Origin of the sequence: Cupriavidus mimosae (assembly GCF_023952485.1) — a bacterium.
Lineage (GTDB): Bacteria > Pseudomonadota > Gammaproteobacteria > Burkholderiales > Burkholderiaceae > Cupriavidus > Cupriavidus taiwanensis_C.
Window position 1 is genome coordinate 57672 of sequence record NZ_JALHRY010000014.1, and the last position, 55259, is coordinate 112930.

Annotated in this window: 54 protein-coding genes (2 of these 54 cut by a window edge); 24 read left to right on the plus strand and 30 right to left on the minus strand. The window is 67.5% G+C overall.

The features are described from left to right. The 6 genes from MKD50_RS23365 to mltG all read right to left on the minus strand — a co-directional run. Positions 1–689: the 5' portion of a TatD family hydrolase gene (locus MKD50_RS23365; protein ID WP_252668856.1), read on the minus strand. Its footprint begins 106 nt before the window's first position; only the first 689 of its 795 coding nucleotides appear in the window; its start codon is at positions 687–689; its stop codon lies off the left edge, out of view. Between the two features lie 32 nt (positions 690–721). Then, the gene (locus MKD50_RS23370) at positions 722–1228 is read right to left on the minus strand and encodes a GNAT family N-acetyltransferase (RefSeq protein ID WP_240074499.1); all 507 of its coding nucleotides are present in this window, start codon (positions 1226–1228) and stop codon (positions 722–724) included. Between the two features lie 36 nt (positions 1229–1264). Next, complete coding sequence (locus MKD50_RS23375) at positions 1265–1678, minus strand: PilZ domain-containing protein (RefSeq protein ID WP_111521031.1); 414 nt, start codon at positions 1676–1678, stop codon at positions 1265–1267. 74 nt (positions 1679–1752) lie between these two features. Beyond that, positions 1753–2760 carry a DNA polymerase III subunit delta' gene (locus MKD50_RS23380; RefSeq protein ID WP_115706864.1) on the minus strand — a complete coding sequence of 336 codons (1008 nt, stop codon included), beginning with the start codon at positions 2758–2760 and terminating at the stop codon, positions 1753–1755. A 78-nt stretch (positions 2761–2838) separates the two neighbouring features. Next, a complete protein-coding gene (gene tmk, locus MKD50_RS23385) occupies positions 2839–3450 on the minus strand; it encodes a dTMP kinase (RefSeq protein ID WP_092316382.1) in 612 nt (203 codons plus the stop codon). A 7-nt stretch (positions 3451–3457) separates the two neighbouring features. After that, entirely contained in the window at positions 3458–4453 is a 996-nt protein-coding gene (gene mltG, locus MKD50_RS23390; RefSeq protein WP_115706863.1) for an endolytic transglycosylase MltG, read from the minus strand. A gap of 216 nt (positions 4454–4669) precedes the next feature. On the opposite strand from mltG, the gene ygfZ reads away from it, so the two are divergent. From ygfZ to MKD50_RS23405, 3 genes are all read left to right on the plus strand, one after another. Continuing rightward, a complete protein-coding gene (gene ygfZ / locus MKD50_RS23395; RefSeq protein WP_115706862.1) occupies positions 4670–5686 on the plus strand; it encodes a CAF17-like 4Fe-4S cluster assembly/insertion protein YgfZ in 1017 nt (338 codons plus the stop codon). Positions 5687–5703: 17 nt separating this feature from the next. Continuing rightward, positions 5704–5994, plus strand: a complete 291-nt coding sequence (locus tag MKD50_RS23400; RefSeq protein ID WP_252668858.1) for a DUF4936 family protein — start codon at positions 5704–5706, stop codon at positions 5992–5994. An 85-nt stretch (positions 5995–6079) separates the two neighbouring features. Next, positions 6080–6907 (plus strand): NRDE family protein, encoded by an 828-nt coding sequence (locus tag MKD50_RS23405; protein ID WP_115706861.1) that lies wholly within the window; start codon positions 6080–6082, stop codon positions 6905–6907. Between the two features lie 16 nt (positions 6908–6923). Here the strand turns inward: MKD50_RS23405 and MKD50_RS23410 are convergent, their stop codons facing one another. Then, on the minus strand, positions 6924–7352 hold the full coding sequence (locus MKD50_RS23410; protein WP_252668860.1) for a GNAT family N-acetyltransferase: 429 nt from the start codon (positions 7350–7352) through the stop codon (positions 6924–6926). A 193-nt stretch (positions 7353–7545) separates the two neighbouring features. Between MKD50_RS23410 and MKD50_RS23415 the strand changes: the two genes are divergently transcribed. The 7 genes from MKD50_RS23415 to denD all read left to right on the plus strand — a co-directional run bounded on the left by MKD50_RS23415 (position 7546) and on the right by denD (position 14525). Beyond that, positions 7546–8280, plus strand: a complete 735-nt coding sequence (locus tag MKD50_RS23415) for a FadR/GntR family transcriptional regulator (RefSeq protein WP_111521026.1) — start codon at positions 7546–7548, stop codon at positions 8278–8280. Positions 8281–8330: 50 nt separating this feature from the next. Further along, positions 8331–9224, plus strand: a complete 894-nt coding sequence (gene ltnD / locus MKD50_RS23420) for an L-threonate dehydrogenase (RefSeq protein WP_240074494.1) — start codon at positions 8331–8333, stop codon at positions 9222–9224. A 12-nt stretch (positions 9225–9236) separates the two neighbouring features. After that, entirely contained in the window at positions 9237–10508 is a 1272-nt protein-coding gene (gene otnK / locus MKD50_RS23425) for a 3-oxo-tetronate kinase (protein WP_252668862.1), read from the plus strand. After that, positions 10508–11161, plus strand: coding sequence for a 3-oxo-tetronate 4-phosphate decarboxylase (gene otnC / locus MKD50_RS23430; protein WP_115709399.1), 654 nt, complete (start codon positions 10508–10510; stop codon positions 11159–11161). The genes otnK and otnC overlap by 1 nt, the downstream gene beginning before the upstream one ends. Positions 11162–11309: 148 nt before the next feature. Continuing rightward, on the plus strand, positions 11310–12674 hold the full coding sequence (locus MKD50_RS23435) for an MFS transporter (RefSeq protein WP_252668864.1): 1365 nt from the start codon (positions 11310–11312) through the stop codon (positions 12672–12674). Between the two features lie 66 nt (positions 12675–12740). Continuing rightward, positions 12741–13523: a 2-oxo-tetronate isomerase gene (gene otnI / locus MKD50_RS23440; protein WP_252668866.1), complete on the plus strand. Its 783-nt coding sequence runs from the start codon at positions 12741–12743 to the stop codon at positions 13521–13523. 27 nt (positions 13524–13550) lie between these two features. After that, positions 13551–14525 carry a D-erythronate dehydrogenase gene (gene denD / locus MKD50_RS23445; protein ID WP_252668868.1) on the plus strand — a complete coding sequence of 325 codons (975 nt, stop codon included), beginning with the start codon at positions 13551–13553 and terminating at the stop codon, positions 14523–14525. A 208-nt stretch (positions 14526–14733) separates the two neighbouring features. Here the strand turns inward: denD and MKD50_RS23450 are convergent, their stop codons facing one another. The 3 genes from MKD50_RS23450 to MKD50_RS23460 form a co-directional block, all read right to left on the minus strand. Beyond that, entirely contained in the window at positions 14734–15171 is a 438-nt protein-coding gene (locus tag MKD50_RS23450) for a YbgC/FadM family acyl-CoA thioesterase (protein WP_183300653.1), read from the minus strand. A 125-nt stretch (positions 15172–15296) separates the two neighbouring features. Continuing rightward, a complete protein-coding gene (locus MKD50_RS23455; protein WP_252668870.1) occupies positions 15297–16280 on the minus strand; it encodes a tripartite tricarboxylate transporter substrate binding protein in 984 nt (327 codons plus the stop codon). 72 nt (positions 16281–16352) lie between these two features. After that, positions 16353–17366, minus strand: coding sequence for an alpha/beta hydrolase (locus MKD50_RS23460; protein WP_252668872.1), 1014 nt, complete (start codon positions 17364–17366; stop codon positions 16353–16355). Between the two features lie 352 nt (positions 17367–17718). Between MKD50_RS23460 and gbd the strand changes: the two genes are divergently transcribed. Then, positions 17719–18867 (plus strand): 4-hydroxybutyrate dehydrogenase, encoded by a 1149-nt coding sequence (gene gbd / locus MKD50_RS23465; protein WP_252668874.1) that lies wholly within the window; start codon positions 17719–17721, stop codon positions 18865–18867. An 88-nt stretch (positions 18868–18955) separates the two neighbouring features. After that, a complete protein-coding gene (locus MKD50_RS23470) occupies positions 18956–19477 on the plus strand; it encodes an O-acetyl-ADP-ribose deacetylase (protein ID WP_115706848.1) in 522 nt (173 codons plus the stop codon). 44 nt (positions 19478–19521) lie between these two features. Here the strand turns inward: MKD50_RS23470 and MKD50_RS23475 are convergent, their stop codons facing one another. The 10 genes from MKD50_RS23475 to MKD50_RS23520 form a co-directional block, all read right to left on the minus strand. Continuing rightward, positions 19522–20469, minus strand: a complete 948-nt coding sequence (locus MKD50_RS23475; RefSeq protein ID WP_252668876.1) for an alpha/beta fold hydrolase — start codon at positions 20467–20469, stop codon at positions 19522–19524. A gap of 66 nt (positions 20470–20535) precedes the next feature. After that, complete coding sequence (locus MKD50_RS23480; protein ID WP_115706846.1) at positions 20536–21438, minus strand: SDR family oxidoreductase; 903 nt, start codon at positions 21436–21438, stop codon at positions 20536–20538. A gap of 61 nt (positions 21439–21499) precedes the next feature. Continuing rightward, a complete protein-coding gene (locus tag MKD50_RS23485) occupies positions 21500–22348 on the minus strand; it encodes a class II aldolase/adducin family protein (RefSeq protein WP_115706845.1) in 849 nt (282 codons plus the stop codon). A gap of 75 nt (positions 22349–22423) precedes the next feature. Continuing rightward, a complete protein-coding gene (locus tag MKD50_RS23490; protein ID WP_252668878.1) occupies positions 22424–23434 on the minus strand; it encodes an NADP-dependent oxidoreductase in 1011 nt (336 codons plus the stop codon). A gap of 97 nt (positions 23435–23531) precedes the next feature. Then, complete coding sequence (locus tag MKD50_RS23495; RefSeq protein ID WP_111521010.1) at positions 23532–23969, minus strand: PaaI family thioesterase; 438 nt, start codon at positions 23967–23969, stop codon at positions 23532–23534. A gap of 93 nt (positions 23970–24062) precedes the next feature. After that, positions 24063–24845 carry an SDR family oxidoreductase gene (locus MKD50_RS23500; RefSeq protein ID WP_115706843.1) on the minus strand — a complete coding sequence of 261 codons (783 nt, stop codon included), beginning with the start codon at positions 24843–24845 and terminating at the stop codon, positions 24063–24065. A gap of 41 nt (positions 24846–24886) precedes the next feature. Beyond that, a complete protein-coding gene (locus MKD50_RS23505) occupies positions 24887–26749 on the minus strand; it encodes an acyl-CoA dehydrogenase (protein ID WP_252668880.1) in 1863 nt (620 codons plus the stop codon). 245 nt (positions 26750–26994) lie between these two features. Then, complete coding sequence (locus tag MKD50_RS23510; RefSeq protein WP_115706841.1) at positions 26995–28173, minus strand: acetyl-CoA C-acyltransferase; 1179 nt, start codon at positions 28171–28173, stop codon at positions 26995–26997. 46 nt (positions 28174–28219) lie between these two features. Then, entirely contained in the window at positions 28220–28864 is a 645-nt protein-coding gene (pncA, locus tag MKD50_RS23515) for a bifunctional nicotinamidase/pyrazinamidase (RefSeq protein ID WP_252668882.1), read from the minus strand. A gap of 30 nt (positions 28865–28894) precedes the next feature. Further along, entirely contained in the window at positions 28895–30976 is a 2082-nt protein-coding gene (locus tag MKD50_RS23520; protein ID WP_115680170.1) for a 3-hydroxyacyl-CoA dehydrogenase NAD-binding domain-containing protein, read from the minus strand. A gap of 482 nt (positions 30977–31458) precedes the next feature. On the opposite strand from MKD50_RS23520, the gene MKD50_RS23525 reads away from it, so the two are divergent. Continuing rightward, the gene (locus tag MKD50_RS23525; RefSeq protein WP_256503857.1) at positions 31459–32997 is read left to right on the plus strand and encodes an amino acid permease; all 1539 of its coding nucleotides are present in this window, start codon (positions 31459–31461) and stop codon (positions 32995–32997) included. A 116-nt stretch (positions 32998–33113) separates the two neighbouring features. Here the strand turns inward: MKD50_RS23525 and MKD50_RS23530 are convergent, their stop codons facing one another. From MKD50_RS23530 to MKD50_RS23555, 6 genes are all read right to left on the minus strand, one after another. Beyond that, positions 33114–33827 carry an ABC transporter ATP-binding protein gene (locus MKD50_RS23530; protein WP_252668884.1) on the minus strand — a complete coding sequence of 238 codons (714 nt, stop codon included), beginning with the start codon at positions 33825–33827 and terminating at the stop codon, positions 33114–33116. Then, positions 33827–34603 (minus strand): ABC transporter ATP-binding protein, encoded by a 777-nt coding sequence (locus MKD50_RS23535; RefSeq protein ID WP_025585937.1) that lies wholly within the window; start codon positions 34601–34603, stop codon positions 33827–33829. The genes MKD50_RS23530 and MKD50_RS23535 overlap by 1 nt, the downstream gene beginning before the upstream one ends. Then, positions 34600–35913, minus strand: a complete 1314-nt coding sequence (locus tag MKD50_RS23540; RefSeq protein ID WP_252668886.1) for a branched-chain amino acid ABC transporter permease — start codon at positions 35911–35913, stop codon at positions 34600–34602. Before MKD50_RS23540 ends, MKD50_RS23535 begins: the two co-directional genes overlap by 4 nt. 4 nt (positions 35914–35917) lie before the next feature. After that, positions 35918–36865, minus strand: a complete 948-nt coding sequence (locus MKD50_RS23545) for a branched-chain amino acid ABC transporter permease (RefSeq protein WP_062799143.1) — start codon at positions 36863–36865, stop codon at positions 35918–35920. 206 nt (positions 36866–37071) lie between these two features. Further along, positions 37072–38322, minus strand: a complete 1251-nt coding sequence (locus MKD50_RS23550; RefSeq protein WP_240074468.1) for a branched-chain amino acid ABC transporter substrate-binding protein — start codon at positions 38320–38322, stop codon at positions 37072–37074. A 149-nt stretch (positions 38323–38471) separates the two neighbouring features. Further along, the gene (locus MKD50_RS23555; protein ID WP_115706834.1) at positions 38472–40097 is read right to left on the minus strand and encodes a 3-(methylthio)propionyl-CoA ligase; all 1626 of its coding nucleotides are present in this window, start codon (positions 40095–40097) and stop codon (positions 38472–38474) included. Positions 40098–40536: 439 nt separating this feature from the next. On the opposite strand from MKD50_RS23555, the gene MKD50_RS23560 reads away from it, so the two are divergent. The 6 genes from MKD50_RS23560 to MKD50_RS23585 all read left to right on the plus strand — a co-directional run bounded on the left by MKD50_RS23560 (position 40537) and on the right by MKD50_RS23585 (position 44832). Then, positions 40537–42123 (plus strand): protein adenylyltransferase SelO, encoded by a 1587-nt coding sequence (locus MKD50_RS23560; protein ID WP_115706906.1) that lies wholly within the window; start codon positions 40537–40539, stop codon positions 42121–42123. Between the two features lie 157 nt (positions 42124–42280). After that, complete coding sequence (msrB, locus tag MKD50_RS23565; protein WP_115706833.1) at positions 42281–42736, plus strand: peptide-methionine (R)-S-oxide reductase MsrB; 456 nt, start codon at positions 42281–42283, stop codon at positions 42734–42736. Between the two features lie 45 nt (positions 42737–42781). Further along, entirely contained in the window at positions 42782–43321 is a 540-nt protein-coding gene (locus MKD50_RS23570; protein ID WP_115706832.1) for a septation protein A, read from the plus strand. A 43-nt stretch (positions 43322–43364) separates the two neighbouring features. Next, on the plus strand, positions 43365–43691 hold the full coding sequence (locus MKD50_RS23575) for a BolA family protein (protein ID WP_062799129.1): 327 nt from the start codon (positions 43365–43367) through the stop codon (positions 43689–43691). A gap of 4 nt (positions 43692–43695) precedes the next feature. Beyond that, positions 43696–44490, plus strand: a complete 795-nt coding sequence (locus MKD50_RS23580; protein WP_115680161.1) for a peptidylprolyl isomerase — start codon at positions 43696–43698, stop codon at positions 44488–44490. Positions 44491–44532: 42 nt separating this feature from the next. Then, a complete protein-coding gene (locus tag MKD50_RS23585; protein WP_252668888.1) occupies positions 44533–44832 on the plus strand; it encodes a hypothetical protein in 300 nt (99 codons plus the stop codon). Between the two features lie 8 nt (positions 44833–44840). Here MKD50_RS23585 and MKD50_RS23590 read toward each other — a convergent pair whose 3' ends face one another. The 4 genes from MKD50_RS23590 to MKD50_RS23605 form a co-directional block, all read right to left on the minus strand. Then, positions 44841–45617: a creatininase family protein gene (locus MKD50_RS23590; RefSeq protein ID WP_252668890.1), complete on the minus strand. Its 777-nt coding sequence runs from the start codon at positions 45615–45617 to the stop codon at positions 44841–44843. Beyond that, complete coding sequence (locus MKD50_RS23595; protein ID WP_252668892.1) at positions 45614–46969, minus strand: purine-cytosine permease family protein; 1356 nt, start codon at positions 46967–46969, stop codon at positions 45614–45616. The genes MKD50_RS23590 and MKD50_RS23595 overlap by 4 nt, the downstream gene beginning before the upstream one ends. Positions 46970–47266: 297 nt before the next feature. Then, a complete protein-coding gene (gene purL / locus MKD50_RS23600; RefSeq protein ID WP_252668894.1) occupies positions 47267–51313 on the minus strand; it encodes a phosphoribosylformylglycinamidine synthase in 4047 nt (1348 codons plus the stop codon). Between the two features lie 212 nt (positions 51314–51525). After that, positions 51526–52122: a winged helix DNA-binding protein gene (locus MKD50_RS23605; RefSeq protein WP_115680156.1), complete on the minus strand. Its 597-nt coding sequence runs from the start codon at positions 52120–52122 to the stop codon at positions 51526–51528. A 246-nt stretch (positions 52123–52368) separates the two neighbouring features. Between MKD50_RS23605 and MKD50_RS23610 the strand changes: the two genes are divergently transcribed. From MKD50_RS23610 to MKD50_RS23630, 5 genes are all read left to right on the plus strand, one after another. After that, on the plus strand, positions 52369–52617 hold the full coding sequence (locus MKD50_RS23610) for a hypothetical protein (protein WP_252668896.1): 249 nt from the start codon (positions 52369–52371) through the stop codon (positions 52615–52617). 2 nt (positions 52618–52619) lie between these two features. Next, complete coding sequence (locus MKD50_RS23615; RefSeq protein ID WP_252668898.1) at positions 52620–52901, plus strand: hypothetical protein; 282 nt, start codon at positions 52620–52622, stop codon at positions 52899–52901. 184 nt (positions 52902–53085) lie between these two features. Next, complete coding sequence (locus tag MKD50_RS23620) at positions 53086–53301, plus strand: DUF2188 domain-containing protein (protein WP_115706825.1); 216 nt, start codon at positions 53086–53088, stop codon at positions 53299–53301. Positions 53302–53466: 165 nt separating this feature from the next. Then, positions 53467–54582: a sensor histidine kinase gene (locus MKD50_RS23625; RefSeq protein WP_252668899.1), complete on the plus strand. Its 1116-nt coding sequence runs from the start codon at positions 53467–53469 to the stop codon at positions 54580–54582. A 163-nt stretch (positions 54583–54745) separates the two neighbouring features. Then, positions 54746–55259: the beginning of an amidase gene (locus MKD50_RS23630; RefSeq protein WP_252668901.1), read on the plus strand. The gene runs 851 nt beyond the window's last position; only the first 514 of its 1365 coding nucleotides appear in the window; its start codon is at positions 54746–54748; its stop codon lies beyond the right edge, outside the window.

Sequence of the window (55259 nt, forward strand, 5' to 3'; positions counted from 1 at the left end):
TCGCCCACGTGGCGCACCCACGCCGGCTCGTTGGTCTTGCCGCGGTACGGTACGGGGGCCAGGTAAGGGGAATCGGTCTCGATCAGCATCCGGTCCAGCGGCACCTTGCGCGCGGTTTCCTGCAGGTCCGCCGCGCTCTTGAAGGTGACGATGCCGGAAAACGAGATATGGAAACCCTGGTCCAGCGCCTGGCGGGCGACGTCCCAGGTCTCGGTGAAGCAGTGCATCACGCCGCCGGCTTCGCCCGCGTTTTCCTCGCGCATCAGGCGCAGCGTGTCGTCGGCGGACGAGCGGGTATGGATGATCAGCGGCTTGCCGGTCTGGCGCGCGGCGCGGATATGGGTGCGGAAGCGTTCGCGCTGCCATTCCATCTCGGCGATGCTGCGGCCGTTGAGCCGGTAGTAGTCCAGCCCGGTCTCGCCGGTGCCGACCACGCGCGGGTGCGCCGACAGCGCCACCAGCCGCTCCAGCGTGGGGTCCTCGCCTTCTTCGTAGTCAGGATGCACGCCGACCGACGCGTACAGGTTGGGATGCTGCTCGGCCAGCGCCAGCACGCGCGGGAAGTCTTCCAGCGTGACCGAGATGCACAGCGCATGCGTGACCTGGTTGGCGCGCATGTTGTCCAGCAGTTCCGGCAGGCGCGCGGCCAGTTCGGGGAAATCGATATGGCAGTGGGAGTCGACAAACATGGGAAATCTCAGGTACGGCGTTCAGGCGGTGCTCAGGCCCCGTCCACGCGGCGGCCGACGATGATGAGGTCGCGCTCGACGCCGTCGAGCACGGCCACGCGCGGCAGGTCGCCCCAGCGCGTGAAGCCCAGCGCCGCGAACAGGCCCAGGCTGGGCGCGTTGTGGCCGAAGATAAAGCCGAGCAGCGTGTTCACGCCGACCGTGGGCGCGTGGTCGATGGCCTGCTGCAGCAGGTAGCGCCCCAGCCCCTGGCCGCGGCGCTGTGCGTCCAGGTAGATCGACACCTCGGCGGTGGCGCCATAGGCCGGGCGACCGTAGAAATCGGAAAAGCTCATCCAGCCGGCCATGCTGCCATCGGCGTCCTCGCACACCCAGAGCGGACGGCGCCCGGGCTGGTGGGCGTCGAACCAGGCCTGGCGCGAGGCCACGGAGACCGGCTCGGTATCGGCAGTGACCATGCGCGAAGCCACGGTGCCGTTGTAGATGGCGACGATGCCCGGCAGGTCGCGGGGCTCGGCAATGCGTAGCGAGAAGTTCATTAAAATCAATATATTGCGAGAGATATCTCGCAACCTTCATAAGGTTTGGGTGGGGCGCCCTGACTCCAGCATCTTGCCCAGGATTTCCTCCACTGCGCGGCGCAGGTTGCGGCCGTTGTCGTCGTCGGGCAGGTGCACGCCGACGCCGGGCGTCTTCATCGGCGTGCCCGCGGGGGTGATCCAGGCCACGTGGCCCGCGATCTGGTATTTCTGCGGCCGGTCCAGCAGCGACAATACCAGGAACACCTGCTCGCCCAGCCGGAACGGCCGGTTCGACGGCACGAAGATGCCGCCGCGCGCCAGGAATGGCATATAGGCCGCGTACAGCCCGGCCTGGTCCTTGATCGACAGCGACAGCACGTTGGGCCGCGAGGCCGCCCCGCTGCCGCTTCCCGTGACGCTACCAAAGCCCGCCTCGGCCGGCCCGGTGCCGGCGACTGCCGTGTTCATGGTTGACCCCCTGATGACGTTGCTGCTTGTTGTTATGGCTTGCTGTTATGCACTACGCCCGGCCGCCTGCCGCGCTAGCGGAACAGCTGCCGGTACTCCAGGAATACCGCTTCCATCACCAGCCGTGCCGCCAGCGGATGGTTCTCGCTGCGGCGGTGTGCGTTCAGGCGCGCGGCAAACGCCTGCAGGCCGCGCGCATCAGTGGCGCCGGCGCAGCGCACCAGTACGGCCCGCTCCCTGGGGAAGTACCGCGGCGTGGCACCGCCATCCAGGTGCAGTGCCAGCAGATCGTACGTCCAGCGCTGCAGGATGCCAAGCACGGCGGGTACCGGCAGCTTCTGCAGTTGCTCGGCCGCCGCGGGGGCGTCGAACGCGGCCGCGGCGCCGAGCTGGCCGACCAGCCAGCGCTGCAGCGGCTGCTCCTCGGCCTCGGCCGCGTGCAGCGCGGTCAGCGGCGAGCCGCCGGCCAGCGCCAGCTGGGCCTCGGCGTCCGCCACGCCCTGCCCGCGCAGCCATGCCAGCGCAGCCTCGGGCGTCGGGCGCTGGGCCGAGAACTGGCGGCAGCGCGACAGGATGGTCGGCAGGATGCGGTCAAGCCGGTCGGTCACCAGCAGGAACACCGTCGACGGCGGCGGTTCCTCGAGCGTCTTGAGCAAGGCATTGGCGCCCTCGGTCTGCAGCGCGTCGAGCGGATAGACCACCACCACGCGCAACCCGGCGCGGTGCGTGCCTACCGCCACGGCCTCGATCAGCGCGCGCACCTGCTCCATGCGGATGATCTTGCTGGGCGCCTTTTTCTTGCCGCCCTCGTCGGTTTCCGCCTCGGCCGAGGCGTCGAGGGCCTCGGGCCGCACCACGGTGAAATCCGGGTGGTTGCCCTGGCTGAACCAGTGGCAGGCGGCACATTGCCCGCACGGCTGCCCGTCCGCCAGCGGCGCTTCGCACAGCAGCCCCTGGGCGAAATGCAGTGCCAGGTCGCGCTTGCCGATGCCTTGCTGGCCGTGGATCAGCAACGCATGCGGCAGCCGCTCGCGCAGCGCGCCCAGCCGTTGCCAGTCTTCTTTCTGCCAGGGATAGAGCATGTAAATCAGTAGGTTAGCGGTCTAACTTCGAGTGCTGGCTAAATATTACCTTGGCGTCGATTAAAAAACGCCGGTAAATCAGATGGTTGCGAGAATCTTTTCAAGTTCGTCGCGAATATCGGCAATGCTGCGGGTGGCGTCGATGACGCGGAAGCGCTGCGGCGACTGCGCCGCGCGGCGCAGGTATTCGTCGCGGGTGCGCTGGAAGAAGGCGCGCGATTCGGCTTCGAACTTGTCCGGCGTGCGCGCCGCGGCCAGGCGCGCACTGGCGGTTTCCAGCGGCACGTCGAACAGCAGCGTCAGGTCCGGCTGCAGGCCGCCCTGGACCCAGCCCTCCAGCACTTCGAGCCGGCCGGTGGCCAGGCCCCGGCCGCCGCCCTGGTAGGCAAAGGTGGCATCGGTGAAGCGGTCGGAAATGACCCACTTGCCGCGCTCCAGCGCCGGCGCGATGACTTCGGCGATATGCTCGCGCCGCGCCGCGAACATCAGCAGCGCTTCGGTTTCCAGGTGCATCTTGCGGTGCAGCAGGATCTGGCGCAGGTCTTCGCCCAGCGACGTGCCGCCGGGCTCGCGCGTGGTGACGACCCCGGCGATGTCGGCGCGCGCGCGCAGGCGGTCGGCAACCCAGTCGATATGGGTGCTCTTGCCGGCGCCGTCGATGCCCTCGAAGGTAATGAATTTTCCGCGCATGGAATGCCTATTTGCCGCGCTGGTACTTGTCGACCGCGCGGTTGTGTTCGGGTAGCGAGTTGGAGAAATGGCTGCTGCCGTCGCCGCGGGCAACGAAGTACAGCGCGTCGGACGGCGCCGGCGTGGTTGCCGCGGCCAGCGAGGCCAGCCCCGGCAGCGCGATCGGCGTGGGCGGCAGGCCGGTGCGGGTGTAGGTATTGTACGGGGTGTCGGCCTGCAGGTCGCGCTTGCGCAGGTCGCCGTCGAAGGCCTCGCCCAGTCCGTAGATCACGGTCGGGTCGGTCTGCAGCAGCATGTTCTTGCGCAGCCGGTTGATGAACACCGCGGCGATCATCGGGCGCTCGGCAGCCTGGCCGGTTTCCTTCTCGACGATCGACGCCATCACCAGCGCCTCGTACGGGGTCTTGTACGGCAGGTCGGGCGAGCGTGCGTTCCAGGCCTCGTTGAGCCGGCGCTGCATGGCGCGGTAGGCGTGCTTGTACAGCTCGAGGTCGCTGCTGCCGCGCGCGAACAGGTAGGTGTCGGGAAAGAACAGCCCTTCGGGCGAAGGCTCGGCCGCGCCGATGGCTTTCATCAGTTCGGCGTCGGACATGCCGCGGGTGTCGTGGCGCAGCGCCGGGCTGGCGTCGACCGCGGCGCGCATCTTGCGGAATTCCCAGCCCTCGATCACCGTGACCACGTAGTGCGTGACTTCGCCGCGGGCCAGTTTGCCGACGATCGACAGCGGCGTGGCGCCGGTTTCGAATTCATAGCCGCCGGCCTTCAGGTCCGCGCCATGCCCTGTCAGCCGCGCCAGCAGCACGAACAGCCGCGGGTCCATGCCCACGCCGCCGCGCTGGATCTGCCGGCCGACGCTGGCCACGCCGGAATTCGGCTTGATCACTACTTCCACCGGCGACTTGCTAAGCGACACCGGGTGATTGGCCCACCACGCAAAACCGCCCACGGCCGCCAGCGCGAACACCAGCACGGCAAGCCCAAGGCTGAGGAATAAACGTTTCATGTATCAGGTATAGGGACTGGCCGCGGGCACCGCCGGCGGACTTGCATGCCGCCGCGGACCACCGGCGCCGGCCGAAAATCTCGTAGCCCCATATAATAACCGGCAGCCCGGCACGACCGTGAGCCGTGGCGCCGGCGCCGCTCGCGCGCCCGGCACCGCGCACCCTCGGTGGCCCGTTTCCTTCTCTTCCCGATTTGCCTCGACGATTGCCTCGCAATGCCAGCATTGAATCCCCAAGCCCAGCAACTCGCCGCCAACCTTGACGCGCTGCAGGCCGGCGGCGTGGTTTGCACCCCGGCCGGGCTCGGCCTCGTCCGCGTGGCGGGCGACGATGCCGCCAGCTTCCTGCACACCCAGCTGACCAACGCGGTCGACGACCTGGCGCCGGGCACGGCGCGCCTGGCCGGCTACTGCTCGCCCAAGGGCCGGCTGCTGGCCACCTTCCTGATGTGGCGCGACGCCGACGGCATCGTGCTGCAGCTGTCGGCCGAGATCCAGGCCGCGGTGCAGAAGCGCCTGTCGATGTTCGTGCTGCGCGCCAAGGCCAGGCTGTCCGACATCACTCCTACCCATGCCATCCTCGGCTTGGCCGGCGCCGGCGCCGCCGGGGCGCTGGCAGCGGCCGGGCTGCCCGCGCCGGAAGCCGCCTTTGCCGTGGCCACGGCCGACGGCGCCACCGTGATCCGCCTGCCGGATAGCGCCGGCCAGCCGCGCTGGCAGCTGGTGCTGCCGGCCGAGCGTGCCGACGCGCTGCGCGCGGAGCTGTCCGCCACGCTGACAGCTGCCGCGCCGGCGTTGTGGGACTGGCTCGAAGTCCAGTCGGGCCTGCCCCGCATCGTCGCGGCGACGCAGGAGCAGTTCGTGCCGCAGATGATCAATTTCGAGCTGGTCGGCGGGGTCAATTTCCGCAAGGGCTGCTATCCGGGCCAGGAGATAGTGGCGCGCAGCCAGTATCGCGGCACGCTCAAGCGCCGCATGTGGCTGGTGCAGGGTCAAGGCGAGGTGCCGGCGCCCGCAGCCGAGATCTATCGGCCGGAAGACCCGGGCCAGCCCTGCGGCATGATCGTCAACGCCGCGCCCGCTCCCGATGGCGGCTGGGCCGGGCTGGCCGAGCTGAAGATCGATGCCGCCGGCAGCGCACTGCGGCTGGGCAGCGCCGAGGGCGCGGCGGTGGCCACTGCCAGCCTGCCCTATGCGGTGCCGCTGGGGGAAGCTGCCCAGGCCGCCGGCTGATTGCCACAGGAGCCGCCATGAGCGACCACCTCTACGTCTATTTCCGCGTGCCGGAGGCCGTTGCCGCCGAGGCGCTGCCGCACTGGCACCGCTGGATGGAAACGGTGGCCGAAGCCACCGGAATTGGTGGTACGCTGATGCGCAGGCCGGAAACCCGCGCCGGCGTGCAGACCTGGATGGAGTGCTACGCCGACGTGCCGCCCGCGTTCGATGCCACGCTGGAAGGGCTGTGGCGGCAGAGCGGGCTGGAACAGTGGGTGGAAGGCGAGCGGCGCGCCGAACACTTTATCGACCTTGACGTGCTGTAGGCGCCCCGGATGACGTGTCGGCGCCGTCGGACTGAAGTACGCGGGAGCCGCTGAGGCGGCACCCAGCGGCAAAGGAAGCGAAACGATGTGTCTGATCCTGGTTGGCTGGCAATCGCACCCGGACTATGCCCTGGTCGTAGCCGGCAACCGCGATGAATTCTATGCACGCCCCGCGGCGGCCGCGCACTGGTGGCAGGATGCGCCCCAGGTGCTGGCCGGCCGCGACCTCGCCGAGGTCATTGGCGAGCCCGGCACCTGGATGGGGGTCAACGCCGAGGGCCGCTTCGCCGCGCTGACCAACTACCGCGCCCCGTCCGAAAAACGCACCGACGCGCGCTCGCGCGGCGAACTGGTGGCGGGCTTCCTGCGCGGCCATGCGGCGCCGTTCGACTACCTCGACGGCCTCGCCGGCGAAGACGGCGCGTACAACGGCTTCAACCTGCTGGCAAGCGACCTGCGCGAACTATGGTGGTACAGCAACCGCTCGGCGTCGCGCCAGCCGCAACGGCTGCGTCCGGGCCTGTACGGCCTGTCCAACGCGCTGCTCGACACGCCCTGGCCCAAGGTGCGCAGCCGCGTTGGCGCGCTGGCCGAAGTGCTGGCCGCGGACAGCGGCCAACCCACCGCCAGCGCCGAACCCTACCTGCAGATGCTGGCCGACCAACGCCAGGCCGCGGATTTCGAGCTGCCCGCCACCGGCGTGGCGCCGGAATGGGAAAAGCTGCTGTCGTCGGCCTTTATCCGTTCGCCGATGTACGGCACGCGTGCCAGCACCGTGCTGCGCATCCGCCACGACGGGCGCTTCGACCTGAACGAGCGCAGCTTCGACGCCGATGGCCGCATCGGCGACGTGGCCTACCACGGCACGCTGAACCTGTCGCGCGACACCGGCATCGTGCAGGCGCCGCGCTGAGCGCCGCGCCGGCGCTTTATCGCCGCAAGCGCTTGCGCATCTCCACGTGCGGGATGCCCGCCTCTTCGAATTCCGGCCCCACCTGCTCGAACCCCACGCGCGCATAGAACGGCGCCGCGTGGGTCTGCGCGTTGAGCACCAGTTCCGGATAACCCAGCTGTTCCGCCTTGCGCATCAGCGCCTCCAGCACCAGCGCGCCGACGCCGCTGCCGCGCGCCGGCTTCAGCACGGCCATGCGGCCGATATGGCCGTCGGGCAGCAGCCGGCCGGTGGCCAGCGGCGTGCCATCCTCGTCGAGCGCCAGCGCATGCCAGCTGGGCTCGTCCCATTCGTCCCATTCCAGTTCCACCGGCACGCACTGCTCCTCGACAAAGACGGTGTAGCGGATGGCGCGCGCGCGCTCGCGGGCTTCGGGCCAGGGGCAGATCAGGACGGTGGTAGGCATGGCGTAAAAACGGGCAAGTGGCAATGCGGGCGCCAATGATACGCCAGCGCCGGGCCCACCGCAGCCGCACCAATGTGGAGCAGTGGGCGCACGGACCAGCGTGACTTGCACCATATCCGGGTTTACCTGGGGTCGGCAGCCGTATAGCAAATTTGTATGATGACCTGATTACCGAATGACTGGGAAAGCTGCCGTGTTCCAGAAAGTCCCTGCCCGTGCCCTGACCGACAACGTTGCCGAACAACTGCTGGACAAGATCCAGAGCGGGGCCTTTGCCCGCGGCGACAAGCTGCCGACCGAGGCGGTGCTGTCAGAGGAGTTCGGCGTCAGCCGCACCGTGGTGCGCGAGGCCATCTCCCGGCTCAAGTACGAAGGCGTGGTCGAGTCACGCCAGGGCAGCGGCGTGTTCGTGACGCTGCAGGCCGGCATCCGGCCGCTACGCATCGACTACACCGACACCGGCACGCTGGAAGCGGTGCTGCAGATCGTCGAGCTGCGCCGCGCGATCGAGGCCGAGGTGGCGGCGCAGGCAGCCCGGCGCCGCACCGATGCCTCGATGGCGGCGATCGACGCCGCGCTGGCCCGCCTCGACGAAGTGGTGGCGCAGGGCGGCGACGGCGTCGCCGAGGACGTGGGCTTTCACCGCGCCATCGCCGAAGCGACCGGCAATCCTTATTTCCTCAAGACGCTGGAATTCCTGAGCCAGTACCTGGAAGCCGCCACGCGCGTGACCCGCACCAACGAGGCACGCCGCGCGGACTTTTCGCGCCAGGTGCGCGAGGAACACCAGGCCATCGTCGCCGCGATTCGCGCCGGCGACCCGCTGGCCGCGCGCAATGCCGCGCAGAACCATATGTACAACGCCGCGCACCGGCTGGCGCAACTGGGCGCCGACGAGAGCGGCGCGGCGCACGGCGCCACCAACTGACGCGCCGTCGCAAGCATCGAATCATCCGTATCTGTTTCAGGGAGTCCCCTATGTCCAGGAATATCGGCGTCATCGGCCTTGGTGCCATGGGCTTTGGTGTCGCGCAGTCGCTGCTGCGGGCCGGTTTCAACGTGCATGCCTGCGACCTGCGTGCCGAAGTGCTGCAGCGCTTTGCCGATGAAGGCGGCGTGCCGTGCGCCTCGCCCGCCGAACTGGGCAGCCGCTGCGACGTGGTGCTGACGCTGGTCGTCAACGCGCAGCAGACCGAGGCCGTGCTGTTCGGCGCCAACGGCGCCGTTGCCGAGATGCAGCCGGGCAAGCTGGTGATCGCCAGCGCCACCGTGCCGCCGGGCTTTGCCGGGACGCTGGGACAGCGCCTCGCCGAAAAAGGCCTGCTGATGCTGGACGCGCCGGTCTCCGGCGGCGCCGCGCGCGCCGCCAGCGGCGAAATGACCATGATGACCTCGGGCCCCGCAGAAGCCTACGCACTGGCCGAGGACGTGCTGGCCGCCATCGCCGGCAAGGTGTACCGCCTGGGTGCCGCGCACGGCGCGGGCTCCAAGGTCAAGATCATCAACCAGCTGCTGGCCGGCGTGCACATCGCCGCCGCGGCCGAGGCGATGGCGCTCGGCATGCGCGAAGGCGTGGATCCGGACGCGCTCTATGACGTGATCACGCACAGCGCCGGCAACTCGTGGATGTTCGAGAACCGCGTGCCGCATATCCTGAAGGGCGACTACACCCCGCTGTCGGCGGTAGACATCTTCGTCAAGGACCTGGGCATGGTGCTCGACACCGCGCGCACCAGCAAATTCCCGCTGCCGCTGTCGGCCGCCGCGCACCAGATGTTCATGATGGCCTCCACCGCCGGCCACGGCGGCGAAGACGATTCGGCCGTGATCAAGATCTTCCCGGGCATCGAGCTGCCGGGCAAGGCCGAATAAGGAGCACCGACCATGACCGCGCTCCTGGGCTGTATCGCCGACGACTTTACCGGCGCCACCGACCTCGCCAACACGCTGGTGCGCAATGGCATGCGCACCGTGCAGACCATCGGCGTGCCGGAATCCGCAGCCGATATTGGCGCGGCCGACGCGCTGGTGGTCGCGCTGAAATCGCGCACCATCCCCGCCGCCGAGGCCGTGGCGCAGTCGCTGGCCGCGCTCGAATGGCTGCGCGCGCAAGGCTGCCGCCAGTTCGTGTTCAAGTACTGCTCCACTTTCGATTCGACCGATGCCGGCAATATCGGCCCGGTCGCCGAAGCACTGCTGAACGCGCTGGACAGCGATTTCACCATCGCCTGCCCCGCCTTCCCCGAGAACGGCCGCACCATCTTCCGCGGCCATTTGTTCGTGGGCGATGCGCTGCTGAACGAGTCGGGCATGGAACACCATCCGCTGACGCCGATGACCGATGCCAGCCTGGTGCGCGTGCTGCAGCGCCAGAGCCAAAGCAAGGTCGGCCTGCTGCGCTACGATACCGTCGCGCGCGGTGCGCAGGCCGCGGCTGAACGCATCGCGGCGCTGCGCCACGACGGCGTGCGGCTGGCGATTGCCGATGCGGTGTCTGACGCCGACCTGCTCACGCTGGGCGAAGCCTGCGCCGGCCTGCCGCTGATCACCGGCGGCTCGGGCATCGCGCTGGGCCTGCCGGAGAACTTCCGCCGCGCCGGCCTGCTGGTGCAGCGTGGCGATGCCGATGCGGTCCCCGCCATCGACGGCCCGGGCGTGGTGCTGGCCGGCAGCGCCTCGCGCGCGACCAACGGGCAAGTGGCGCGCTGGCTGGAGCAAGGCCGCCCGGCGCTGCGCATCGACCCGCTCGCGCTGGCGCGCGGCGAAGCGGTGGCCGACGCCGCGCTGGACTTCGCCGCCGCCCACGACGAGCCGGTGCTGGTCTACGCCACCTCCAGCCCCGACGAGGTCAAGGCCGTGCAGGCCGAACTGGGCGTCGAGCGTGCCGGCCACCTGGTCGAGCAATGCCTGGCCACCGTTGCGGCCGGCCTGCTCGCACGTGGCACGCGCCGCTTTGTCGTCGCCGGCGGAGAAACCTCGGGCGCCGTGGTACAGGCACTGAACGTACGGGCGCTGCGTATCGGCGCACAGATCGCTCCAGGTGTGCCGGCCACGGTCACGCTCGGCGCCACGCCGCTGGCGCTGGCGCTCAAGTCGGGCAATTTCGGCGGCCCGGACTTCTTCGACGAAGCGCTGCGCCAGCTGGGAGGCCAGTGATGAGCACCGAAAGCAAGCTGCGCGAAGAGATCTGCCGCATCGGCGCCAGCCTCTACCAGCGCGGCTATACCGTCGGCTCGGCCGGCAACATCAGCGCGCGGCTGGACGATGGCTGGCTGATCACCCCGACCGATGCCTGCCTGGGCATGATGGACCCGGCCGCGGTCGCCAAGGTCGCCGCCGACGGCACCTGGGTGTCGGGCGACAAGCCGTCCAAGACGCTCACGCTGCATCGCGCCATCTATGACAACAATCCCGGGGCGCACGCCGTGGTGCACACGCACTCGACGCACCTCGTGGCCCTGACGCTGGCCGGTGCCTGGCAACCGGACGACGTACTGCCGCCGCTCACGCCGTACTACGTGATGAAGGTCGGCCATATCCCGCTGATCCCCTATCACCGGCCCGGCGATCCCGCGGTCGCCGCGCGCGTGGCCACGCTGGCCGCGCAGGTGCGCGGCGTGCTGCTGGAGCGCCTCGGTCCGGTGGTATGGGAGTCCAGCGTCTCGCGCGCCGCGTTCGCGCTGGAAGAACTGGAGGAGACCGCCAAGCTATGGATGATGATGAAGGACACGCCGGGCTTCGCCGCCCGCGCGGCGCTGCCCGACGGCGCACTGGCTGAGTTGCGCGACGCCTTCCAGGCGCGCTGGTAGCACAGCCCTCTTTTTTCCGACTGACACGGCCATACGGATCTGACCGGCGCGGTTGCCTTGCGGCCACCGTGCGGGGCACGCGCATGCCTGCTATTCGCGTAGCCGGCACACATTACTAGACCAGACTGACTCTACCCGGAGACCACCGATGCCTTCCAACCAACCGGCGGCCAGCGTACCCGCCTTCGACAGCCTGGGCGGCAACGCCCGGCTCGACACCGACACCCAGATCGAGAAACGCGCCTACAGCAAGGTGTTCTGGCGCATCATGCCGTTCCTGATGCTGTGCTACGTGGTCGCCTACCTCGACCGCGTCAACGTCGGCTTCGCCAAGCTGCAGATGGGCCAGGACCTGGCCTTTTCCGAGACCGTGTTCGGCCTCGGCGCCGGCCTGTTCTTTATCGGCTATTTCCTGTTCGAGGTGCCCAGCAACCTGCTGATGCACAAGATCGGCGCGCGCATCTGGATCGCCCGCATCATGATCACGTGGGGCATCATCTCGGCGCTGTTCCTGTTCGTGAAGACGCCGACGCAGTTCTACGTGATGCGCTTCCTGCTCGGCCTGGCCGAGGCGGGCTTCTATCCCGGCGTGATCCTGTACCTGACCTACTGGTACCCGGCCAACCGCCGCGCCAAGATGATCGCGCTGTTCATGTCGGGCATCCCGGTCGCGGGCATGTTTGGCAACCCGCTGTCGGGCTGGATCATGGATGCCTTCAACGGCACGCATGGCATGAGCGGCTGGCAATGGATGTTCCTGCTCGAAGCCCTGCCCGCGCTGGTGATCGGCGTGGTGACGATCTTCGTGCTGCGCGATGGCATCGACAAGGCGCCATGGCTCAGCGCCGATGAAAAGCGCGTGCTCAAGCGCAATGTCGAGGAAGACCAGCAGAAGGCCGGCGCCGCCGCCGGCCAGGCGCACGGCCATTCGCTGGGCGCCGTGTTCAGCGACCGCCGCGTGTGGTGGATGTGCCTGATCTACTTCTGCTTCGTCACCGGCCAGTATGCGCTGACGTTCTGGATGCCCACGCTGGTCAAGGCCAGCGGCGTCACCGGCAACCTGAAGATCGGCCTGCTGTCGGCAATCCCGTTCATCTGCGCCATCATCGTCATGAACATCCTCGGCCACAGCGCCGACGCGCGCCAGGAACGCCGCTGGCACCTGATCGTGCCGGCGCTGATGGGTGCGGTGGGCTTTGCCATTGCCGCCTCGTTCACCAACAATACGACCGTGTCGATCGCCGCGCTGTCGCTGGCCGCCGCCGGGGTGCTGACCTGCGCGCCGCTGTTCTGGTCGCTGCCCACCGCGTTCCTGTCCGGCATTGCCGCCGCTTCCGGCATCGCCGTGGTGAACTCGGTCGGCAACCTGGCCGGTTTCGTGTCGCCGTACATGGTTGGCGCGCTCAAGGACCTGACGCACAGCACGCAGCTGCCGATGTACGTGCTGTCCGCGATCCTGGTGGTGGGCGCCGTGCTGGTATGGCTGACGCCGGCTAAACTGGTCAACCGCTGAAATCCGGCCGGGCCCGTCGCGCTGACCGCGACCGGCGCCGGCTTCGTCCTACGCTCTGGAGTTCCCATGCCGCGCTTCGCCGCAAATCTCTCGATGATGTACAACGAGCACGCGTTCCTGGATCGCTTCGCCGCTGCCGCAGCGGACGGCTTCCAGGCGGTGGAGTACCTGTTCCCGTACGAGCACCCCGCCGCCGAGCTGCGCGCGCGCCTCGATGCGAATGGTCTCGCCCAGGCGCTGTTCAATGCCCCGCCGGGTGACTGGGCAGCGGGCGAGCGTGGCCTGGCATCGCTGCCGGGGCGCGAGGCCGAATTCCGCGATGCCGTCGGCCGTGCGCTGGAATACGCCGGCGTGATCGGCAATGACCGCGTGCACGTGATGGCAGGGCTGGTGCCGGCCGATGCCGAGCGCGCGCGCTACCGTGCCACCTACCTGGAAAACGTCGCCTTCGCCGCGAAAGCGGCCGCCGCGCAGGGCGTGACCATCGTGCTGGAGCCGATCAACACGCGCGACATGCCGGGCTATTTCCTGAACCGCCAGGACGACGCGCAGGCGATCTGCAAGGAGGTCGGCGCGGCCAACCTGAAGGTGCAGTTCGACTGCTACCACTGCCAGATCGTCGAGGGCGATATCGCGATGAAGCTCAGGCGCGACATGGCCGGCATCGGCCATATCCAGATCGCCGGCGTGCCCGAGCGCCATGAGCCGGACCTGGGCGAGCTGAACTACCCGTACCTGTTCGACCTGATCGACTCGCTCGGCTACCAGGGCTGGATCGGTTGCGAATACCGCCCGCGTGCCGGCACGTCCGAAGGACTGGGCTGGCTCAAGCCCTACCTCGGCCGCTGATTGCAGAACCACCACAGATCTCTTGCCATGAACGTACTGATTACCGGCGGCGCCGGCTTCCTCGGCCTGCAGCTGGCCCGCCTGCTGCTGCAACGCGGCACCCTGAACCTGGACGGCAAGGCCGTCTCCTTCGAGCGCCTGACGCTGCTCGATGTGGTCGCGCCGCAAGGGCTGGACGATGCGCGCGTGCGCGTGGTGACTGGCGACCTGTCCGACCCGGCCGTGCTGCGCAGGGCCATCGACCAGGACACCGGCGCGGTGTTCCACCTCGCCGCCGTGGTTAGCGGCCAGGCCGAGGCCGATTTCGAGCTGGGCATGCGCGTCAACCTCGACGCCTCGCGCGCGCTGCTCGAAACCTGCCGCGAACTGGGCCACAAGCCGCGCGTGCTGTTCACCAGCTCGGTCGCGGTCTATGGCGGCGAGCTGCCGCCGGTGGTGCAGGACGACACCGCGCTCAATCCGCAATCGTCGTACGGCGTGCAGAAGGCGATCGGCGAACTGCTGCTGTCCGACTACAGCCGCCGCGGCTTCGTCGACGGCCGCGTGCTGCGCCTGCCGACCATCAGCGTACGCCCGGGCAAGCCCAACGCGGCGGCCTCGTCGTTTGCCAGCGGCATCATCCGCGAGCCGCTGGCTGGCGTGGCAGCCAACTGCCCGGTGGCGCCGGAGACCAGACTGTGGCTGCTGTCGCCGCGCGCGGCGGTGGCCGCGCTGGTCAATGGCATCGAACTGGCCGGCGAACGGCTGGGCAACCGCCGCGTGATCAACCTGCCGGGGCTGTCGGTGACGGCGGCGGGCATGGTCGAGGCGCTGCGCCGCGTGGCCGGCGATGCGGTGGCGGACCTGGTGACGTGGGAACGCGAGGAGCGTGTCGAGAAGATCGTCGGCACGTGGCCGGCGGCATGGAATGCGGAACGTGCCTTGGCGCTGGGGTTCGAGAGCGATGCCAGCTTTGATGCGGTGATCCGGGCTTATATGGAGGATGCGGGGGTGGGCAAGTAAGCTTCGCCGCTCCGCCATGGCGACTGCCTATTCAGTTGCTGAGCGCCGGTCCCCTCTCCCGCTTGCGGGAGAGGGCTAGGGAGAGGGCAGGACTTTCGTGTCCTAACACGCCCTGTCGCAAAGCACACGCCTGCCCTCTCCCCCGCCCCTCTCCCGCAAGCGGGAGAGGGGAGAAAACAAGCGGGATTTGCAGGATTCTTGCGAACCCTTAGCCCGCCGGCTTCACCACCTCATACCCCTCGATCACCTCCCGCACCACCCCCGGGATCGGCGCCGACTTCTGCGTCGCCGGGTCCGCGCACACATAGACGATTTCGCCGGTGATCAGGTGCTCGTCGCCCCGATACATCTCCACCCGGAACAGCATGCTGGACCGCCCCAGCCGCGCCATGCGGCCGCGGATGTCGAGTTGATCGTCGAAGCGCGCCGACGCGTGATACTCCAGCGTCGACTTGACCACGAAGATGTCGACGCCATGCGCGTGCAATACGTCCTCCGGATAGCGGATGCCCAGCGCGCGCCAGTACTCGGTCACGCAGATATCGCAATACGTCAGGTAGTGCGCATTGAAGACAATCGATTGCGGATCGACTTCGGACCAGCGCACGCGCAGCGGGATGGTGTGGCGGAACTCCTCTTTGGCCATTGACGTGGTCTCCTTGTTGATTGTTCCGGAACGCTGGAAAGACATCAGGCCGCCGTACCCGCCGGCGCGAGGCTCGGCAGGCGCGGGCGGCCTGAATGCATGAGAGGCGGTGGCTCAGCGCGGGCTTACTGCGGCTTGGCCAGCCCCAGCTTCTCGATGATCGCCTTTTCCTTTTTGACGGTTTCCGTCGCGAACTGCGCGTACTGCTGGCTGTTCATGTAGAACGGTTCCATGTCGAACTTGGCCAGCGATTCGCGGTAGTTGGGCATTTCCATCGCCTTTTTGAAGGCGTCATGCAGCTTCTGCACGATCTTCGGATCCGTGCCCTTGGGCGCGACCAGGCCGAACGGCGAGGTCTGCACGATGCCCATGCCCAGTTCCTTCAGCGTCGGCACGTTGGGGAAGCGCGCCGAGCGCTTCTCGCCCCAGGTCGACAGCAGGCGCAGCTTGCCCTGCTCCACGTACGGTGCCCAGGCCGGCGTGTCGGCCACCGACATCACGTGGCCGCCGAGCAGCGCCTGCATCGATTCCGAATTGCCCTTGTACGGGATGTGCGAGAACTGCACGCCCTGCTTCAGGGCCAGTTCTTCCATGGTCAGGTGCAGGGTGGTCATCGAGCCCGGCGAGCCGTAGGTCAGCTTGCCCGGGTTGGCCTTGGCGTAGGCGATGTAGTCCTGCATGGTCTTGATCGGCGAATCGGCCGGCACCACCAGGCCGAACGAATAGCCGGCCAGGTTGATGATGTAGCTCAGGTCCTTGACCGGGTCCCAGTTGATCTTGGTGGTGTACGGCAGGCGGTAGACCGGCATGGCCACCTGCGCCAGGGTGTAGCCGTCGGGCGCGGTGCTCTGCATCAGCTGCGCCGGCAGCACGCCGCCGGCACCGGGCTTGTTCTCGACGATCACGGGCTGGCCCAGGATCTTCGCGGCGTTGTCGGCCAGCACGCGGAACGGGATATCCGTGGAGCCGCCGGCGGTGTAGCCGATCACCAGCCGGATCGGGCGCTGCGGGAACTTGTCGGCCTGGGCCTGGGCGGGCATGGCGGCAAGCCCGAGGGCCGCGGTGGCGGCGGCGATGCCGGCGCGGGCGAGGAAGTGGCGGCGTTGCATTTGAAAGTGTCTCCTAGTGCTGCAAATCACTGCTTGAAAAATGCGTGGACCGGCGCGACCGCAAGGCGAGGCCTAGTCCTGCGAGGTGCCGAACGCGGTGCGCAGCGCGGCGACGGCATCGCCATGCGCCTGCGCCACCGCGGGCACGAACCGGCCCAGTTTGAAGAAATCATGGATCATGCCGGGGTAGTCGGCCAGCGTGGCGTCGACGCCCGCGGCGCGCAGCTTTTCGGCATAGGCCACGCCCTCGTCATGCAGCGGGTCGTAGCCGGCCACCGCGATCCAGGCCGGGCAGACCCCGCCCACCTCGGCACCGGTGCCACCGCCGTCGAGCGGGGCAAAGCGCCAGTCGTCGCGGCTGGCATCCTGGTCCAGGTACTGCGCGAAGAACCATCGGATCATCTCCGCCGTCAGCAGGTAGCCGTCCGCCAGCGCGCGGTGCGACGGCGTATCCTGGCGCGCGCAGGTGCCCGGATAGATCAGCAGTTGCAGCACCGGTGCCAGCCCGGCATCGCGCGCCTCGACCGCGCAGGCGGCGGCCAGCGTGCCGCCGGCGCTGTCGCCTCCCAGGCCGATGCGCGCGGTGTCGGCGCCGAGCTTGTCGGCTTCGGCGAAGACCCAGTGCAGCACATCGAAGGCATCGTTGACCGCGGTCGGGAAGCGCCACTCGGGCCCGAGCCGGTAATCCACCGACAGCACCATGCAATCGGCCTGGCCGCACAGCAGGCGGCACAGCGGATCGTGCGAATCGACGCTGCCGACCGTGAAGCCGCCGCCGTGGAAGTACACCAGCAGCGGCAGCGGCTCGACCCAGCTGGCCTCGCGCGGCGTATACAGCCGGACCGGGATGGCGTGGCCGTCGCGGGCCGGCACCAGCAGGTCTTCCGCGGTATGCACCGGCGGCGGGTTGAGGTCCAGGATCGGCGCGCTTTTTTCGTAGGCGATCTTGGCGTCTTCCGGCGCCATGGCGTGGATCGGCGGCCGCTTGGCGCGCGCGATCAAGGCCAGCAACGCGGCCATCTGCGGGTCCAGCGGATGGTCCGGCAGGCCTGGCGTGGCGGATGGGGAAGACGGTACGACAGACATAGGGCGGAATGCGGCACAAACCCGGCGCAGGCCCCGCGCAGCAAGGCAGGCGCGGCGTCGGCATCGGGACAAGTTCGAATAGTGAACGATCGTTCGATTTTAGTATGATGCCAGATGTTTCCGAGCCCGGGCAGTCCGAGATAACCCGGAAAAGTCCGGCTCGCCCTGCCACGCCGGCAGTTTTTGCGCGATCATCGGCTGCAGCGGCGCCGGGGCCTGCGGAAACGATGCCACAGTGCCATTGAACCCCAACCCGGCGCATGATGCCAGCGGCGGGCCAGGCCCGTGACAACAACGCATTCCAACGCATTCCAACGCTTTCGCGGCAGATCCCAGCAGGAGACAAGCAAACATGGCGTTCATCTACTATCTGACCCACATTCACCTGGACTTCGGCGCGGTCAACGTGCTGAAGTCGGAATGCGAGCGCATCGGCATCCGCCGGCCGCTGTTGGTGACAGACCAGGGCGTGGTCGCGGCCGGCGTGGCGCAGCGCGCCATCGATGCGATGCAGGGCCTGCCGGTGGCGGTGTTCGACGAGACTCCGTCGAACCCGACCGAGGCCATGGTGCGCAAGGCCGCCGCGCAGTACCGCGAGCAAGGCTGCGACGGGCTGGTGGCAGTGGGCGGCGGTTCGTCGATCGACCTGGCCAAGGGCATCGCCATCCTGGCCACGCACGAGGGCGAGTTGACCACCTATGCCACCATCGAAGGCGGCAGCGGCAAGATCACCGACCGGGCCGCGCCGCTGATCGCGGTGCCCACCACGTCCGGCACCGGCAGCGAGGTCGCGCGCGGCGCCATCATCATCCTCGACGACGGCCGCAAGCTGGGCTTCCATTCCTGGCACCTGCTGCCCAAGTCCGCGGTGTGCGATCCCGAGCTGACGCTGGGCCTGCCCGCCGGCCTGACCGCCGCCACCGGCATGGACGCCATCGCCCACTGCATCGAGACCTTCCTCGCGCCCGCCTTCAACCCGCCCGCGGACGGCATCGCGCTCGACGGCCTGGAGCGCGGCTGGACCCATATCGAGCGCGCCACCCGCGACGGCAAGGACCGCGATGCGCGGCTGAACATGATGAGCGCGTCGATGCAGGGCGCGATGGCGTTCCAGAAGGGACTGGGCTGCGTGCATTCGCTGTCGCACCCGCTCGGCGGGCTGAAGATCGACGGCCGCACCGGCCTGCACCACGGCACCCTCAACGCGGTGGTGATGCCGGCGGTGCTGCGCTTCAACGCCGACGCGCCCACCGTGGTGCGCGATCACCGCTACGCGCGCCTGCGCCGCGCCATGCACCTGCCCGACGGCGCCGACCTGGCGCAAGCGGTGCACGACATGACCGCGCGCCTGGGCCTGCCCACCGGGCTGCGCCAGATGGGCGTCACCGAGGACATGTTCGACAAGGTGATCGGGGGCGCGCTGCTCGACCACTGCCACAAGACCAACCCGAAAGAAGCCAGCGCCGCGGATTATCGGCGTATGCTTGAGCAGTCCATGTAGCACACCGCGTAGCATCCAGCGGCTTCCCGCCGGTCTGACCGACCAAGCGGCTGTCCGGCGGCCCTCCCTCCACAGCGCAGGAGACAACATGAGCGGCGAGCATTTGCAGGTAGTCCATGGCGACATCACCCGGATGGAAGTCGATGCCATCGTCAATGCGGCCAACAGCGGCCTGCTGGGCGGCGGCGGTGTCGACGGGGCCATCCACGGGGCCGGCGGCCCCGCCATCATGGAGGCCTGCCGCGCGATCCGCGACGCGCAGGGTGGCTGCCCCACCGGCGAGGCCGTGCTCACCACCGGCGGCCGCCTGCCGGCGCCCTACGTGATCCACGCGGTCGGGCCGGTGTGGCAAGGTGGGGGCCAGGGCGAGGAAGAGCAGCTCGCCAATGCCTACCGCAACAGCATCCGGCTGGCGGCGCAGCATCACCTGCGCACACTTGCCTTCCCCAACATCAGCACCGGCATCTATGCGTTCCCGCGCGAACGCGCGGCGGATATCGCCATCGCCGCGGTGCGCGAGGCGCTGGCCGGGGCGCCGGAGATCGAGCAGGTCACCTTCGTCTGCTTCGATGACGAAAACTACCGGCTTTACCGCGAGCGGCTGAGCTAAAGCCTGCGCGCGGCGGCCTGGGCCGCCGCGTGCGTGCGCACCGATCAGGCCGGCAGCGCGCTGCGGATCAGCTGGTTGATCCGTTCCGGCTGTTCGTGGATCACCCAGTGGGTGCCTTCGGGGATGCGCTCCAGCCGCAGGTCGGGCACGAAATCGGCCAGGCCGTCCACCAGCGACTTCGGCAGCGCGCGGTCGCGCTCGCCCCATACCACCAGCGTCGGCACCCGTACCACGAACGCAGCCGGGTCCAGCCGGGAAATATCGGGCGGCGGCTCGCCCTCGCCCGGCGGATGCATCGGCGAGGCCCGGTAGAAATTGACGCCGCCGGTCAGCGGATGTACCCCGGCGTCCTTGCCCTCGCCCGGCTGCGACCACGCCGCGTGATACCTGGCGCGCGTCTCGGCGGTGTACCAGGCCGCCGGCTTGCCGTCGTCGTCGGACAGCATCCGGTCCAGCAGCGCGAAGTCGTTGGCCGCCAGCGCCTGTTCCGAGCCCGGCTTGCGCAGCCAGTTCATGTAGGCCGACGCGGCCTGCTGCGCGGGATCGGTGGCGAGCGAGCGCGCGAACAGGTACGGATGCGGCGAATTGACGATGACCAGCTGGCGCACCAGCTGCGGGAACTGGATCGCCAGGTTCCAGCAGATCGCCCCGCCCCAGTCGTGCGCCACCACCACGGCCTGGTCATAGCCCAGCGCGCCGACCAGCTGCACCAGGTCTTCGACGATATGGCGCGGCCGGTAGGCGCTGACGTCGGCGGGCTTGCTCGACAGGTTGAAGCCGCGCAGGTCCGGCGCGACGGCGAAATGCGTGCGGCCGAACTCGGCCAGCTGCGCCTCCCATTCGAACCAGAATTCCGGAAAGCCGTGCACGAACAGCATCAGCGGCTTGCCGCGCTCGCCCGCGCTGGCGTAGTGCAGCCGGGTGCCATTGGGCAGCGTGGCGTACTGCAGGTGGCGGATCACGGCGGCGGGGGCTGCCATGTTGTTCTCCATATGCGGTCCTCCTCGTTGTGGCGTTGTGCGGGCCGGGGTTGGCGAACGTGGCTAACGAACCTCAGCTCAGCCGCGCAACGCGGCAACCAGGCCCGCGCGGACCTCGGGCTTGTCGGCAAACGGATCGCCGGGGTTGCGCTGCCCGACGATATCCTCGAAGCGCTGGCGCACGGGGGCGAGCGCCTGGGGGTGGGAATAAATATAGAAGCTTTCGTCGCGGATGGCATCGAAGGTGATCTGCGCCACCTCCGCCGCGGTCACCTTGCCCGAGCCCACGGCCTTGTCCGACAAGGCCTGCGACACCAGCTGCGAACGCGTCGGCGGCGCCTGGTTGGCCAGGTCGGCGGGCCGGTTGCGCTGAGACTGGCTGATGCCGGTCGGCACGAAGTACGGGCACAGCACCGAGCAGCGCACCTGCTCCGTCACCAGCCCCAGGTCCTGGTACAGGGTTTCGGTCAGCGCCACCACCGCGTGCTTGGACACGTTGTAGACGCCCATCGCCGGCGGATTCAGCAAGCCCGCCATCGATGCGGTGTTGACGATATGCCCCTCGAACGCCGGGTCCTTCTCCGCGGCCGCCAGCATCAGCGGCGTAAAGATGCGCACGCCGTGCACCACGCCGTACAGGTTGACGCCCATCACCCATTCCCAGTCCCGCTCCGAGTTTTCCCAGATCAGGCCGCCCGCGCCGACGCCGGCATTGTTGAACAGCAGGTTGACCTGGCCGAAGGCTTCGATCGCGGCATCGGCCAGTGCCTGCACCTGCTCGGCGCGCGAGACGTCGGTACGCAGGCCGATCACCGGCACGTTGCGCGCCTGGAATTCGGCGACGGTTGCGTCCAGCGCGTCTTCCTGCACGTCGGCCAGCACCAGCTTCATGCCGAGGTCGGCGGCAATGCGGGCAAATTCCTTGCCGAAGCCCGAGGCGCCGCCGGTAATGACGGCCACCCTGTTGGAGAAATCCTTCATGTCGTCTGTCCTGTCGCGTGAGTCGAATGGAAAATGCCGGCCGCGGCGCGGCCCTGCAGTGTCAGTCCAGCAGGTCGGGCTGTTCCTTGACGATGCGGGCATAGAGCGGCTGGAACTGGAACCAGCCCGCCTGCGCCGTGCCTACGATCGAATACGCCTGCCGTGCAGCGGCGTCGGCAATCACCTTCAGCGGCGCCTGCGTGCGCGCCGCGGCCGCTTCGGCCAGCAGCTGCACCTGGCAGGAGCGCTCCATGGTGATGAACCACCACGCCGCTTCATCGACGGTCTTGCCGACGGTGAGCAGGCCATGGTTCTGCAGGATCGCGGCCTTGTTCTGCCCGAGCGCGTTGGCGATGCGCTGGCCCTCGTCCAGCTCCACCACCACGCCGCCAAAGTCGTCATAGACCGCGTGGTCGTTGTAGAAGGCGCACACGTCCTGCGTCAGCGCATCGAGCGGGCGGCCGAGCGTCGACCAGGCGCGGCCATAGGTGCTGTGCGAGTGCGCGGCGGCGACCGCGTCGGGACGGGTCTGGTGCACGCGCGAATGGATGGCGAAGGCCGCGGCATTGACCGGATAGTCGCCCTCGACCACATCGCCGTGGTGGTCGCAGCGGATCAGGTTGGAGACCCTGACCTGGCTGAAATGCACGCCGAAGGGATTGACCCAGAAGGTGTCGGGAAACTCGGGGTCGCGCGCGGTGATATGGCCGGCCACGCCTTCGTCGAAGCCGAATTTCGAGAACAGCCGGAAGGCGGCGGCCAGGCGCTGCTTGCGGTGCAGGCGCTCTTCGCCCACGGTGGCGAACTGCGGCGGCCGCGGCAGGTTGCGGTAGCGGGCCTTGACCTCTTCGGGCAGGCCGGCGCCGATCTCGTCGGCGCTCTGGATTTGCGGGGCTTGCGGGGCATTCATCGGTGTCTCCGTTGCTGGTGATATCCGTTGCCCGCGGCGCGCCGTGCCGACGCGCCGCGGCCCTGCATGCGCCGGTCAGACCAGCTTGACCAGCTGCTTGCCGAAGTTCTTGCCCTTGAGCAGGCCCATGAAGGCTTCCGGCGCGCTGGCCAGGCCTTCGGCGATGCTTTCGCGGAACTTGAGCTTGCCCTGCGCGACCGCAGTGCCCAGTTCCTTCAGCGCCTGCGGCCACACCTCCATATGCTCCGAGACGATAAAGCCCTCGATGGTCAGGCGCGAGACCAGGATCAGCTGCGGGTTCTTCAGCGGCAGCGGCTGGCCGTCATAGCCGGCAATCATGCCGCACATGGCGATGCGGCCGAAGGCGTTCATGCGCGACAGCACCGCGTCGAAGATGTCGCCGCCGACGTTCTCGAAATAGCCGTCGATGCCGTCGGGCGTGGCCTCCTTGAGCATGGTGTAGAGCTCTTTCGGGTCCTTCGCCGCCTTGTAGTCGATACAGGCGTCGAAGCCCAGCTCATTGACCACGTAGTCGCACTTGTCCTTGCCGCCGGCAAAGCCCACCGCGCGGCAGCCCGCCAGCTTGGCGAGCTGGCCCACCACGCTGCCGACCGCGCCCGACGCGGCGCTGACCGCGATGGTCTTGCCCGCCTTGGGCTGGATGATCTTGTTCAGGCCATACCACGCGGTCACGCCCGGCATGCCGACCGCGCCGAGGTAGGCCGACAGCGGGATATGCGTGGTATCGACCGGCTGCAGGCCGGTGCCGTCGCTGACGCCCATTTCCTGCCAGCCAAACATGCCGACCACCTTGTCGCCCGGCTTGAACTTGCTGTTCTTGCTTTCCACCACCTCGCCGACGGTGCCGCCGATCATCACCTCATCGAGCGGCTGCGGCGCCGCGTAGGACTTGCTGTCGTTCATGCGCCCGCGCATATACGGGTCCAGCGACAGGTAGTGGTTGCGCACCAGCACCTGGCCGTCGGCGATCTGCGGCACGGGCACTTCCTCCAGCCGGAAATTGGCCGGCGTCACCGCGCCTTCGGGACGCGAGGCCAGGACGATGCGCTTGAACGTGTTGGACATGGTCGGGTTCCTTCCAATGGGAGATGGAAACTGCATGGAAACTGCTGATGCGGGGCAATGCGGCACATGGAGCGCCCCGCCTGTGCTGCGCCGGCGCTCAGCCGTCGGCGCCGGTATCGGTTTCGCCCGGGCGCTGCGGCGGCATGCGCCGGATGTACTTGAACGTGCCCGAGCCGCGCGCCACGGTCTTGCCGTCGGCATCGACGATCTCGGCCTCGCAGAACACCATGGTGGTGGTGCGGTGCACGGTGGTGCCGCGCGCGGTCAGGTGGCCGCGGCCCGGCGCCATGAAGCTGCTCTTCATCTCGATGGTGACCACGCCGCGGCCATCGGCATCGCTGCTGCGGCCGGCCACCGCCATGGCCACGTCGAGCAGCGTCATGATCACGCCGCCGTGGGCCATGTCCCAGCTGTTCTGGTGGCGCTTTTCGGTCGGCAGCGAGATCTCGCTGCGCCCGCCCTCGGCCAGGCTGCAGGTCACGCCGAGCTCGGCAAGGAAGGGGATATGGCTCAGGGAGCCGGTGTACTGGTTCATGGCAATGCGATTGGAAGTGGGGGGTCGGAGAGGCTCCGGCAGTTTGCCCGCCGGTGCCGCCCCCGCATTATTGCCGCAAACGAAGGCCGTCGCTCAGACCGCGCTGACGCCGCCGTCGACCGCCAGGATCTGCCCGGTGATGTGCTTGCCGGCATCGCTGGCGAACAGCAGCGCCGCGCCCTTCAGGTCTTCGTCGTCGCCCAGGCGGTGCAGCGGCACGCCCGCGCACATGGCCTCGACGCCCATGCGCTCGAGCGAGCCCTTGGTCATCTTGGACGGGAAGAAGCCCGGCGCCAGCGCGTTGACGGTGATGTTGTGCTCGCCCCACTCCGCCGCCAGCGTGCGCGTGAAATTGACCACCGCGCCCTTGGAGGTGTTGTAGGCAATGGTCTCCATCGACCCCGGCGGATTGCCGGCCAGGCCCGCGATCGACGCCACGTTGATGATGCGGCCATAACGGCGCGGGATCATCGACAGCTTGCCGATGCGCTGGCTCAGCAGGAACAGGCCGCGGATATTCAGGTTCATCACCTTGTCCCACGCTTCCAGCGGGTGGTCCTCGGCCGGCGCACCCCAGGTGGCACCGGCGTTGTTCACCAGGATGTCGACGTGGCCGAGTTTCGCGATAGCCTCGTCGGCCAGGCGAGCGATCTCGGATTCCTGCGAGCCGTCGGCGGCGATCCAGTCGGCCTCGATGCCGAGGCCCTTCAGGTGTTCCTGCGCGGCGCGCAGCTCGTCGGCCTTGCGTGCCGACAGCATGATGCGCGCGCCCTGCTCGCCCAGTGCTTCGGCGATCTGCAGGCCAAGCCCGCGCGAGCCGCCGGTAATCAGCGCGGTCTTGCCCTTCAGGTCAAACAGTTGCTGGATGGTGCGCATGTTGTCTCTTCCTTGCTTGTCTTGAGTGAGGGGGCGCGCGCTCAGAACCACGCGTCCTGCATGTCCAGCGTGGTGCGGTCGAGCGATGCCAGCAGGTCGAACTGAGGGCCGACCCTGGGCAGCTCGAAGCGGAAGAAGTACGCCGCCGCGGCCAGCTTGCCGCGATAGAAGTCCTGGTCTTCCTGGCCGCTCGCCTGCGCCAGCGCGGCCTGCGCCAGCAGTGCCTGCTCCAGCCAGATCCAGGCGACCACGACGTGGCCGAAGGCTTCGAGGTAGACCGAGGCGTTGGCCAGCGTCACGTTGGCATCGCCGGCGCTCCACAGCGTCTGGGTCACCTCGGCCAGGCGCTTGGTCGAGGAGCCGAGCGCGCGCGCCTGCTGCGCCAGTCCGGCATCGTCCGCGGCCAGCGCGCGGCCGATGGTGGCCTGCACGCGCTCGCCCAGCAGTCTGAACGCGGCGCCATCCTTCATCACCACCTTGCGGCCCAGCAGGTCCAGCCCCTGGATGCCGTGCGTACCTTCGTGGATCGGGTTCAGGCGGTTGTCGCGGTAGAACTGCTCGACGTTGTATTCGCGGGTATAGCCATAGCCGCCATGCACCTGGATCGCGAGGTTGTTGGCCTCCAGGCACCATTGCGACGGCCAGCTCTTGGCGATCGGGGTCAGGATGTCGAGCAGCAGCGCCAGGCGCGCATGCGCTTCCTGGTCGCCCGCGGCAGCAGCGGCTTCTTCCTCGTCCACCAGCCGCGCGCAATACAGGTTCAGCGCCAGGCCGCCCTCGACATAGCTCTTCTGCGCCAGCAGCATGCGGCGGATATCGGCGTGCTCGACCAGCTTTACCTGCGGGCTGGCGGCATCCTTGCCGCCGGGGCCGACCGGGCGGCCTTGCGGACGGTTGCGCGCGTAGTCCAGCGCATGCAGATAGCCCGTGTAGCCGAGCATCACCGCGCCCAGGCCCACGCCGATGCGCGCCTCGTTCATCATGTGGAACATGCAGGCCAGGCCCTGGTGCGGCTCGCCCACCAGGTAGCCGATGGCGCCGACCTTGCCGCCTGGCTTGTACTTCATGCCCTCGCCGAAATTCAGCAGGCAGTTGGTGGTGCCGCGGTAGCCCATCTTGTGGTTCAGGCCGGCCAGCACCACGTCGTTGTGCTCGCCCAGCGAGCCGTCCTCATTGACTAGGTACTTGGGCACGATGAACAGCGAGATGCCCTTCACGCCCGGGATCAGCTTGCCGTCCGGGCCGGGGATCTTGGCCAGCACCAGGTGGACGATGTTGTCCGACAGCTCGTGCTCGCCCGCGGAAATCCACATCTTGTTGCCGCGCAGCCGGTATTGCGCGCCCAGCGGCGATTCGCCTTCGTACTCGGCGCGCGTCGTGATATCCGACAGCGACGAGCCGGCCTGCGGCTCCGACAGGCACATGGTGCCGAAGAAGCGCCCTTCCATTTCCGGCTTGACGAAGGTCTCGACCTGCGCCGGCGTGCCGTGCGTCAGCAGCAGGTTGGCGTTGCCGATGGTCAGGAAGGGGTAGGAGCTGGTACCGACGTTGGCACCCTTGAAGTAGGCGAAACCGGCCTTCTCCACCACCACCGGCAGCTGCATGCCGCCCAGCTCGTAGTCCTGCCCGGCGGCCATCAGCCCGGCCTCGCAGAAGGCCTTCAGCGCGACGCTGACCTCGGGGATGATGCTGACGGTCTCGCCGTCGAATTCGGGTTCGTGCTGGTCGTTCTTCTTGTTGTGCGGCGCGAACAGGTCGGTGGCGATCTTCTCGCAGGTATCCAGCGCGGCATCGAAGGTCTCGCGCGAGTGGTCGGCGTAGCGCGGGATGCGGGTCAGCTCGTCGACCTTGAGCCATTCGTACAGGATGAAGTTCAGGTCGCGGCGGGAAAGGATCATCGACATGGTGTCTCCAGGAGGCGCACTGCGTGGGGCGCCGTGAATTCTTGACCTTCTTGTACGAACCGCCCCGCATTGAATCGCACCGCATGGGTGCCCCCTCTCCCGCTTGCGGGAGAGGGTTGGGGTGAGGGCCGGACGGTACGACGAAGTACAGGCCGGCGGTATGCCACCGCCTGCCCTCACCCCCTGCCCCTCTCCCGCAAGCGGGAGAGGGGAGCAAACCGGCAGCGTGCCGGTTTTGTCGCCAGTTACAGAACTTCGAACAGACCAGCAGCGCCCTGGCCGCCGCCGATGCACATCGTCACCACCACATACTTCACGCCCCGGCGCTTGCCCTCGATCAGCGCATGGCCAACCAGGCGCGCGCCCGACACGCCATACGGATGCCCCACCGCGATGGCGCCACCGTTGACGTTGAGGCGGTCCATCGGGATGCCCAGCGTGTCGGCGCAGTACAGCACCTGCACCGCGAAGGCTTCGTTCAGTTCCCACAGGCCGATGTCGTCGACCTTCAGTCCGGCCTTCTTCAGCAGCTTGGGCACCGCGAAGACAGGGCCGATGCCCATCTCGTCCGGCTCGCAACCCGCCACGGCAAAGCCGCGGAACACGCCCAGCGGCTGCAGGCCCTTGGCCGCCGCCACACGCGCGTTCATCACCACGGCCGCCGAGGCGCCGTCCGAGAACTGCGAGGCGTTGCCGGCGGTGATCACACCACCCGGCACGGCGCTGCGGATCTTGGAAACGCCTTCCAGCGTGGTGTCGGCGCGGATGCCTTCGTCGCGGTCGATGGTGACTTCCTTCGTCACCAGCTGGCCGGTGGACTTGTCGGCAACGCCGGCAAGCACCGTCATCGGCACGATCTCGTCCTTGAACTTGCCGGCTTCCTGCGCGGCGGCGGCGCGTTGCTGGCTGCGCACGCCGTACTCGTCCTGGCGCTCCTTCGAGATGCTGTAGCGCTTGGCCACGTTCTCGGCGGTCTGCAGCATGTTCCAGTAGATTTCCGGCTTGTTCTTGGTCAGCCAGCTTTCCTGGACCATATGGCGGTTCATCTCCTGCTGCACGCACGAGATGGACTCCACGCCGCCGGCCACGAAGATGTCGCCCTCGTCGGCGATCACGCGCTGCGCGGCCATGGCGATGGTCTGCAGGCCCGACGAGCAGAAGCGGTTGACGGTGGCGCCGGGCACGGTGACCGGGCAGCCGGCGCGCAGCGCGATCTGGCGCGCGATATTGGCGCCGGTGGCGCCTTCCGGATTGGCGCAGCCCATCAGCACGTCTTCGACCTCGGCGGCCTCGATCCTGGCGCGCGCGATGGCGTGCTGGACCGCGTGGCCACCCAGCGTGGCGCCGTGGGTCATGTTGAAGGCGCCCTTCCAGCTCTTGGCCAGGCCGGTCCGTGCGGTGGATACGATGACTGCTTCGTTCATTGTGTTGCTCCTCGGAATCTTGTGTCGTTCAGTTCGGTGGTTGGGTTCAGCCCTGGTCCTTGAGCACATCCGCGGACATCACGCGCGCGACGCCGGCGGCGCCGAGGTCCTGCCATGCCTTGGCCAACGACCCCTGCAGGTCGATGGCACGGCACGCATCCTCGATCACCGCGGCCTCGAAGCCCGCGGCGCGCGCATCGAGCGCGCTCCAGGCCACGCAGTAGTCCGTCGCCAGCCCGGCGCAAAACACGCGCCTGACGCCGTGCTCGCGCAGGTAGCCGGCCAGCCCGGTGCGCGTGGTGCGGTCCGCCTCAAGGAAAGCGGAGTAGCTGTCCACGCCGGCATGGTGGCCCTTGCGGATCACCAGCCGCGCGTGCGGCACCCGCAGGCCCGCATGCAGCGCGGCGCCGGGCGTGTCCTGCACGCAGTGCACCGGCCACAGCACCTGCTCGCCATACGACAGCGCCAGCGTCTGGAACGGCTGCGCACCGGCATGGTTGGCCGCGAACGAGACGTGCGCGGCCGGATGCCAGTCCTGCGTCAGCACCACGTGCCCGAACGCGCGCGCCAGCCGGTTGATGACGGGCACCACCTCGTCGCCGCTGGGCACGGCAAGCGCGCCGCCAGGCATGAAGTCGTTCTGCACGTCGATCACCAGCAGGCAATCGTCAGGTCGGAGGGTGGTGTCCATGTCAGGGCCAGGGAGAACCGTGATGACGTCTTAGCCGTTGAAGCCCTTGCCTTCGTCCGCCAGCTTCTGCAGCAGCGGCGCGACCTGCCAGGCTTCGCCGTGGTAGCCCTTGGCGTAGCGCTTCATGGCCAGCGCCACGTTGTACAGGCCGACCTGGTCCGCGTACAGCATCGGGCCGCCGCGGAACAGCGGGAAGCCGTAGCCGGTCAGGTACACCATGTCGATATCCGAGGCCTTGGAAGCAATGCCCTCTTCCAGGATCTTGGCGCCTTCGTTGACCAGCGCGAACACCAGGCGCTCGACGATCTCTTCGTCCGAGATCTTGCGACGCGTGATGCCGAGGTCCTTGGAGTGCTGCACGATCATGTCGTTGACCTGCTGGTTCGGGTACGGCTTGCGGTCGCCCGCCTTGTAGTCGTACCAGCCCGCGCCGGTCTTCTGGCCAAAGCGGCCCATCTCGCACAGCAGGTCGGCGGTCTTCGAATACTGGATGTCCGGCTTGTCCACGGCGCGGCGCTTGCGGATGGCCCAGCCGATGTCGTTGCCGGCCAGGTCGCCCATGCGGAACGGGCCCATGGCAAAGCCGAACTTCTCGATGGCCTTGTCGACCTGCTCGGGCAGCGCGCCCTCGTCCAGCAGGTAGCCGGCCTGGCGGCTGTACTGCTCGATCATGCGGTTGCCGATAAAGCCGTCGCAAACGCCCGACACCACCGCGGTCTTCTTGATCTTCTTGGCCACCTGCATCACCGTGGCCAGCACGTCCTTGCCGGTCTGGTCGCCGCGCACCACTTCCAGCAGCTTCATCACGTTGGCCGGGCTGAAGAAGTGCATGCCGACCACGTCCTGCGGACGCTTGGTGAACGAGGCGATCTTGTTCACGTCCAGCGTGGAAGTGTTGGATGCCAGGATCGCGCCGGGCTTCATCACTTCGTCCAGCTTCTTGAACACGATTTCCTTGACGCCCATCTCTTCGAACACGGCCTCGATGACCATGTCGGCGTCCTTGATGTCGTCATACGACAGCGTGGTGCTCAGCAGGCCCATTCGCTGCTCGACCTTCTCCTGCGTCAGCTTGCCCTTCTTGGCGCTGTTTTCGTAGTTCTTGCGAATGATGCCGACGCCGCGGTCGAGCGCTTCCTGCTTGGTTTCCAGGATCGTGACCGGGATGCCCGCGTTGAGGAAGTTCATGCTGATGCCGCCACCCATGGTGCCGGCGCCGATCACGGCAACCTTCTCGATCTTGCGCACGGGGGTGCCTTCGGGCACGTCGGGGATCTTGCTGGCGGCACGCTCGCCGAAGAAGGCATGGCGCAGCGCGCGCGATTCCGGCGTGGTCACCAGGAACAGGAAGCCCTCGCGCTCCTGCTTCAGGCCCTGCTCGAACGGCTTGAGCGAGCCGGCCACGGCTTCCAGGCACTTCAGCGGCGCCGGGAAATTCTTGGCCATCGCGGCCACGGTGTTGCGGGCAAAGCCCAGGTAGCCTTCGGCATTCTCGTGGCGTACCTTCAGGTCGCGCACCTTCGGGTGCGGGCCGCTGGCCGCGCCGACGTTCTGCGCGAACTTGACCGCCGCGGGCAGCACGTCACCGTCGACGATCTCATCGAACAGCTTGGTGCCGGCGAACTTCTCGGACGGCACCGCGGTGCCCGACACGATCATGTTGGCGGCGGCCTCCAGGCCGATCACGCGCGGCAGGCGCTGCGTGCCGCCGGCGCCCGGCAGCAGGCCCAGCTTGACTTCCGGCAGCGCGATCTGCGCGCCCTTGGACGCCACGCGGTAGTTGCAGCCCAGCGCCAGTTCCAGGCCGCCACCCATGGCAACCGAGTGCACGGCGGCCACCACCGGCTTGGACGAGGCTTCCAGCACGCGGATCACCGAGTGCAGCGTCGGCTCCTGCATCGCCTTGGGCGTATTGAATTCGCGGATGTCGGCGCCGCCCGAGAAAGCCTTGCCAGCGCCGGTGATGACGATCGCCTTGACGGCGGCATCGTCCAGCGCACGGGTCATGCCTTCGACGATGCCAAGCCGGGTGCTGTGACCCAGGCCGTTGACAGGGGGATTGTCGAGCGTGATGACGGCTACGCCGTCCTGAACCTGATACTGCGCTGTCATGCTGGTTCCTTTGGTGTCAGAAGTTGTCTCGGGATTCGAATTCTCGAATGAATGTTCTCTGCAGCGCGGGGCGAGCCGGCTGGTGCCGGCGCCTCGCGGCCGTCACGAGCGGGTTAACCCTTGACCCGATCCGCCGCTTTCCCGCGCCCCACAACGCCTTCCGGCGCTTGGGCGAAACAAGCATACACAAAATAGCACGGTCGTTCAATTTTAATTTCCGAACATTTTCGGGGCCATGCGCAATGCGAATGCCGCCCCTGATCCGCCTGCATGGAGCCAACGCTTAACCCCCGCGAGGCGATGCCCTCGATGCCGGTTAAGACACTTGCCAGCATCCGCGCGCGCCGCCTCCAGACCAGTATCGGACTTTATTTGACCGATACGGGAAAATCGCCGGGGCAGACGCGGTAGACTCGCGGCTTTTCGTTTTTTGCCCCCCGGCCTTCACGAGACGCCGGGCGGCTGAAGGTCCAGCGACCCTGATGTCTTCCCCCACCGATTCCTCGTCCCGGCCCGCTTTGGCGCCGCATGGACACCAGCACCCGGTCGTCGAGCACGACGACCTCCAGCGCAAGCTCAAGGCCCGCCACCTGACCATGATCGCCGTCGGCGGCGCGGTCGGCACCGGCCTGTTCGTGGCCTCGGGCGCGTCGATCGCGCAGGCCGGCCCCGGCGGAGCGCTGCTGATGTATATGCTGATCGGCCTGATGGTCTATTGCCTGATGACCAGCCTCGGCGAGCTGGCGGTGCACATGCCGGTGGCCGGTTCCTTTGTCACCTACAGCGCGCTCTATGTCGACGAAGGCTTCGGCTTCGCGCTGGGCTGGAATTACTGGTTCAGCCTGGCGGTGACCATCGCCGTGGAGCTGACCGCGGCGCAGCTGGTGATGCAGTACTGGTTTCCCGACATGCCCGGGGTGCTCTGGAGCGCCGGCTTCCTGCTGCTGATGTTCGGGCTCAACGCGTTCTCCGTGCGCGGCTTCGGCGAGGCCGAATACTGGTTCGCGCTGGTCAAGGTGGTGACCGTAGTGGTGTTCCTGGGTGTGGGCCTGCTGATGATCTTCGGCATCATGCAGGGCGGCCCGCAGTCCGGCTGGCGCAATTTCACCATCGGCGACGCGCCTTTCGTCGGCGGCATCCCGGCCATGTTCGGCGTGGCCATGATCGCCGGCTTCTCCTTTCTTGGCACGGAAACCGTCGGCGTCGCCGCCGGCGAGGCCGAACGCCCCGCCATCACCATTCCGCGCGCGATCCGCCAGACCTTCTGGCGCATCCTGCTGTTCTACGTGCTGGCGATCCTGGTCATCGGCGTGCTGATCCCCTATACCGACCCCAACCTGTTGCGCAACGACGTGACCGATGTGGGCGTGAGCCCGTTCGCGCTGGTGTTCCGCCACGCCGGGCTGGCCTTCGCCGCCGGGCTGATGAACGCGGTGGTGCTGACCGCACTGCTGTCGGCGGGCACCTCCAGCATGTACGTGTCGACGCGGATCCTGTACGGCCTCGCCGTCAGCCGCCGCGCGCCGCGGGTGTTCGCCCGGCTGACGCGGAACGGCGTGCCGTTCTACGCGCTGCTGGCGACCACCGGCATCGGCGCGCTGTGCTTCCTCAGTTCGCTGCTCGGCAACAAGACCGCCTACCTGTGGCTGCTCAACACCTCGGCCATGACCGGCTTCATCGCCTGGCTCGGCATCGCCGTCAGCCACTATCGCTTCCGCCGCGGCATGGCCCGGCAGGGGCATGACCTCGGCAAGCTCGCTTACCGCTCGCCGCTGTATCCGTTCGGGCCGGTCTTTTCCGCTGTGCTGTGTCTGGTCATCATCGGCGGGCAGAATTACCAGGCCTTCGCCGACATCCCGAACCGGTGGCCGGAGATTGTCGCCACCTATATTGGCGTGCCCGTGTTCCTGGTGCTGTGGCTGGGATATCGGCTGGTCACCGGATCGCGGTTGATTGCCTATGAGGATATGCCGTTTGCGTTTGCGGAGCGGAAGGCGGAGGACGAGCGAGAGGCCGCGTAAGAAGCCGGGGCCGGGCACAGCGACGCATGGCACTTCGTTGAGGCGCCGGCCCTCTCCCCCGCCCCTCTCCCGCGAGCGGGAGAGGGGCGAAGACAGGCGGGAATCGAAGGCTGGGGCTATACCTCCAGCCACTCCTTCCTGATCTGCCCGTTCGCCTTCAGTTCGCCGGGGGTTCCCTCGAACACGATATGCCCGTGGCCCATGACATAGACCCGCTGCGAGATATCGAGCGCAATCGCCAGCTTCTGCTCGATCAGCAGCACCGAGACGCCGCGTTCCTTCAAGGTCTTCAGGTAATCCCCCACCAGCGCCACGATCATCGGCGCCAGCCCTTCGGTTGGCTCATCGATCAGGATCAGGTCGGGATCCCCCATCAACGTGCGGCACAGCGTCAGCATCTGCTGCTCGCCGCCGGATAGCACGCCGGCCGAGGTATTCTCGCGCTCCTTCAGGCGCGGGAACATGTTGAACATGTCCTCGACGCTCCAGCGCGGCCTGGCCTGTCGCGGGTTGCGCTTTTCGCCAAGCAGCAGATTCTGGCGCACCGTCAGCGTCGGGAAAATATCCCGGTTTTCCGGCACGTAGCCGATGCCAAGATGCGCGATCTCGAAGGTGCGCCGCCCGAGGATCTCTTCCCCCCGGAACTTCACCGACCCCTCCGCCTTGACCATGCCCAGGATGGCCTTGGCCATGGTCGAGCGCCCCACCCCGTTGCGCCCGAGCAGCGCCACGATCTCGCCCTCGTCGATATGCGCGTCGACGCCGTGCAGGATATGGCTCTTGCCGTAATAGGCGTGCAGGCCCGTGACTTTTAGCATGCGCTTGCCCATCAATGCGCTCCTTCGGTGGTGGCCTCGTCGAGCGTGGTGCCCAGGTAGGCTTCCTTGACCTTGCGGTTGTTGCGGATCGCCTGCGGGGTATCGGTGGCGATGACTTCGCCGTAGACCAGCACCGAGATGCGGTCGGCCAGCCCGAACACCACGCTCATGTCGTGCTCCACCATCACCAGCGTCTTGCCCACCGTGACCTTGCGGATCAGCTCGACCGCGTGGTCCGATTCGGAGCGGCTCATGCCCGCGGTGGGCTCGTCCAGCAGGATCACCTCGGCGCCGCCGGCGATGGTGATGCCGATCTCCAGCGCGCGCTGTTCGGCATAGGTCAGCAGGCCGGCCTGGGTATCGCGGCGATGCTGCATGCCGATCAGCTCGAGCACGTCGTCGGCGCGCTCGCGCGCGTCGCGCAGCCCGGTGAGCCGGTGCCAGAACGAATACTTGTAGCCGAGCGACCACAGCACCGCGCAGCGCAGGTTCTCGAACACCGACAGCCGGTGGAAGATATTAGTGATCTGGAAGCTGCGCGACAGCCCCATGCGGTTGATGACAAAGGGCTGCAGGCCGCCGATCTCGGCGCCGTTCAGGCGCACCGTGCCGCTGCTCGGCGCGAAGCGGCCCGAGATCAGGTTGAAGGTGGTCGACTTGCCGGCCCCGTTCGGGCCGATCAGCGCATGGCGCTCGCCCTTCGGGATGCTCAGGTTCACGCCGCGGATGATCTCCGTCTGGCCGAACTTCTTGCGTACATCGGTCAGTTCCAGTGCCGCCGCGCTCATGCCCTGCCTCCTGCGATTTCTGCCTGCACCTTGTCCCATTGCGCGCGCGATGCGCGCACCGCCAGCCGCCACGCGGCCAGCCCCACCGCCCACAGCACCGCCGCCGCCAGCCACGGCGCCCAGGTCGCGGCATCGAAGCCGATGCCGAACAGCTTCATGGCGGTGCCGTTGGCGCTGTCGACCTGGACCTTGTAGACCAGCTCGACGGTCAGGATCATGGCCACCAGCAGGACCACGCCGGCCGCGCCGGCCTTGGCATAGGAAGGCAGCATGCGACGCAGCTTGCCCTTCGCCGCCAGCGGCAGTTGCATCAGCAGCAGGCTCGCCAGGCCGCCCGGCACGAACATCACCATCAGCACGAAGAACAGGCCCAGGTAGAGCAGCCAGGCCTTGGTCAGGTCCGACAGCGCCACCGCGAACAGCACGAACACCACCGCGCCGATGACCGGCCCGAAGAACACCCCGGCGCCGCCGATGAACACCGCCAGCAGCACGCCGCCCGAACGCACCGCGCTGACGTTCTCGGCCGAGACGATCTCGAAGTTGATCGCCGCCAGCGCGCCGGAGATGCCGGCAAAGAACGCCGACAGGATCAGCACCAGGTAGCGCACGCGCTGGGTGTTGTAGCCGATGAACTCGACCCGCTCGGGGTTGTCGCGCACCGCGTTGGCAATGCGGCCCAGCGGGGTCTGGGTCCAGGCGTACATCGCCACCATCGACACCAGGCACCATGCCGCGATCAGGTAGTAGACCTGGCGCCCGGGCCCGAAGCTGATGCCCAGGAACGGGTCGCCGACCACGCGGTTGGTGGAGATGCCGCCCTCGCCGCCGAAGAACTCCGGGAACATCAGCGAGCTGGCAAAGACCATCTCGCCGATGCCCATGGTGATCATGGCGAAGGTGGTGCCGGCCTTCTTGGTGGTGACGTAGCCGAAGATGACGCCGAAGAACGCGCCGGCCAGCCCGCCCACCAGCGGCAGCATCGACACCGGCAGCCACACCTTGCCGGCGCCGACCATGTTCAGCACGTGCACGGCGATAAAGGCGCCCAGCCCGGAATACACCGCATGGCCGAACGAGAGCATGCCGGTCTGCCCCAGCAGCATGTTGTACGACAGCGCGAAGATGATCATGATGCCCATCTGCGACATCAGCGTGATGGCGAAGCCCCCGGTGAAGAACAGCGGCAGCACCAGCATGACCAGCACGGTCAGGCTCCAGATGATCCAGCGCGCCAGGTTCAGCGGGCGGTAGCGCAGGGTGCGGCCGGTTGCCACCGGCTCGCGGGGTTGTTGCATCGCTTGCTCCATGGCGTCAGCTCTCCCGGGTTCCCATCAGTCCACGCGGGCGGAAGATCAGCATCACCACCAGCAGCAGGTACGGCAGCACCGGCGCCACCTGGGCCACCGTCAGCTTCCACAGCGAATAGAACGGCGTGGCCTCGCTGACCGCCAGTCCCAGGCTGGTCATCAGGCCCGCCAGCGAGGCGTCGATGGTGACCGCGAAGGTCTGCAGCACGCCGATCAGGATCGACGCGATGAACGCGCCCACCAGCGACCCCATGCCGCCCACCACCGCCACCACGAACACGATCGACCCCACCGCGGCGGCCATCGACGGCTCGGTGACGAAGGCATTGCCGCCGATCACCCCGGCCAGCCCCGCCAGCGCGGCGCCGCCGCCGAACACCATCATGAATACGCGCGGCACGTTGTGGCCCAGCGCCTCGACCATCTCCGGGTGGGTCAGCGCGGCCTGGATCACCAGCCCGATACGGGTGCGCGTCAGCACCAGGTAGATCGCCACCAGCATGCCCAGCGACACCAGCATCATGAAGGCGCGGTACTTGGGGAACGACGAGGTGAACACCGTGAACAGCGGCCCGTCGAGCTCGGCCGGAATCCGGTACGGCACCGCCGCCAGGCCCCACACCAGCTTGACGCCCTCCTCGATCAGGTAGGCCAGGCCGAAGGTGAACAGCAGCTCGGCCACATGGCCGTACTTGTGCACCGTGCGCAAGCCGAAGCGCTCCACCAGCGCGCCCGCGCCCGCCACCAGCAGCGGCGCGAAGATCAGCGCCGGCCAGAAGCCGATCTTGCTGGCGATGGTGTAGGCAAAGTAGGCGCCCAGCATGTAGAAGCTGGCATGGGCAAAGTTGAGCACGCCCATCATGCTGAAGATCAGCGTAAGGCCCGATGACAGCATGAACAGCAGCAGCCCGTAGCTGATGCCGTTCAGCAGTGAGATGACGAAGAATTCCACAGCGTGTCCTTCAAGCTGGTGCCGCCATGCGGGGGCATGCCGGCAACCGTCCGGGTCGATCGAGGGTGAGCGCCACCGCCGGGGGCGGACATCGCCCCCGGACACTCCCCGTTATGGTCTGGAAAAAGACCGGAATGTCGGCCGGAAAGACCGGAAGTATGCAGGCCGCGCGGCCACTTTGTCAGCGTGGCCGCGCGCCGCCAGGATCAGCCCGGCCGCTTCATCTGGCAGGAGGTCGGCTGGGCCGACACGTACTGGTCCATCAGCGCGTTGGTCTTCCAGCCGTAGCCAGTGTTTTCCTGGTCGTACTTGATTTCCTTGCCGTCGACCTTGGTCCAGGTGGCCACCACCAGCGGCTGCTGCGCCTGGTGGTCGGTGTTGCGCATCTCGACCGTGCCGTTCATGCTGTCGACCTTGATGCCTTCCAGCGCCTTGGCCACCTTGACCGGGTCGGTCGAGTTGGCGTCCTTCATGGCCTTGCTCAGCATGGCAATGCCGGTGTACGAGGCCATCACGTAGAAGTCGTCGTTGTACTTCTTCTTGTAGCCCTCGATGATGTCGGCGCCGCGGAAGCCCTTGTTGTTGGGGTTGTAGTAACCCACGTACTTGACGTGCTCGGCGCCGGCCGCACCCATCGCCGTCGGCACGCCGGTAGTGCCGGCGTAGTAGGTGTAGTAGTTGGTGGTAAGTCCGGCGTCCTTGCCGGCCTTGATCAGCAGCGCGAGGTCGCTGCCCCAGTTGCCGGTGATCACGGTGTCGGCGCCGGAGGCCTTGATCTTGGCGGCGTACGGCGCGAAGTCCTTGACCTGCGCCAGCGGATGCAGGTCTTCGCCGACGATCTGGATGTCCGGGCGCTTGCGCTTCAGGTAGTCCTTGGCGGCGCGCGCCACCTGGTGGCCGAACGAGTAGTTCTGGTTGATCAGGTAAACCTTCTTGACGTTCGGGTCCTTGGCCAGGAAGGTGGTCAGCGCCTCCATCTTCATGTCCGAGTTGGCGTCCAGGCGGAAATGCCAGTAGTTGCACTTGGCATTGGTCATGTCGGGATCGACCGCGGCGTAGTTCAGGTAGACGATTTCCTTGCCGGGGTTGCGCTCGTTGTGCTTGGCCACGGCGTCCTGCAGCGCCAGGCCGACCGACGAGCCGTTGCCCTGCACGATGTAGCGAATGCCCTGGTCGACCGCCTGCTTGAGGATGGTCAGGCTTTCCTGCGGGGACAGCTTGTTGTCGAAACCCACCACCTCGAACTTGTGCGGACCGGCCCAGCCCTTCTGGTTGGCGACATCGGCCACGTACTGCCAGCTCTTGAGCTGGTTCTGGCCAACCGGGGCCATCAGCCCCGAAAGCGGATCGATAAAGGCGATCTTCACCGTATCCGCGAGCGCGGATCCCGAAACCAGCGCAGAACCCAGTGCGGCAAACGTGGCCACACCGGCCACCAGCGGACGCATTTTGGTCATACCTGTCTCCTTCACTCTTGTCGTTGGCTTGTGGTTCGATGTCGTCGATGCGGCCGGCCGCGTGGCGCCCTCCTGTTCGCGCCGCACGGCCGGCCCCGGCAGCGCCGTGCCGCAAGCTGGCTGGCGCACCCGATGCTGGCCTGCCGGCCTCAGGCAGTCGGCAGCTTGTAGTCCTTGAACTGCTCGCGCAGCCGCAGCTTCTGCATCTTGCCGGTGGCCGTCAGCGGAATCTCGGTGACAAAGGCCACGTCGTCCGGAATCCACCACTTGGCGACCTTGCCTTCGAAGAACTGCAGCAGTTGTTCGCGGCTGACCTCGGCGCCGGGCTTCTTCACCACCACCAGCAGCGGGCGCTCGTCCCACTTGGGGTGGTAGGCGGAAATGCAGGCGGCCATGTGCACCGCCGGATGCGCGGCGGCGACGTTCTCGATATCGATCGACGAAATCCATTCGCCGCCGGACTTGATCACGTCCTTGCTGCGGTCGGTGATCTGCATGAAGCCGTCGGCATCGATGGTGGCAACGTCGCCGGTGGGGAACCAGCCGTCGACCAGCGGGCTGGCGTCATTGCGGAAATAGCGGTCGATGATCCACGGCCCGCGCACCAGCAGGTCGCCGAAGGCCTTGCCGTCCCACGGCAGTTCCTTGCCCTCGCCGTCGATGATCTTCATGTCGACGCCGTAGATCACGCGGCCCTGCTTTTCCTGGATCTTGTGGCGCTCGGCGTCGGGCAGGTCGTGGTGCTTGGCCAGCAGCTTGCTCGCGGTGCCCAGCGGCGACATCTCGGTCATGCCCCAGGCGTGGATCACCTCAACGTCGAGCGCCTCGAGCGCGCGGATCATCGCCGGCGGCGCGGCCGAGCCGCCGATCACGGTGCGGCGGAAGGTGGAGAACTTCAGCTGGTTGGCCTGCATGTGCTGCAGCAGGCCAAGCCACACCGTCGGCACGCCTGCGGAGAACGTCACCTTTTCCTGCTCGAACAGTTCATAGAGCGAGGCGCCGTCCAGCTTGGGCCCCGGCAGCACCAGCTTCGCGCCGACCAGCGGCACCGAGTACGGCAGGCCCCAGGCATTGACGTGGAACATCGGCACCACCGGCAGGATCACGTCGCTGGCCGAGCAGCCCAGCGCATCCGGCATGGCCGAGGCGTAGGAGTGCAGCACCGTGGAGCGGTGCGAATACAGCGCGCCCTTGGGATTGCCGGTGGTGCCCGAGGTGTAGCACAGGCTCGACGCGAGGTTCTCGTCGAACTGCGGCCATTCGTAGTTGCCGTCCTGCGCGTCGAGCAGTTCTTCGTAGCACAGCAGCGGCACCTTTGACTCGGCCGGCATGTGGGCACGGTCGGTCATCGCCACCCAGCCGCGCACGTTGGGGCAATGCGGGGCCACGCCCTCGACCAGCGGCAGGAAGGTCAGGTCGAAGAAGACATAGCCGTCTTCCGCGTGGTTGACGATATAGGCAATCTGCTCGGGGAACAGGCGCGGGTTGACGGTATGGCAGACGGCGCCCATGCCCGACACGCCGTAGTAGATCTCCAGGTGGCGGTAGCCGTTCCAGGCCAGCGTGCCGACACGCTCGCCCTGCTTCACGCCGAGCGCGCCGAGCGCCTGTGCCAGCTTGCGGGCACGCAGCTCGCAATCGCGGTACGTATAGCGATGCAGGTCGCCCTCCGTGCGCCGCGAGACGATCTCGGTGCTGCCGTAATAACGCGCGGCGTGTTTGATGATGGAGGAAATGAGCAGCGGTGCGCTCATCATTTGACCCATCAATGCCATGAACCTGCCTCCTGAATGCTGTTCTGTTCCACCGAAAAACGAACAACCGTACTATTTTTGGACGGTCGTTCGCATGTTTGGCATCGGCAAGGAGCCGATCCGGTCGTGCACTGCCGTACTGTCGTCGCGTTGCTGTGGTCGGGGCCGCAATTCTGCGGGGTCCATGCACCGGATTCATGGGCTCAGTGAAGGCGGGAAATAACCTTGCGGTGCATGGCGGCATGTCCAGGCCGGGCGCGGTCTGGTGCCGCGGTCTGGTACCGTTGAGGACGTACAATACTGCGTGGCATGTTGCACCTCAACATGTCGTTTTCCCTAGCCACCATCGCATTTTCGTGCCCTCCGCATGCCGCGCCGCACCGCCTCAGACGCGTGCCGCGGCACCGCGCCGAGCGCACCGAAAGCGCACTGCCACCTGACGCCCCAGCGCCCCTACGCGATGCCAGACACGCCCCCGCCGCACGCTCCGCAAGCCGTTGCCGATACCGCCACGCCGGCGACCCTGCCGCTGCCATTCCCCACCGCGCCCGGCTTTGCCGAGCTGGGCTCGCAGTTCTTCACGCGCCTGCGTCCCACGCCGCTGCCGTCGCCGTACCTGGTCAGCGTGGCGCCGGAGGCCGCGGCGCTGCTGGGCTGGGATGCCGGCATCGGCAGCCGGCAAGACTTCATCGACACCTTTATCGGCAACCAGGTGCCGGACTGGGCCGATCCGCTGGCGACGGTCTATTCCGGACACCAGTTCGGGGTCTGGGCCGGCCAGCTCGGCGACGGCCGCGCCATCCGCCTGGCGCAGGCGCAGACCGACACCGGCCCGTGGGAGATCCAGCTCAAGGGCGCGGGTCTGACGCCCTATTCGCGCATGGCCGACGGGCGCGCGGTGCTGCGCTCGTCGATCCGCGAGTACCTGTGCTCGGAGGCAATGGCGGCGCTGGGCGTGCCGACCACGCGCGCGCTGTCGATCATGGGCTCCGACGCGCCGGTGCGGCGCGAGACCATCGAGACCGCCGCGGTCGTGACCCGGCTGTCGCCCACCTTCATACGCTTCGGGCACTTCGAGCACTTCGCCGCGCACGACGACGTGGCCGCGCTGCGCAAGCTGGCGGATTTCGTCATCGACAACTTCATGCCGGCCTGCCGCGACGACGGGCAGCCGTACCAGGCGCTGCTGCGCGAGGTCTCGCTGCGCACCGCCGACCTGATCGCGCACTGGCAGGCGGTGGGCTTCTGCCACGGCGTCATGAACACCGACAATATGTCGATCCTGGGCCTGACCATCGATTACGGCCCGTTCGGCTTCCTCGATGCGTTCGACGCCAACCATATCTGCAACCACTCCGACACCCAGGGTCGCTACGCCTACAGCCAGCAGCCGCAGGTGGCGTTCTGGAACCTGCACTGCCTGGCGCAGGCGCTGCTGCCGCTGTGGCTGCCACCCGGGCAGGCCGACCAGGAAAGCGCGCGCGATGCCGCAGTCGAAGCCGCGCGCGCCGCGCTGGACCCGTTCCGCGAGCGCTACGCCGCGGCGTTCTTCCGCCACTACCGCGCCAAGCTGGGCCTGCGTCCACCCGCAGGCGGCGACCGGGTTGCCAGCGAAAGGTCCGACGAGCCGCTGCTGACCAGCCTGTTCCAGCTGCTGCACGGCCAGCGCGTCGACTACACGCTGTTCTGGCGCAAGCTGTGCGGCATTTCGTCCACCGATGCCTCGCGCGACGCGCCGGTGCGCGACCTGTTCCTCGACCGCGCCGCCTTCGACGCCTGGGTGGCCGACTACCGCGTGCGCCTGCGCGCCGAGCAATCGCACGATGCCGCCCGCGAACTGGAAATGCTGGCGGTCAACCCCAAATACGTGCTGCGCAACCACCTGGCCGAGACCGCCATCCGCCGTGCACGCGACAAGGACTTCAGCGAGGTCGACCGGCTGCTGGCGGTGCTATCGCGCCCGTTCGACGAGCAGCCCGAGGCCGAGCACTACGCGACGCTGCCGCCGGACTGGGCCGCGGGGCTGGAGGTGAGCTGCTCATCCTGACGACTACAACCGGCACCGCGCGCCTGCAAGCCGGCGCAAGCCGGTGTAAGGTTCGCGCAATTCCGGCGACGAATGCCGTGGACAAACCGCAAGGACCAGCGTGGACGCTGAACGCCTTGACCGGCCATCCACTCCAAGGAACACCGCGAGGACAACCATGACCACCACCAAGACCGACGCCGAGTGGCGTGAACAACTCTCCGACATCGAATACCGAGTGACCCGCGAGGCCGCCACCGAGCGCCCGTTCACCGGCCGCTACTGGGACCACTGGGACCAGGGCATCTACCACTGCGTGGGCTGCGGCACGCCGCTGTTCGAATCCGCCACCAAGTTCGATGCAGGCTGCGGCTGGCCCAGCTATTTCCGCCCGATCAACGGCGAGGTCATTGCCGAGCATGTCGACCATAGCCACGGCATGACGCGCGTCGAAGTCCGCTGCAAGGAATGCGGCAGCCACCTCGGCCACGTGTTCGAGGATGGGCCGGCGCCGACCGGCCTGCGCTATTGCATCAACTCGGCTGCGCTAAAATTCGACGATCGCGACCCGGCGCAGCGTGCGGCGGACGATGCCCACGCTGCCGAAGCGCCCAAACGCGACCCGCAGCCCTGACGCCTGAATGGCCCGGCCCAGACGCCGGGCACAACCTGGACCCGCATGAAATTCCTGTTCGACCTGTTCCCGGTCATCCTTTTTTTTGCCGCCTTCAAGCTGGCCGACATTTACACCGCCACCGCCGTGGCCATCGGCGCCACGGTGGTGCAGATCGGCTGGGTCTGGTTCCGCCACCGCAAGGTCGAGCCGATGCAGTGGGTCAGCCTGCTGATCATCGCGGTCTTCGGCGGCGCCACGCTGGTGCTGCACAACGAGACCTTCATCAAGTGGAAGCCGACCGTGCTGTACTGGCTGTTCGCGGCCGCGCTGCTGGGCTCGGTGCTGGTGTGGCGCAAGAACCTGATCCGCGCCATGATGGAAAAGCAGGTGTCCCTGCCGGATCCGGTGTGGGCGCGCCTCAATCTCGCGTGGGCCGGCTTCTTCGCCGCCATGGGCGTGCTCAACCTGTACGTGGCCTACCAGTTCTCGACCGAGGCCTGGGTCAACTTCAAGCTGTTCGGCAGCATGGGGCTGATGCTGGTCTTCATCGTCGCGCAAAGCGTCTGGCTGTCGCGCCACATGCCGGAAAACACCCAGGACTGACGGCGCCGCCGCGCCCTGCCCCACCAACCGAAGGAAACCATTGATGGCAGCCGATCCCGCTACGATCGAGGCAATGCTGCGCGCAGCGCTCGCCCCCAGCCACCTGGCCGTGCGCGACGACAGCGCGCTGCACGCCGGACATGCCGGCGCCGCGTCGGGCGGCGGACATTACGACGTGACAATCGTCAGCGAGCGCTTTGCGGGTCACAACCGGGTTGCCCGACACCGCATGGTGTATGATGCGCTGCGCGGTCTGTTCCCCACGCAGATCCACGCCCTGGCCGTGACTGCGTTCACCGACCAAGAGTACCAATCCCGCGCACAATCCCTCGCACCCTCACGCGATTCTTCCAGCAACTCTCAGACCTGATTCCATGAAGACCACCGTCCTCTCGTTCAGCCTGGCGGCTGTGCTTGCTGCCGGCAGCCTGCCGGCCATCGCCCAGAATGCCGCCGTCGTGAATGGCAAGGCCATTCCGTCGGCAAAGCTGGACAAGTTGATCGCCGGCACCGGCCAGCCCGACAGCCCGGAGCTGCGCACGCGCGCCCGCAACATGCTGATCGACCGCGAACTGCTCGTGCAGGAAGCCAACAAGCGTGGCCTGACCCAGCGCGACGACGTGCAGGAGCAACTGGAACAGGCCCGCCTGAACGTGCTGGCCGGTGCGGTGTTCGAAGACTACGTCAAGACCCACGGCGCCAGCGACGCCGAGCTGCGCAAGCAATACGACAAGATCAAGTCGCAGTTCGGCAACGGCAAGGAATACCACGCCCGCCACATCCTGGTGGAAAAGGAAGCCGACGCCAAGGCCATCATCGCCAAGATCAAGGGCGGCGCCAAGTTCGAGGACCAGGCCAAGGCCGCGTCGAAGGATCCGGGCTCGGCTGCCAACGGCGGCGACCTGGACTGGGCCAACAGCAGCAGCTACGTGCCCGAGTTCTCGGCAGCCATGACCGGGCTGAAGAAGGGCCAGATGACCGATACCCCGGTCAAGACCCAGTTCGGCTGGCACATCATCGAGCTGGTCGACGTGCGCGACGCCAAGATCCCGTCGTTCGAAGAAGTGAAGCCGCAGCTGACGCAGATGCTGATGGGCGACCAGAACTGGCAGCGCGAGCAGTTCCAGGCCATGATGAAGGCCCTGAAGGACAAGGCCAAGGTCCAGTAAGCCGCGGGCCGGTCGCCCCCGCCGGCCCTGCAGCCATCAAGGATGCAGCGCGTGCAGACGACCGGCCGCTACTGGCAGCTCTGGCATCTCTCGTCCCGCGGCCTGTGCTATTGCGCACTGGCCTGGGCCACCCTGGACGGCGCCGCCCCCGGCTGGCGCCGGCTCCATCCCCACCTTCCCCTGCGTGACCGCTACTCGCCCGAAAAGGTCCTGCATGCCGTGGTGGCGTACAAGGAGGCTCGCGGCGAGATCACGCCGCCCCCCGGCTTTGAAACCAGGCGCGTGCTGACTTATGCGTTTGCGTCGTGGAGTTCAGGCTTGCGCAAGCCGATGCGGGGTTGAAGCGTCCCTCACTGTCGGCGATCGTAACGCCAGCCTTCGTCGTCGAGTTGCCTGATGCTGTCGACGACCAGCGCCACCAGGGCATCAAGCATCTTGCTGCCCTTCTCCGCGCTGGCCCGCGTAGGATCACCGGTGGCACCGGTCGCGGAGACTTCAGCGATATCCCACATGATCTGCACGCGCTCGCCAAGGCGGATGCTGTCTGCGGGCATCTGGCGCACGGCCTTGCCCAGGTCACACAACTCCGGGCGCACCGCCATGGTGATGGAGGTTTCACCTTCGCCGCCGTGGCCCAGCCCGTCCCACTCGGCGAAGAAGTCCTCCCCAAGCAGCTTGCCAACCAGGTACCACCAGGCGGGCATAAAGGCAAAGACGGCTTCCGGATGCCGCTGCTTGACCTTGCGCTGTGCGATTTCCAGCGGCGCGATATTGCCGTCATGGCCGTTCAGCACAAAGATGTGCCGGATGCCGTAGGCAAGCAGGCTCTCGAACATATCCTCGGCGACGGCCGTCACCGTCTCGAAGCGAAGCGAGATCGCCATCGGATTGGCGTTGTAGTGCATCGAGGTGCCAAACGGCACGCCCGGGACCACCACAGTGCGGGCAAGTCGTTGCGCAGCCTGCCGGGCCACTTCGGTCGGCACGAACAGGTCTGGCCCCAGCGGCAGGTGGCCGCCATGGCTCTCGCAACTGCCGAATACCGTGATCGCACTGTCGATGCTGCCAGCGGCGAACATGGCCTCCAGCTCGGCCGTGGAGAATTCATTCAGGAAGACCTTCTTCATGATGCCTTCTCCGCCAGCGGGCGCGGCTTCGCGCTCAATATCGGGTGCAACAGCAAATACAGCAGCACGGTGGCGAGCAGCGCCACCAGGCCATTCGGCAAGACGGCCAGCCACTGGTTCAGCTCGAGGGCGAGTCCCAGCCCCATGCCGATCAGTGCCGAGCCCACGCCCGCCCGGTTGAACTCCGGCTGCTGATCCAGTTCGCGGACATCATAGCGGCCTTTGTGCTTGATGTAGAAATCCGCCAGCAGCGGGCCGGCCAGCGGCGGCGCCATGATGCCGAGGTAGTTGATGAATGGCGAAAAGAACATCTGGTAGAAGCCGAGCGCACCGAGCACGGTGCCGGCAAGGCCCGCCACCAGGACGAGCTGCTTCTTGCTGACATCGAAGCCGCAGGACTGCAGCACGGGACCGGTGTAGAGCGCATTGCAATAGAGCTCGGCGTCGTTGGTGGTCCATAGCGACAAGGTCCATGTGAGCGCGCCCGCCAGTGCCAGCAGGAAGCTCTTTTCCAGCATCCACGACACGTAGTTGTATTCCCCGACGGTGACGGTGCCGATATAGCCGACGATATTGAGCAAGGGATTCGTCAGCAGGAAGCAGGCGGCCGAACCCAGCCAGACCGCCCGGGCGTTCCGGCTGAAGCGGAACAGGTCGACGCCCATGATGGCCCCGGCAATCCAGCTTCCCACCAGCATGGTGACGGCCGACGATAGCGGCAGGCCGCGCTTCTGCGACGAGGCCGCGACAAAACTGCCGAGCCCGCCGCCCTCGTCCAGCATGCCGATGCCGACCAGCACCGCGATCAGCATGATGACCGGCGCCACCGGTACCGCCAGGCGCTCCAGCCCTTTCATGCCGGACATGGAAGTCGCCGTGAACAAGAGTCCGCAGAGCAGGCATGCCGCAAAGACCTCCAGCGTAATGGGGGCGATCTGGTATCCCATCCGGCCCGGGTCGAACACCACGATGCCGCTCGGGTTGCCGATAAAGGCCCCCCAGATATCCCCCACCATGCCCGTGATCGCCGAGAACCAGCCCAGCGTCAGCAGCCCCATCGCCAGCATCGGCAAATTCATGCCTTTTGCGCCATAGGCATAACGGCACAACAACGCCAGGCTCAGCCCGGTTCGTTGCGCGATGACACCCAGCAGCGACGTCAGCACGAACAGGATGCCCATGCCGATGGCGATGGCCAGCATCGCCATCGGAAAGGAAACGCCCGCTCCGCCTGCCGGGCCGGCCAGCGTACCGCCGATAAACAGGCCGGTGGCAACGTAGCCGAACCCGACCCACACCATCACCTGCTTCCAGGCCGGCCTGCGCGCATCGGACGGGACCGGGGCGAACATATAGTCTGCATCAACTGCCGGGGACGACTGCGCCTTCTGATTCATGCGGGATCTCCGAATCAACCGTTCCGTGTGCGAGCGAGCTGGGTGCAGGGACACCGGCCCCGCATCCGATCGTGAGTCAGCGCGAGAGTAACAGTGCGAAGGCGGCAGAAAATGCGGCAGATTCGATGAAGCGAAGCGAAATGGCCGTCGGCATCCGCGCATTGGCGGCTTGCATCGCCAAAAAACTAAAAAGCCACCGGCGCTGCCGGTGGCTCTTGCTTGGGAGAAGGGGCGCAGGCCCCGGGTTGGTGCTTATCCCACCCACTTCCTCGCATTGCGGAACATCCGCATCCAGGGGCTGCCGCCATCGGCGACCTGCTTCCATGCATCCGGTGCCCAGCTCATGGTCGCGGCGCGGAATACGCGCTCGGGGTGCGGCATCAGCACGGTGAAGCGGCCGTCGACGGTGGTCACCGAGGTGATGCCATCCGGCGAGCCGTTCGGGTTGAGCGGATAGGTCTGCGTGACCGCGCCGTAGTTGTCGACAAAGCACAGCGCCACGTGGGCCTGGTCGATATTGCCCTGCTGCGAGAAGTCGGCAAACCCTTCGCCGTGCGCGACCACGATGGGGATGCGGCTGCCTTCCATGCCGGCGAAGAAGATCGACGGCGACGACTGCACCTCGACCGTGACATAGCGCGCCTCGTACTGCTCCGACTGGTTGCGCGTGAACTTGGGCCACGCGCCGGCGCCCGGGATGATCGGGGCCAGGTTGCTCATCATCTGGCAGCCGTTGCACACGCCCAGCGCGAAGGTGTCCTGGCGGTTGAAGAAGGCCGCGAACTGCTCGGCCATCTGCGCATTGAACAGGATGGTCTTGGCCCAGCCCTCGCCCGCGCCCAGCACGTCGCCGTAGCTAAAGCCGCCGCAGGCGACAAAGCCGGTGAAGTCGGCCAGGTTGGCGCGCCCGGCGATCAGGTCGCTCATGTGCACGTCGTGCGTGTCGAAGCCGGCGCGGTCCATGCTGTACGCCATTTCGATCTGCGAGTTGACGCCCTGCTCGCGCAGGATCGCCACGCGCGGACGGGCACCGGTGGCGATGAACGGCGCGGCGATATCGTCGGACACATCGAAGGTCAGCACCGGGCTGATGCCGGGGTCGGCGGCGTCGAGCAGGCGGTCGTACTCGCTGTCGGCGCAGGCCGGGTTGTCGCGCAGGCGCGCGATGCGCCAGCTGACCTCGTTCCAGTTGCGCTGCAGGTCGGTGCGCGACGCGCCGAACACCTTCTTGGCGTCGCGATAGATCTCGACCTGGTCGGAGGTGTTGGGCTTGCCCACCACATGGCTGCATGCCGACAGGCCGGCCTCGCGCAGCACCGCGAACACGGCGTCGCGGTCTTCCATGCGCACCTGCACCACCGCGCCCAGTTCTTCCGAGAACAGCGCGCGCAGGGTCTGGTCATTGCGGCGCTCGGCGATCTGCTGGGCCCAGTTCTTGGCATCGCCGTAGTCCTGCTCCTGCTGCGGATCGAGCGCCAGCATGTCGACGTTGAGCGACACGCCGCAGTGGCCGGCAAAGGCCATCTCGGCCAGCGTGGCGATAAAGCCGCCATCGGAACGGTCGTGGTAGGCCAGCAGCTTGCCCTCGCGGTTCAGGCGCTGGATCACGTTGAAGAAGTTCTTCAGGTCTTCGGCGTTGTCGACGTCCGGCGCGCTGTCGCCCACCTGCTGCGTCACCTGCGCCAGGATGCTGCCGGCCATGCGGTTCTTGCCGCGGCCCAGGTCGATGGCGATCAGCACGCTGTCGCCGGCGTCGGTGCGCAGTTGCGGGGTCAGCGTGCGGTTGACGTCGTCGACCGCGGCAAAGGCCGAGATGATCAGCGATACCGGCGCCACCACTTCCTTGTTGACGCCCTCGTCCTGCCATTTGGTGCGCATGGACAGCGAATCCTTGCCCACCGGGATGCTGATGCCCAGCGCCGGGCACAGCTCCATGCCGACGGCATGCACGGTGTCGTACAGCTTGGCGTCTTCACCTTCCACGCCGCAGGCGGCCATCCAGTTGGCCGACAGCTTGACCTTGCCCAGGTCCTTGACCGGAGCGGCCGCCAGGTTGGTCAGCGCCTCGCCGATCGCCATGCGTCCCGAAGCCGGTGCGTCGATCACGGCCAGCGGGGTGCGCTCGCCCATGGTCATCGCCTCGCCGGCGTTGCCCTTGTAGTCCAGCGTGGTCACGGCCACGTCCGCCACCGGCACCTGCCACGGGCCCACCATCTGGTCGCGCGCGTTCATGCCGCCGACGGTGCGGTCGCCGATCGAGATCAGGAACGACTTGCTGGCCACGGTCGGGTGGCGCAACACGTCGCGCACGGCCTGCTCCAGGCTGATGCCGGTCACATCGACGGCCGGCAGCGGCTGCTCGACGCGCTTGACGTCGCGGTGCATGCGCGGCGGCTTGCCCAGCAGCACATCCATCGGCATGTTGACCGCGAAGTGCTCCTTGAGCGCAGCGTCGACGCTGGCGTCGACCAGTTGCAGCTGCTTTTCCTCGGTGGCGATGCCGACCACGGCGAACGGCGAACGCTCACGCTCGCACATAGCCTGGAACTGCGGGAAGCTGTCCGGCGCGATCGCCAGCACATAGCGCTCCTGCGACTCGTTGCACCAGATTTCCGCCGGCGACAGGCCGGACTCTTCCAGGTGCACCTGGCGCAGGTCGAAGCGCGCGCCGCGGTCGGCGCCGTCCACCAGTTCAGGGAAGGCGTTGGAGATGCCGCCGGCGCCGACGTCGTGGATCGACAGGATCGGGTTGGCATCGCCGAACTGCCAGCAGGCGTTGATCACTTCCTGGGCGCGGCGCTCCATCTCGGGGTTGCCGCGCTGGACCGAATCGAAGTCCAGGTCGGCGGTATTGGTGCCGGTCGCCATCGAACTGGCGGCGCCGCCGCCCATGCCGATGCGCATGCCCGGGCCGCCCAGCTGGATCAGCAGCGTGCCGGCCGGCAGCGGGTTCTTGTGCGTGTGCGAGGCGTCGATATTGCCGATGCCGCCCGCGATCATGATCGGCTTGTGGTAGCCGCGCACGGTGCCGCCGACGTTCTGCTCGTAGACGCGGAAGTAGCCGCCCAGGTTGGCGCGGCCGAATTCATTGTTGAACGCGGCGCCGCCGAGCGGGCCGTCGATCATGATCTGCAGCGGCGAGGCGATGCGGTCGGGCTTGCCGGTCACGCCGGGCTTGTCGTCGGGGTTGCGGTGCGCCACCGGCTGGGCGGCGTCGCGGTCGTTTTCCCACGATTCGACGGCATCGGGCAGCATCAGGTTGGACACCGTGAAGCCGGTCAGGCCGGCCTTGGGCTTGGCGCCGCGGCCGGTCGCGCCTTCGTCGCGGATTTCACCGCCGGCGCCGGTGGAGGCACCCGGGAACGGCGAGATCGCGGTCGGATGGTTGTGCGTCTCCACCTTCATCAGCGTGTGCGTCAGCGCCTCGTGGCGGCCGTACTTGTGGTCTGCGCCGCGCGGGAACCAGCGCTCGGCCACGTCGCCTTCCATCACCGCCGAGTTGTCCGAGTAGGCCACGATCGAGCCCTGCGGATTGAGCTGGTGCGTATTGCGGATCATCGCGAACAGCGACTTGTCCTGCTGCACGCCATCGATGGTCCAGGTGGCGTTGAAGATCTTGTGGCGGCAGTGTTCGCTGTTGGCCTGCGCGAACATCATCAGCTCGACGTCGGTCGGGTTGCGCTCCAGCTTTGCATAGGCGTCGACCAGGTAGTCAATCTCGTCCTCGGACAGCGCCAGGCCCATCTCGACGTTGGCCGCGGCCAGCGCGCTGCGACCGGCGGCGATGTCGATAAAGCGCAGCGGCTTGGCCGGCAGTTCCTGGAACAGGCCGGCGGCATCGTCACGCGAAGCCACAACGGTCTCGGTCATGCGGTCGAACAGGTGCGCGGCGACGGCGGCGCGGGTGTCCGCGTCCAGCGACTTGCGGCCGCGCAGCAGGCCCTTCTTGCAGACCACGGTGATCTCGATGCCGCGCTCGATGCGGTGGATATGGGTCAGGCCGCAGTTGTGGGCAATGTCGGTGGCCTTGCTGGCCCACGGCGAGATCGTGCCGAAGCGCGGAATCACGACGAAGCGGTCGCCCTCGGGCTGCTCGGCGAACGGCGCGCCGTAGGTCAGCAGCGCCGCAACGCGCGACTGGTCGTCGGCCGACAGCGGCGTCTGCGCGTCAACAAAGTGCAGGAACTGGCCATGCACGGACTCGATATCGGCATCGATCTGCCGCAGAGCGGTGAGCAGGCGTTGCTGACGGAAGGCGGAAAGCGCCAAAGCGCCGGGGAAGCACGAGAAATGCGCCATGATCGTAGCGGTCAGGGAGGCGTGGAGGTAAAGCCTGGTAGGGGCCTGGTAGGGGCTGCTGCTTGCTCGGCACCGCTGCATGGGGTGCCGGCTGGCGGGAAACCGCTATTGTACCTTGCCGACACCCGGTTTTTGCACTGCGACATCATGGCCGCGCTGTGTCAGCTCCGATCGTGATAATGCTTATGCATCACTTGCGGGCAACGCGCGGCTCAGAGTGACGTCGCCGACCGGGCCGCCTGCTCATACAGCCCGGTCAGCACGCGCATCAGCCGGGCCAGTTCGCCGATTTCGGCATTCTCTTCACTGCCCGCGGTGAAATTACTGGTCAGGCACTGCTCGCGGATCTCGCGGTAGCGCGAGCACGCCTCGGCGCCGGCCTCGGTGGTCGAGTACGTCGCTTCCTTGCCCACCCGCTCACCGCTCACCAGCCCCAGCCCCTGCAGCTTTTTCAGCGCATAGGTCACGAGGTGCGTGTCTTCCACGTTGAGCACGAAGCAGATATCGGCCAGCCGCTTGGGCCGGCCGCGGTGGTTGACGTGGTGCAGCACCAGCACGTCCAGGAAGGTCAGGTCGCGCACGCCGGCCGCGCCCATGCAGCGCACCACCCAGCGGCTGTAGGCGTTGTAGGCGGTGTTCAGGCCAAACTCGAATTCCGACAACTCGGGGCTGCGCACCGACACCAGGTGCGACGACGACACGATATTCGCGCCGGCGGCGCGCGACAGTGCGGTAGCGGGCCGGCCGGCGCGGGCATCGGCTTCGGCGGCTGCGGCGGCGGGCGCGCTTTCGGCGGGCTTACGTGACATGCGGGAGTTTCCTTTCGATGGGGGGCGGCATTCAAGGCGTCCTGGGGGCCCGGTTGCGGCGGATCGACCTGCCGGCCGCCGCCTTCGGCCTGACAGTTTATCGGTGAATTACCACGAATAAAACGACATTTCGGGGGCTGCGCTCTGGCTCGGGCATCTGGACAGACCTCACCGGTGTTCGGACGCTTCCCAGACCGGCCGGAGACGCTATACTGTATATCCATACAGTACCCATCTGAGCCCCCCATGTCGCCCGAACCCGCAAACTGCCCCCTCTGCGGCGCTGCTGCCGAGCGCACGCGCGCCGCGCCCCGCGGCTATCTCTATCACTGCCCCGCTTGCGGCGCCTATCACATCAGCCGCAGCGCCCTGGCTTGCCGCCAGGAGATTCCGGCGTCCGCCAGGAGCGATGTCCGGCTGCTGCGCGCTTACGGCCACCAGCCCCGGATCGAGGTCTGCCGGGACGGCGTGCGCATCGTGCCCGGGCGGAGGTAAGCATGGGCAACAGCAAACGGGCCGCCGGCTGCCACCTGCCGGCCGCGACGCCGGGGTATCCGGTAGCCGGCGCCAACGGCATCCTGGCGCAAGTGCAGGGACACCATGTCGCCGCCGCGCTGCAGACCCTGCCGCGCGCCACGGCGGAGGCGCCCAGTCACCATGAGGTGCTGGTCGAGGCCGGCCATCTCGGCACGGTGCGGCTCTTTATCGTAAAGAAGCTCGCGCGCCATAACCGGCACAGCCACTATTACTGGTCGGCCTATCGCGCGGAACCCGCCTGAGGTCGCGGCCGGGCTCCCAAGCATCAAGACGTGATGCATTTCTGCCACGCTACCACTTGAGTAGGGATATGCTATGGCGACTGCGGCGCGGCAATATCGCACTGCCGGATGCGTTCACCCATCCGGCTTCGACCGCCCGCTGCACGTAGCGGGCGCTTTTTTGGCCCGGACCCCGGGAGGCAATATGCAAGCGCAAATCATTCGCGTTACACCGGCCGACGTTGGCTGGGCGCTGGACTGCGAAAGCCTGCCTCAACGGCAACGGTTCCCGACGCTCGAGGACGCGATCTCGGCGGGCTGGGCACGAGCCAGGCGGGAGAACGGCGAACTGCATATCCATTGCCACGACGGTGGCCTGCGCGTGCGCGCCGCCGTCAGCCCCGAGGAGTCCCACGACTGACAGCGCGGCCGGTCGCAAGCGGGGCTGTGCCCGATGACCGCTACAGCACTCGCCGTCACGGTCGCGGTCAGCGCGATCGTGCGGGTCCACGATGCCGCGGTCAAGCACTGCGCCGACAATCGCGTAAGATCATAGACGGGTTCGTCCAATCCTGCCGGAGCAGACATGCGACTTGCTGATTTCATCAGGCGCGACATGAGCAGCATCCTGAGGGAGTGGGAGGCGTTTGCCTCCACCCTGGTGCCAGCCGCAAGACACATGGATGCACCGGCCCTGCGCGATCACGCGCAGCAGATCCTGAATGCCGTGATCAAGGATCTGTCCACCCCGCAAACGCGCCACGCCCAGCGCGAAAAGTCGCTGGGGCGGTCGCCCAGCCTGCCCCATGCTCCGGAAACCGCGGCCCAGACCCACGCGCTGCTGCGGGCACGCCATGGCTTCAACATCAACCAGATGGTCAGCGAGTACCGGGCCCTGCGTGCCAGCGTGCTGCGGCTGTGGATCGATGACGGCCACCCGGGCGCATCGGATTTCGAAGACATGGTCCGCTTCAACGAGGCCATCGACCAGGCCGTCACGGAATCCGTCGGGTATTTCGATGCGCAGGTCGAGCAGGCGCGCAACCTGCTGCTCGGCATGCTGGGGCACGACATGCGCAGCCCGCTGCAGACCATCCAGACCACCGCTCAATACCTGGCCGCGCTGAACGCCGGGGAAAAGGTATCGGAAGCCGCGACCCGGCTGATCCGCAGCGGCGCCCGCATGAATGCGCTGCTGGACGATCTGTGCGACTTCAACCGGACCAAGCTTGGCCTGGGCATCAACATCGCGCCCGCCGCGATCGACCTGGCGCAGGTGTTTGGCGATGCCGTGGACCAGTTGCGCGCCGCCCACCCGGACCACCGCATCGAATTCGCCGCCCAGGGCAACCTGCAGGGCGTCTGGGACGGTGCGCGGCTGCAGCAGCTGCTTTCCAACCTGGTGACCAATGCGGTCATGTACGGCGCGGCGGACTCGCCGGTCCGGGTTGCCGTCACGGGCCACGCGGAGCAGGTCCATGTGTCGGTCTGGAACAGTGGCCCGCCGATCGATCCGCAGACCTTGAGCCAGATCTTCGACCCGCTCCGGCGGGGCGAGGATCCGCACGACAAGAACGCCCCCGGCCTGGGCCTGGGGCTGTATATCGCGAGCGAAATCGCCAGGGCCCACCAAGGCTCGATCGACGCCCGCTCCGATGCGGCCGGGACCGTGTTCGAGGTAGGCCTGCCGCGCCAGGCCTAGCCGGCGGCTCCGCCCCACCCCACCCCGGCACAGCCGCGGCGCGCCCGCCACGACATAGAGGCCATCCCTATCTGTCGCCTTGCAGGGCTTCTTGCTACCCTTGAGGTTCCCAGGCCGCCCCCGGCGCGCGCTGCGCGCGCCGCCGCACCTCATTTGCAGACCCATGCCCTTGATGCTTCCCGACCTCGATACCCTCAACGCCCGCCTGCGCGACGGCGCCACCAGCCGCGCACAGATCGTCGAGCAGGCCGCGGCCCGCGCGGCCATGCCGGCGGCCGAGGCCGTGTTCCTGCACAGCACCTTCGAGGCCGCCGCGCAGGTGGCGCGTGCCGCCGATGCCGCCAGCCGCGCCGGCAAGGCGCTGCATCCGCTGGCGGGCCTGCCGGTCTCGGTCAAGGACCTGTATGACGTGGCCGGCGAGGTCACCCGCGCCGCCTCGCTGGTGCGCGCCGATGCCGCGCCGGCCGCCGCCGACGCGCCCGTGGTGGCGCGCCTGCGCGCGGCCGGGGCAGCGCTGGTGGGGCGCACCAACATGACCGAGTTCGCGTTCTCCGGCGTGGGTATCAATCCCCATTACGGCACGCCCGCCAATCCGGCCGGCGGCGAAGGCGCCGCCCGCATCCCGGGCGGGTCGTCGTCCGGGGCCGCAGTATCGGTGGCGCTGGGGCTGGCGGTGG

What these genes read in the sequence shown, in the direction of transcription:
- MKD50_RS23620 (WP_115706825.1), top strand. Translation starts at nt 53,086, where the DNA reads ATGCAAGCGCAAATCATTCGCGTTACACCGGCCGACGTTGGCTGGGCG.
- MKD50_RS23585 (WP_252668888.1), top strand. Translation starts at nt 44,533, where the DNA reads ATGCAGCGCGTGCAGACGACCGGCCGCTACTGGCAGCTCTGGCATCTC.
- otnC (WP_115709399.1), top strand. Translation starts at nt 10,508, where the DNA reads ATGAGCACCGAAAGCAAGCTGCGCGAAGAGATCTGCCGCATCGGCGCC.
- MKD50_RS23590 (WP_252668890.1), bottom strand. Translation starts at nt 45,617, where the DNA reads ATGAAGAAGGTCTTCCTGAATGAATTCTCCACGGCCGAGCTGGAGGCC.
- MKD50_RS23540 (WP_252668886.1), bottom strand. Translation starts at nt 35,913, where the DNA reads ATGGAGCAAGCGATGCAACAACCCCGCGAGCCGGTGGCAACCGGCCGC.
- MKD50_RS23480 (WP_115706846.1), bottom strand. Translation starts at nt 21,438, where the DNA reads ATGAAGGATTTCTCCAACAGGGTGGCCGTCATTACCGGCGGCGCCTCG.
- MKD50_RS23625 (WP_252668899.1), top strand. Translation starts at nt 53,467, where the DNA reads ATGCGACTTGCTGATTTCATCAGGCGCGACATGAGCAGCATCCTGAGG.
- mltG (WP_115706863.1), bottom strand. Translation starts at nt 4,453, where the DNA reads ATGAAACGTTTATTCCTCAGCCTTGGGCTTGCCGTGCTGGTGTTCGCG.
- MKD50_RS23605 (WP_115680156.1), bottom strand. Translation starts at nt 52,122, where the DNA reads ATGTCACGTAAGCCCGCCGAAAGCGCGCCCGCCGCCGCAGCCGCCGAA.
- MKD50_RS23450 (WP_183300653.1), bottom strand. Translation starts at nt 15,171, where the DNA reads ATGGCCAAAGAGGAGTTCCGCCACACCATCCCGCTGCGCGTGCGCTGG.
- MKD50_RS23400 (WP_252668858.1), top strand. Translation starts at nt 5,704, where the DNA reads ATGAGCGACCACCTCTACGTCTATTTCCGCGTGCCGGAGGCCGTTGCC.
- purL (WP_252668894.1), bottom strand. Translation starts at nt 51,313, where the DNA reads ATGGCGCATTTCTCGTGCTTCCCCGGCGCTTTGGCGCTTTCCGCCTTC.
- MKD50_RS23555 (WP_115706834.1), bottom strand. Translation starts at nt 40,097, where the DNA reads ATGGCATTGATGGGTCAAATGATGAGCGCACCGCTGCTCATTTCCTCC.
- MKD50_RS23410 (WP_252668860.1), bottom strand. Translation starts at nt 7,352, where the DNA reads ATGCCTACCACCGTCCTGATCTGCCCCTGGCCCGAAGCCCGCGAGCGC.
- MKD50_RS23575 (WP_062799129.1), top strand. Translation starts at nt 43,365, where the DNA reads ATGGCAGCCGATCCCGCTACGATCGAGGCAATGCTGCGCGCAGCGCTC.
- MKD50_RS23610 (WP_252668896.1), top strand. Translation starts at nt 52,369, where the DNA reads ATGTCGCCCGAACCCGCAAACTGCCCCCTCTGCGGCGCTGCTGCCGAG.
- MKD50_RS23505 (WP_252668880.1), bottom strand. Translation starts at nt 26,749, where the DNA reads ATGTCGATGATCCTTTCCCGCCGCGACCTGAACTTCATCCTGTACGAA.
- MKD50_RS23535 (WP_025585937.1), bottom strand. Translation starts at nt 34,603, where the DNA reads ATGAGCGCGGCGGCACTGGAACTGACCGATGTACGCAAGAAGTTCGGC.
- MKD50_RS23475 (WP_252668876.1), bottom strand. Translation starts at nt 20,469, where the DNA reads ATGGAGAACAACATGGCAGCCCCCGCCGCCGTGATCCGCCACCTGCAG.
- MKD50_RS23460 (WP_252668872.1), bottom strand. Translation starts at nt 17,366, where the DNA reads ATGTCTGTCGTACCGTCTTCCCCATCCGCCACGCCAGGCCTGCCGGAC.
- MKD50_RS23375 (WP_111521031.1), bottom strand. Translation starts at nt 1,678, where the DNA reads ATGAACACGGCAGTCGCCGGCACCGGGCCGGCCGAGGCGGGCTTTGGT.
- MKD50_RS23615 (WP_252668898.1), top strand. Translation starts at nt 52,620, where the DNA reads ATGGGCAACAGCAAACGGGCCGCCGGCTGCCACCTGCCGGCCGCGACG.
- MKD50_RS23370 (WP_240074499.1), bottom strand. Translation starts at nt 1,228, where the DNA reads ATGAACTTCTCGCTACGCATTGCCGAGCCCCGCGACCTGCCGGGCATC.
- MKD50_RS23530 (WP_252668884.1), bottom strand. Translation starts at nt 33,827, where the DNA reads ATGGGCAAGCGCATGCTAAAAGTCACGGGCCTGCACGCCTATTACGGC.
- MKD50_RS23550 (WP_240074468.1), bottom strand. Translation starts at nt 38,322, where the DNA reads ATGACCAAAATGCGTCCGCTGGTGGCCGGTGTGGCCACGTTTGCCGCA.
- MKD50_RS23490 (WP_252668878.1), bottom strand. Translation starts at nt 23,434, where the DNA reads ATGTCCAACACGTTCAAGCGCATCGTCCTGGCCTCGCGTCCCGAAGGC.
- msrB (WP_115706833.1), top strand. Translation starts at nt 42,281, where the DNA reads ATGACCACCACCAAGACCGACGCCGAGTGGCGTGAACAACTCTCCGAC.
- denD (WP_252668868.1), top strand. Translation starts at nt 13,551, where the DNA reads ATGAACGTACTGATTACCGGCGGCGCCGGCTTCCTCGGCCTGCAGCTG.
- ltnD (WP_240074494.1), top strand. Translation starts at nt 8,331, where the DNA reads ATGTCCAGGAATATCGGCGTCATCGGCCTTGGTGCCATGGGCTTTGGT.
- MKD50_RS23455 (WP_252668870.1), bottom strand. Translation starts at nt 16,280, where the DNA reads ATGCAACGCCGCCACTTCCTCGCCCGCGCCGGCATCGCCGCCGCCACC.
- MKD50_RS23520 (WP_115680170.1), bottom strand. Translation starts at nt 30,976, where the DNA reads ATGACAGCGCAGTATCAGGTTCAGGACGGCGTAGCCGTCATCACGCTC.
- tmk (WP_092316382.1), bottom strand. Translation starts at nt 3,450, where the DNA reads ATGCGCGGAAAATTCATTACCTTCGAGGGCATCGACGGCGCCGGCAAG.
- ygfZ (WP_115706862.1), top strand. Translation starts at nt 4,670, where the DNA reads ATGCCAGCATTGAATCCCCAAGCCCAGCAACTCGCCGCCAACCTTGAC.
- MKD50_RS23495 (WP_111521010.1), bottom strand. Translation starts at nt 23,969, where the DNA reads ATGAACCAGTACACCGGCTCCCTGAGCCATATCCCCTTCCTTGCCGAG.
- otnI (WP_252668866.1), top strand. Translation starts at nt 12,741, where the DNA reads ATGCCGCGCTTCGCCGCAAATCTCTCGATGATGTACAACGAGCACGCG.
- MKD50_RS23510 (WP_115706841.1), bottom strand. Translation starts at nt 28,173, where the DNA reads ATGAACGAAGCAGTCATCGTATCCACCGCACGGACCGGCCTGGCCAAG.
- otnK (WP_252668862.1), top strand. Translation starts at nt 9,237, where the DNA reads ATGACCGCGCTCCTGGGCTGTATCGCCGACGACTTTACCGGCGCCACC.
- MKD50_RS23560 (WP_115706906.1), top strand. Translation starts at nt 40,537, where the DNA reads ATGCCAGACACGCCCCCGCCGCACGCTCCGCAAGCCGTTGCCGATACC.
- MKD50_RS23580 (WP_115680161.1), top strand. Translation starts at nt 43,696, where the DNA reads ATGAAGACCACCGTCCTCTCGTTCAGCCTGGCGGCTGTGCTTGCTGCC.
- MKD50_RS23595 (WP_252668892.1), bottom strand. Translation starts at nt 46,969, where the DNA reads ATGTTCGCCCCGGTCCCGTCCGATGCGCGCAGGCCGGCCTGGAAGCAG.
- MKD50_RS23405 (WP_115706861.1), top strand. Translation starts at nt 6,080, where the DNA reads ATGTGTCTGATCCTGGTTGGCTGGCAATCGCACCCGGACTATGCCCTG.
- gbd (WP_252668874.1), top strand. Translation starts at nt 17,719, where the DNA reads ATGGCGTTCATCTACTATCTGACCCACATTCACCTGGACTTCGGCGCG.
- MKD50_RS23525 (WP_256503857.1), top strand. Translation starts at nt 31,459, where the DNA reads ATGTCTTCCCCCACCGATTCCTCGTCCCGGCCCGCTTTGGCGCCGCAT.
- MKD50_RS23485 (WP_115706845.1), bottom strand. Translation starts at nt 22,348, where the DNA reads ATGAATGCCCCGCAAGCCCCGCAAATCCAGAGCGCCGACGAGATCGGC.
- MKD50_RS23470 (WP_115706848.1), top strand. Translation starts at nt 18,956, where the DNA reads ATGAGCGGCGAGCATTTGCAGGTAGTCCATGGCGACATCACCCGGATG.
- MKD50_RS23435 (WP_252668864.1), top strand. Translation starts at nt 11,310, where the DNA reads ATGCCTTCCAACCAACCGGCGGCCAGCGTACCCGCCTTCGACAGCCTG.
- MKD50_RS23500 (WP_115706843.1), bottom strand. Translation starts at nt 24,845, where the DNA reads ATGCGCACCATCCAGCAACTGTTTGACCTGAAGGGCAAGACCGCGCTG.
- pncA (WP_252668882.1), bottom strand. Translation starts at nt 28,864, where the DNA reads ATGGACACCACCCTCCGACCTGACGATTGCCTGCTGGTGATCGACGTG.
- MKD50_RS23570 (WP_115706832.1), top strand. Translation starts at nt 42,782, where the DNA reads ATGAAATTCCTGTTCGACCTGTTCCCGGTCATCCTTTTTTTTGCCGCC.
- MKD50_RS23380 (WP_115706864.1), bottom strand. Translation starts at nt 2,760, where the DNA reads ATGCTCTATCCCTGGCAGAAAGAAGACTGGCAACGGCTGGGCGCGCTG.